Here is a 57,671-nt window from a genome sequence, read left to right on the forward strand (position 1 = left end):
GAGCACCGCGTACGTGATGTACACATCCGGCTCCACCGGCCAGCCCAAGGGGGTCGAGGTCACCCACCGGAACGTGGTCGACCTCGCGCTCGACGACTGCTGGGCGGGCGGCGCGTTTCGCCGCGTCCTGGTCCACTCGGCGCAGACGTTCGACGCGTCCACGTGGGAGCTGTGGGTGCCGCTGCTCGGCGGCGGCACCGCTGTGGTGGCATCCGCCGGGCAGCTGGACACCGCGGTGCTGTCCGCTGTGATCACTGAGCGTGGGCTGACCGGCTTGTGCCTGCCCACGGGCCTGTTCGCCGCGATGGTGGAGCAGCACCCGGAGTGCTTCGCGGGCGTCGCCGAGGTGTGGGCGGGCGGAGAGGTCATGCCGCCCGCCGCCGCCCGCCGGATTCTCGGTGCCTGCCCCGGTCTCGTCGTGGTGAACGGGTACGGGCCGACGGAGACCACGGCGTTCGCCGCCAGGTACCGGTTGACCTCGGTTGACGACTGCACCGACCCGGTGCCGATCGGTGGTCCCATGCAGGGCACCACGCTGCGTGTCCTGGACGAGCGACTCCGGCCCGTGCCGCCCGGCGTGGTCGGGGAGCTGTACATCGGCGGCGCCGGCGTGGCTCGCGGGTACGCGAGCCGCCCGGGCCTGACCGGTGTGCGGTTCGTGGCCGACCCGTGGGGGGCGCCTGGTGCGCGGATGTACCGCACTGGTGACCTGGTGCGCTGGAGCTCCGCCGGGCACCTGGAATACCGGGGGCGGGTGGACGACCAGATCAAGATCCGGGGCTTCCGCGTGGAGCCGGGCGAGGTCGAGGCGACGCTGCGCAGGCGCGAGGGCGTGGCACAGGCGGTCGTGGTCAGCCGTGAGGACCGGCTCGGGGAACGGCACCTTGTCGCCTACGTGGTGCCCGACGCGTCTGGGTCGTCCGACCGCGAGGCCGTCGAGCAGGTGGGGGAGTGGCGCGAGATCTACGACTCCGTGTACGGCGGGACCGAGGTGGACCTGGGAGGAGTCGGCGACGACTTCACCGGGTGGAACAGCTCCTACACCGGTCAGGCCATCCCGCTGCCCGAGATGCGGGCCTGGCGCGACGCCATGGTGGGGCGTGTACTCGCGCTGCGCCCGCAGCGGGTGCTGGAGATCGGTGTCGGCTCGGGCCTGCTGCTGGGACCGCTCGCGACCCAGGTGGCGGAGTACTGGGGCACCGACTTCTCCGCCCCCGTCATCGAGCGGCTGAACGCCCAGGTCGACGCCGATCCCCGGCTGTCGAACCGGGTGACCCTGCGTTGCCGGCCCGCCGACGAGGCAGGCGACCTTCCCGCGGCGCACTTCGACACGGTGATCCTCAACTCGATCGTGTCGTACTTCCCGGACGGCGACTACCTCACCAAAGTGCTCGACATCGCGATGGACAGGCTGGCCCCGGGCGGGCGGATCGTCGTCGGTGACGTCCGCAACTACCGCACCCAGAGGTCGTTCACCGCGGCGGTCCACCGTTCGCGGCACCCGGACGACCGGGCCGCCGCCGTGCAGGCCGCGGTGTCGCGCGCGCTCCTGGACGAGAAGGAACTCGTCATCGATCCGGACTACTTCACGCAGTGGGCCGCCGCGCGTCCGGACGTGGTCGCCACCGACATCCGCCTCAAGCAGGGCACCTACCACAACGAGCTCACCCGCCACCGCTACGAGGTCGTGCTGCACAAGGGGCCGAACCGGGCCCTGGACCTCGTGGACCTGCCGATGGCGACCTGGGGAAGCGACGTCCACCAGCTGTCCGATGTGGCAACCGCGCTTGCGCGCCACGGCCGGGTACGCCTCACCCGCGTGCCGAACGCCAGGCTGGTCACCGAGGCGGGCGAGTGGGGTGGCCCGATCGACGACCGGGGTGCGCTCGACCCGGCCGAGCTGGAGGCATGGGGTGCGGCACAGGGGCTCGCCGTGTACTGCACCTGGTCGGCGGAGTCGCCGGAGCACTTCGAGGCGGTCGTGCTGCCCGACGTCGACGCCCCCGCCTGCGACGGCGTGTACCGGCCCGGGCGGCCGCCGTTCGGGCGGCTCGTCAACTCGCCTGCGGTCTCCGGCCGGGCGTCCCGGCTGCCGTCGCTGCTGCGCGAGGAACTGACGCGCGAACTGCCCGCGTTCATGGTGCCGAGCGAGATCATGCTTCTCGACCGGCTGCCACTCACCAAGAACGGGAAGGTGGACCGTGCCGCACTGCCCGACCCCGACCCGGCCGGCGGTGAGTACCGCGCCCCGCGCACACCGCGCGAGGAGGCACTGGCCGTGTTGTTCGCCGAGGTGCTCGGCCTGGACCGGATCGGGATCGACGACGACTTCTTCGCCTGCGGCGGACACTCCCTGCGGCTGACCCGCCTCGTCTGGCAGATCCACGAGAAGCTGGGCATGGACGTCCCCATCCGGACGGTGTTCCAGTACCCCACGGTGGCCGAGCTGGCGGAGCAGCTGTCCGCGGACACCCAGGTGACCTTCGAAGACCCCTTCGCCGCCCTACTGCCGATCCGCACCGAGGGCGACAAGCCCCCGCTGTGGTGGCTGCACCCCGGTGGCGGCCTGAGCTGGCCCTACCTCAGCTTCGGGCGGCACATCGAGCGGTCCTGGCCGCTCTACGGCATCCAGGCGCGCGGCTTCGACGGGGTCACGCCACGGGCGACCTCCATCGAGGACATGGTCGACGACTATGTGCGGCAGGTGCGGGATGTCCAGCCGCGTGGCCCGTACCACCTGCTCGGCTGGTCCTTCGGTGGCACCCTGGCCCACGCGATGGCCGCGGAACTGCAGCGGCGCGGAGAGGAGGTGGCACTGCTCGCGCTGCTGGACTCGGCGCCCGCCAGTCACTTCTCCGACCTCGAAGTGCTCGACGAGGACCTGGTGCGCATGTTCCTCGTCAACTACATGGGTCACCTCAAGGGAATGGAGGAGTACGAGTTCCTGGTCGACACCGCGTCGGAGATCTTCATCGAGCACCTGGAGCAGATGCGGCTCTACACCTCGCCCAAGTACCGCGGGGATGTCGTTTTCTTCAACGCGCTCCTCGACCCGCAGACCCACGACAAGCGCCGGCTCGAGGCGGAGATGGACGTGCTGTGGCACCCGTACGTCGACGGCCGGGTGCAGCGCGTCGACATCGCCTGCGCCCACAACGAGATGTACTGGCCGCGCAACGCGGCCGAGATCAGCCGTGTCATCAACCGCATGCTGCGGGAGGCGAGCCACCCGTGACCGACCCCCGACCGGTGGAACGAGATCTCCTCAGCCCCCGATCCGAAGGCGCGACGAGAAAACCAACGCCTGCCCTGCGGGCACATCGACGGGGAGAGCCATGGGCCCGGCCGTTCCCTCACACTTCGTTACTGGATATCTCGAAGTGTGGAGAACGGCCGCGCCACGTGCTCCCGGATCCCGTTAATCCCAGCGCGTCGAGTGACCGCCGAGCTGGAACGACAGGAACAGGGCTAGTTGCTCAGCGTCGGCAGGAGCTGGAAGCAGTACTCGAATCCTTCACTCTCCTGAGTGATGACGTTCCACATACGCTGGCCGGTCTCCCGGCCGACGACGCCGTCAGGATTGAGCTGGTAGTGCTCCTGGAACTCCACAACGGCGTCCTGGGTTCGCGGCCCCCAGACCCCGTCGACGGACACCAGGTTGCTGACGGTTCCCATGCCGGCCCATCTCACCGCCCGCTGGACGCATTTGACGCCCTCCCCGTGGGCCCCGTACCGAAGGTAGGGGGCACTCGTGGTGGCGTGCGCGGGAAGTCCAAAAGCAAGGGATGCCACGCAGGCCACCGCGGCAACCGTGATGACCCGCCTTGCGGCAAAACTCGATTTCATGAGAAGAACCTTCTTGAACGGGGATCGAAACAAATGCAGGCCGACGCTCAACCGCCTGGTGAGAGCCGGCAGCCGGAACCAGTGCTTGCGGATCACTGTTCCCCGGAATCGAAGGACGCCGGGTTCGCCGCCGGCACCCTCCGCGGGATCAGTGGCTTCTAGGACCAGCGCTGGTTGTGGTCCGAGTTGCCGACGTCGTTGGAGTTGGCGTGGATGTTGCTGTTGCAGGTCGCCGCTACCGGGCGAATTGCCGGCCGTTCCTGCGGGTCGCGTCTGCCGGGTCGGTCACGCCCGTACTCACCGGCGTTTGCACGGACCGCGGATCCGGCGTGCTGAAGATCCTCATGTTCCCCCCTGCCATGAGATGAGCAGGCCAGCGCCTGCTCTGTGGAAGCCGGCGGCGGTGCGCAGTACCAGGCCGCCGTTCCAAGATCACATTAAGGTTTCGCGACCTGGTGTCGCAACCTCCACCGCGCACAAGCGCGAGTGTTCAGTGGAGGCTCCTGGACCGGCATGCGGTCCGGGAGCCTCCGGGAGGCCGTGAACGGATAGCCCTCGTCGTCGATGTGGAGTTGGCCACGTCTCTGAGTCGACGTAGTGGGGCGGCCCCAGTACGGTTCAGTGGCCTGCGGCGCCCAGAATCGCCGATGCGTGGATGGCGTCGGCGGCTGTGGCACCCGCCGCGGCCGAAGCGGTGAACGACTGCTTCCATCGGGAGGCCAGGTCCCCGGCCGCGTACAGGCCCGGGACGTTTGTGCATTGAGTGTCATTGACGCCTACGAAGCCCGCGTCGTCGACAGTCAGACTCAGCTCGCCGATCGTTCGCGCGACGACAGGCTGCTGCCGCTGCGACGGCGTCCACACCAGGGTTTCCCGCTCCAGGACGCGGCCGTCGTCGAACTCGACTGCGTACAGGGATCCCTGACGGTGATGCAGGCGGCCGATCGTGCCAGTGACGACGTCGCCTCCCATACTCTGTGCAGCCGTGCGAGCGGTTTCGAGGCCCGGCATCGACTCGCGGCAGATGGCGATCGTGTCTTTGCTCCACGCACGGAATGCCACAGCCGACAGCGCGGCAAGTTCCGCGTTGTCGACGACGGTGCCCCAGCGCCGGTCGGCATTCTCCTCGCCGAGGCAGAACGGGCAGTGGATCACGGTATGGCCCCAGCAAGCCGAAAACCCGTCCACGTGTGTCGGATAGATGTCGATGACACCGGTGGCAAGCAGGACGGTCGAAGCCTCGATGGTGTCACCGTTGCCGAGACCGACACGAAATCGGCCGCCGCCGTTGGTGCGTACGCTTTCGGCATCGGCTTCCAGAAGCTCTACGGTCGAGTAACGGGAGAGTTCCTGCCAAGCGCGCGACCGGATTTCGGCGGGGGAGACGCCGTCCAGCCCGATATGCCCGTGGACGCCCGCCGACACGCTGTTCCGCGGTGCCTGGCGACTGTCCACGACGACCACACGGTGGCGGTACCTGGCCAGGACGAGCGCCGCCGTGAGACCGGCGGGGCCGGCCCCCACGATGACGGTTTCGGTGTCGGTGTTCGAAGACATGGGTCGGTACCTTCCGTCAGACGATGTCAGCGAGATCCGCCGCGGGGACGATCTGGCGGGCGAGGCGGGCGAGGGAGGCGCCGGTGGTTCCTGGGTCAGGTGCGGCGGAATCGACCGAGCGAGGCGGGCAGGTCGAAGGGTTCGGTAGCGGACGGGAGTATCGCGTGCATGCCGGTGTCGGTGATGGACTCGGTCGTCCAGCCGTCGGCGAAGCCGTTGCGCAGGTCGTCGGTGGTCCGTTTCGGGCCGTTGTCGGGAAGTTTCGCCGGGATCTGCTCGATCGCCTCGGCGAGCCGTGCCTGCATCTCCTCGGCCCCGCGGTCACTGATCGAGAGCACGTGCACGACCGCCCCCGGGCGGCAGACGCGGTGCAGCGCCGCCGCGTAGGTCCGTAGGTTTGCGGCGTCGAACGTGTGCGCGAGACCGCAGTCGATCACGGTGTCGAAACGCCCGTCGTAGCCCGCGAGTTCGAGGGCGTTGGCGACCTCGAAGGTGGCGTCGAGCCCCCGCTCCCCGGCCTTGTGCTGCGCGATGGAGATCGCCGTCGGCGACAGGTCGAGTCCCGTCACCGCGTAGCCCTTGCCGGCCAGGTGGAGCGCGTCCTCGCCGGTGCCGCAGCCCGGATCGAGCACCGCGCCACTGACGAGTCCCGCTTCCTCGACCGCGACGAACGCGGGCTGCGGCCCGCCGATGTCCCAGGGTGGACGCCTGCCGAACGGACTCTCGCCGCGGTAGACGGCGTCGAAGACATCGGTCAGCGCGTCGATTCCATCGGGTCGGGAAGCAGGCTCCGTCATGCTTCCATGATTGGGCCGCCCTCGGCTCCGTTTTCGATCTCTTGCCAACTTCTGTCATTCGGTTGGCCAACCCGCCGGGTGCCGCGCCAACAATTGGCGCGACGGGATGAGGATCTGGATACCTGGATCCGCGAGGAAAGTTGAGTGCGCACATTCTCGCTGAAGGGTTGGGCCTTCTGCGCACCGTTTTGCGGACGGCTCCATGACCGAGGTATTCGCATGCGGCACGGCCGTGATCACCACGCCGGGGCCGTGACCCGGCAACTCCGAAAATCGCTCGTCGATCTGTACCGTGCTCGTCCGCCCGACACGCGCCACTGGATTTTCATCACCGGGGGCAGTGATCGGGAGATTCCGGCAGCGATCGAGGAACTACTGAAAGGAACACGGTATGACAACGATACCGAACCCGGCGACCGGCGCCGCCGCGGCAGATGTTCGCGAGACGGCAGCGGACGTGGCGGGAGCGGCAGCGCTGCTGGAGATCGGCGACCGGATCGGGTTGCTGCCCCACATCGAGAAGGGCCAGCGGGTCGACGTCGAGCAGCTGGTGTCGGCCACCGGGCTGCCGAGGCAGGGCGTGGCGAACTACCTGGAGGCTCTGACCTCGGCGGCGCTGGTGGTCGAGTCGGGCGGGACGTACCAGGTGGCGGCGGACTTCGACCAGATCCTCTACGAGTCCGGCTACCTGTCCTGGGCGCTCAACGCGAACCGGCCTTTCGTGGAGAACGCGGTTGAGTTTCTCACCGACAACGTGGCAGCCGGCAAGCGGCACAGCCGCGACGGCCGGCAGGTCGCCGTGAGCTCGCAGTGGATGGGTTCGTTCGGCTTCTATCCCGTCGCGCTGCAGACCATCCTCGATGCCCATCCGTCGCATGTGGTCGACCTCGGCGCGGGCACCGCCCGGCTGCTCATCGAGATCCTGCTGACCCTGAAGAACACCACGGCCGTGGCGCTCGACCTGGACGGCGAGGCCTGCCGGGAGGCGGAACTGGCGGCTGAACGAGCGGGAGTGGCCGACCGGATCACCGTGTACGAGCGGTCGATCCAGTCGGTGGCCACCGACCCGACGCCGGTGAAGGACGCCGACGTAGTGCACGCCGGGTTCGTCTTCCACGACATGATGCCCGAAGAGGAGGACGTCGCCGACGCGACCCTGGCCAGCTGCCGGGACGCGTTGCGGCCGGGCGGCATGATGGCGATCACGGAGGCGGTGCCGTACGTGCCCGACCCGAGGGAGCGCCGGTTCAGCGCGATCGTGACGTATTACCACCAGCAGTTCATGCGCCGACGGCTGCTCAACGAACAGGAGTGGACCGACAAGCTGCTGGCGGCGGGGTTCTCGGACGTTCGGTGCCTGCCGCACCGGTTCCCCACGGGCCGGCTGTTCATCGCGAAGAAGCACTGACCCACACCCGGTGCGGGGCCGGCTGTCCCGCACCCGGTCAGCCATCCAGCAGGACCGCGGCCAGACCTGCGATCCGCGGCGCGACCGCCCCGATGGTCTGAGCCCGATCCGGCAGTCGGCAGGAGGACGGCATGGAACCAGCGCCCGTGTCCATACAGTTGAGACCCGCGGCGACGCGGCTGTCCGCCGCTGAGCGCACCGCGCGGCTGGCGCACCTCGCCTTCGGGCGCGCGTTCACCGAGCACATGGTGCGCATGCGCTGGTCACCGGCGAGCGGCTGGCACGACGCCGAACTGGTTCCCTACGGCCCGCTTCCGATGGACCCGGCGATGGTCGGCCTGCACTACGGCCAGGTGGTGATCGAGGGCCTGAAAGCGTATCGGACGGTGCGGGGCGGCCTGGGAATCTTCCGCCCGGACGAGTACGCCCGCCGCTTCCGGGCCTCTGCGCGCCGGCTGCACATGCCCGAACTGCCGGAGTCGATGTTCGTCTCGGCGGTGACCGAACTGACCAGGCAGGACCGGGGCTGGCTGCCGAACGATCCGAACACCAGCCTGTACCTGCGCCCGATCCTGTTCGCCTCGGAGCCGAGGCTCGCGCTGCGACCGGCCAGTGAGTACCGGTTTCTGGTCATCGCCTTCGTCACCGAAGGGTTCTTCGGCCGCGAACCCCGGCCGGTCCGGGTCTGGCTGACGGACGAGTACACCCGGGCCGCGCCGGGTGGCACCGGTGCGGCGAAGTACGCCGGCAACTACGCAGCCACCTACCCGGCCCAGGCGCAGGCCGCCGACCACGGATGCGATCAGGTGGTGTGGCTGGACTCCGCCGAACACAGGTGGGTCGAGGAAATGGGCGGTATGAACGTCTTCTTCGTGTACGGCGGCGGGTCGCGACCTCGACTGCTGACCCCGCCGCTGTCCGGCACCATCCTGCCTGGTGTCACACGGGATTCGGTTCTCACGCTGGCCGCCGATCTCGGCATGGACGCGGTCGAGGCCCCCATCTCGGTGGACCAGTGGCGGGCCGACTGCGCCGGCGGAGCGCTGACCGAGGTCTTCGCCTGCGGCACCGCGGCCGGTATCAGCCCGGTGGGTCACGTCTGCTCCAGGACCGGCTCCTGGCAGGTGCGGGACGGTAAGCCCGGTGAGGTCACCATGCGGTTGGCGCGGCGGCTGTCGGAGGTGCAGCACGACGAATCCGCCGATGCCCGTCGATGGCTGTTCCCGGTCGAATGAGAACCTCGATGGCGCAAGCTCCCTGCCCTTGCCGGGGTCGCAGGCGGCGAACCGGTGCCCGACACCGTCGGGGCGGGTGCAGGGTGAGCTGACCGCGCTGATCGGGCGCGGACCCCGATCAGCGCGTCGCGGACAGCAGGGGTATCAGCTCAGGTGCCGGGTGAAGAACCGCAGCGAGCTGTCCAGCTCGAACATCGGGACCTCCCCGTGCTTGCCGGGGTTGGCGTGCAGCGTCTTCTCCGCAGACGCGAAGGAATCGAACAGCGCCAGACTCGCCGCCCGCGGCACCCGCTCGTCGTCCCACTGCACCAGGAACTCCACCGGGACGGTGATGCGCGAGGCGGCCTCGGCCGAGGTCTCCAACCCGTTCAGACCCAGCACCGCCGCGCGGACGCGGGGCTCGGCGGCGACGAACGGAACGCCGAGCCCGCAGCCCAGCGACAGCCCCCAGTAGCCCACCGGTCCGGCGCCGACGTGATCGAGTTCCTGGACCGCGTCCACCACCGCCCGCCATTCCGGGACGCTCTGGCCGGCGATGAGGGTGTGGACTTCGGCCAGCACCGGAGCCACGTCCCCGCCGGTCTGCATGCTGTTCCGCATCTCGCCGATGAGCCGGCTGTGTTCCTCGGTTCGTGGCCGGTCGCCATGGGCGGGCGCATCGACGGCCGCCACCGCGAAACCGCACTCGGCCGCGAAACGGCGTGCACGCGCCACGATGCCGGGGGCCTTCTTGTGCTGGCCACCGCCGTGTCCCATCAGGATCAGCGGACGGGACCCGGCGGCGCCGTCCGGCGTCCACAGCACGCCGGGGATCTCACCGAAGGTGAAGGGGAGGATGAAGAGTTGTTCGGTGACGCCGTCGGACGACGCCTGGGAGGTGAAGCGCATGCGCGTTTCAAGCCTTTCGGGATGCCTTCTGCGGGCGCTCCCTGGCCCATGCAAAGGAGGGAGCCCCGATCTGTCACGGCGTTGATCGGTCTCACCTCCTCGGTTCGCAGCAGCACTTGGCGGCGGTGAACCTATCACGAGCGGCTTCACCTGCCGGTGATTTGGCCACCGTCTGCGGTGCCTTCGCCCGGCTCACCAGTCATGCATGGTTCCATCCCGCAGCCTGTTGACCGGCAAGTACGCAGGCTGGTACGGGAATCGGCGTGCCGCCTCGGTATCGAGGTCGACGCCCAGACCCAGACTGTCGGACGGGTGCAGCAGTCCGTCCTCGAACCGGTAGGAGGTATGGAAGACCTCCAGCGTCCGCTCGGAGTGCCGCATGTACTCCTGGATGCCGAAGTTGTGGACGGCCAGGTCCAGATGGAGCGCGGCGGCCATGCCCACCGGGGAGATGTCGGTGGGTCCGTGCATCCCGGACCTGACGCCGTAGACGTCCGCCAGGTCGAGCAGCTTCTTCATCGCGGTGACACCACCGGCGTGGGTGACCGCCGAGCGCACGTAGTCGATCAGCCGCTCGCTCAGCAACGTGGTGTAGTCGTACACCGAGTTGAAGACCTCGCCGATCGCCAGCGGTGTCGTCGTGTGCTGCCGGATCAGCCGCAGGGCCGCCTGATCCTCTCCGGGGGTGGCGTCCTCCAGCCAGAACAGGTCGTACGGTTCCACCGCCTTGCCCAGGTGCGCGGCCTGGATCGGCGTCATCCGGTGGTGCCCGTCGTGCAGCAGGGGCAACTCGGCGCCGAACTCGGCCCGTACGGCCTCGAGGACGGTGGGAACGTGGCGCAGGTAGGCACGCGTGTCCCAGATCTCCACCGTTGGACGGGGCAGTCCGTCGGCGGCGCGGCGCGCGGGCTCGTAGTCGTAGCGCTCCCCGCCTCCCGCGCTGGAGGCGGCCACGCCGTACACCGAGTCCAGACCGGGGATCCCGGTCTGGATGCGGATGGCCCGGTAGCCGAGCTCCAGATGCGCGTGTACGGAGTCGAGCAGTTCGGGCACATCGCGGCCGGAGGCGTGCCCGTAGGCCAGGGCGCCGGTGCGGGACGCGCCACCGAGGAGCTGGTACAGAGGCATCCCGGCGCACTTGGCCTTGATGTCCCACAGCGCCGTGTCGACGGCCGCGATCGCCGCCATGGTGACGGGACCGCGGCGCCAGTAGGCGCCCCGGTACAGGTACTGCCAGGTGTCCTCGATGCGGGAGGCGTCGCTTCCGATGAGCAGCGGCACGACGTGACTGTCCAGATAGGACTGGACGGCCAGTTCCCGGCCGTTGAGCGTGGCGTCACCGAGGCCGGTGACGCCGTCCTCGGTGGTGATGCGCAGGGTGACGAAGTTCCGTCCCGGGCTGGTGACGATCACCTCGGCGGACTCGATGCGCATGGCTGGATCCCCCTCTTCTCGGTCGGTTCGGTCGGTGGGCTCGGCGACCATGACGCCGCACGGCGGTGGGTGGGCGAGCCCGGGTGACTCCGTGCCGTCGAGGCCGGCCCGCCTCGGCGGGACCGGGCGCCGGCGGTCCTTCATCGGTGCGTCCCGGAGGCTCGGGCAGCACCCCTGCGGTGCGGGCGGACCCGACGTCTTCAGCGCCCCGGCCGGGTGCGCCGGGCCAGCTCGGTCTGGACCTCAGCGATGATCCGCTCGACCGGCAAGTTCGCGTCGAGGGTCATCCCGGCCTCGTCGTCCTCCAGCGGTTCCAGGTCCTCGAACTGCGAGGACACCAAGGAGGCGGGCATGAAGTGCGCCCCCCTGCTCGCCACCCGGGCGGCGGCCTCGTCCTGGCCGAGTGCCAGGTGCACGAAGAACGCGTCGGGTTGGGCCACACGCAGCATTTCGCGGTAGATGCGTCTGAGGGCGGAGCACGTGATCACCAGCCCTTCCTCCGGGCCCGCCGCCCGCATGCGGCGGGCGATGGCGGCCAGCCACGGACTGCGGCTGCGGTCGTCGAGACGGTTGCCGTCCTCCATCGACTCGAGGTTGCGTCTGGGATGGAAGTGGTCCCCCTCCTCGAAGGGCACCCTGAGCGACTCCGCAAGGAACTCGCCCACGGTGGTCTTGCCGCATCCGCTGACCCCCATGACGACGACGGGGGCATGCCGGGCATGGATCAGGCCGGCCATGACCTCCTGGAAGCCGGCCCGGTGAGCGGCCGGCAGGCCGTTGGCATTGAACTGGTCCAGTCCGGCCCGCAGTCGGTCGCGTACGGCGGGATCCTGCAGCCGTCCGCTGCGGATCTCGGCGAGGATCGCCTCCGCGAAGGCCTCCGCGGCCGTCGCCAGTCCCTGGTCGACGGCGTAGGCCAGCCCCATGTGCAGCCACATGGCGATCGGCTCCGGCCGCGTGGGATAGCTCCGGACGGTGTCGGTGCCGATGACAGCCCGCACCGGCGTGACCGTGGCCTCCTGGTGAGTGCCCGCCCAGTTCCGATCGATCCGGTGGTTCAACGCCATGACGACCGGGTGGGCAAGGTGCAGGAAAAGCTCGTTGCGCGAGCCGTCCAGGAGGGTGCGGTGGAAGGCGGCGTCGACGTCCCGGAAGCGCCGCCGGATCGCCGCCCCCTCCCGCGGGCGCGCGAAATCCGGATCCCGGCTGAGGGCGAGCAAGGTGCGGGCGTGGCCGGTGAGGTCGTGGCAGATCTCCGCGGACCGGCTCAGTGCGGCCAGCCTGGCCGCCCGGGGCTCGATCACCTCCCGCAGCTCGGTCAGTGACCGCATCTGGCTGTCAGGCGCCACTTCCAGGCGCCAGGCGATGACGTCGGGGTCCAGCAGGTCCCACCGTTCCAGTCCCTGAACGGTGGCCCCGATCCGCGGCTGCAGGTTGATCAGGCCCTTCTGATGCAGTGTCTGCAGCGCCTCCCGGGCCATGGGCCGGGTGATCCCGAACTCCTGCATGACGGCGTCCACCGTCAGGTGCTGGTCGCGGGGTTTGCAGCCTTCCACGATCTGGCAGCCCAGTTGTTCCACCACCTTCGCGGTGGAGCCCCGTAACGCGTCCTCGGAAGCCACCGGCGGGTCGAACTCGGGACCAGTCATGGCAGTGATGCTAAATCACAGCGCCAGTCTGGTCAGCTATCCGGACGGCCATGAGGAGGAGCACAGGAGGTACGCGGGCGCACACCGGAGCGCACTCGCTGACTTCACTGCTCTCGTGCGACCTGCCGGGCAGTGATGGCCAATCAGAAGCCTTCTCTGATCGCGCTCACATGGGTACCGTGGTCACTCATTCGAGAGGTTTCGGTGGTGCCGAGGGCACCCGGCCGGGGGCAGTCACCGTCCGACGTCACCGGGTCGCTGCCGGCGCGCGGCAGCTGATACAGGGCCGCCCCATCCCGTCCCGACACAGTTGCAGGAGATCCGTATGCCCGAACCGACCTCGCCCACGCCTCCGCCGGAGCGCCTGTCGCTGCGCTGGGCTCTGATCCTCTTAGCCGCGGTGGTGGCGGGACTGCTGGCAGGTCTCCTGACGTACGCCCAGTCACGCGACTGGCCGGCGTCGCTCCTCGCGGCACTCGGGGCAAGCGGCGCAGCACTGGTGAGCCTCCCCTTGCTGCTCTGACACACCCTCCCCGGGCGGCGCATGCGCTCGACCGCGTGGACCACTTCAGCCCGGGCATGGCCGTGGGCGACGCCTTCTGCAGCCCGTCGCCACCTTCGCCTCCAGGGTGCATCTCGCAGCGCACGGCGCGGCAGTGGCAGGAGATTTACGGCACCCCGAGTTCGAACAGCGCGTAGCCCGCGTACGAGCCGGAGGCCAGGGCGGCGATGCCGAGCAGGACGCACTGCACGGGCAGGCTCAGCCGGCGCATCCCGACGGCGAGGGGGATGAACAGCGGGAAGCACGGGAGCAGATAGCGGGAGACGTTGGCGAAGATCTGCTGGCTGCCGAGCACCAGGACGAGGGTCAGCAGCGTGTGGACGACGAGGACCGCGGGTGGGCGCAGCCGCAGCAGAAGGGGGACGAGGGCGAAGGCCAGCAGGACGACCCCGACGCCGATCACGTCCGCGAAGGGGAACGCGGACAGGTAGGTGAAGTGGCCCACGGGGACGGAGGTCAGTACGTCGAAGGTCTGCCTGCCGTAGTCGAATTCGTGCGCCCAGGCGCCCGACTGCAGTTTGAAGTAGCCGTCGTAGTCGCCCATGCGGTGGCCCACCCAGGCCAGGTAGCCGAGCAGGCCGAGCGGTGCCAGGGCGAGGGCGAGGAACGGGTACAGGAGGCCGTCCTCGCGGCGGCGCAGCGCGAGCAGGGCGGCGACGGCGAGCCCGGCTATCAGCGCGCCGGCCGTGGGCCGGTTGAGGCCGGCCGCGAAGGTGAGGACACCGGCGGTGAGCCAGCGGCGGGTCATGACCGCATAGCAGGCCCAGGCGGCCAGGGCGACGTACAGGGAGTCGGAGTAGACCGCCCACTCGACGCCGGAGCCGGGCCACACGGCCCACAGCCCGGCCGCGGCGAGACCGGCCCGCCGGCCTTTGAACCACTCGGCGATCGCGTAGATGCCCAGAGCGGCGGCGAACGAGGCGAGGACGGACACCAGCAGGCCGGCGCCGTAGGATCCCAGACCGGTGACCGCCATGGTCAGCCGTATCAGCGCCGGGTAGAGCGGGAAGAACGCGGCCGAGTTGCCCTCGAGGGTGATCAGGCCGGTGGCGCCGGGGATAGCGGCGAGCTTCGGGTCGTAGCCGTGCAGGGCGACCTGCTGGTACCACCAGCCGTCCCAGGTGGCAAGCACGTCCCAGGGGTGCGCTCCACCGCCGAAACGGGGGTGCTTGGTGCGGAAGTCGCCGGCGGAGGACAGCAGGAACATGAAGGAGCAGAAGCCGGCGAGTTTGAGGGCGCCGAACAGGGCGAGGACCGGGCCGTGGTGGCGGGCGGCGGCGCGCAGGCGGGGGTGGGGCGTGCGGCGCGGCACCGCGGGCGGCTCCTGTACGGGGTTCAGGGTCGTGGTCATGCGGTGGCCCGTCCCGCACGACGGTGGCGGGTCAGGTCCCAGCGCATCCGGGCGATGCCGCGCAGGTCGGCCAGCGCGGTGGAGAGGATGTCGACGCTGCTGTCCGGGTCGTCGACCCAGTCCACCGGCACCTCGTGGATCCGCATCCCGGCCCGCTCGGCGAGCACCAGCAGTTCGGTGTCGAAGAACCACTCCCCGTCCCGCACCAGTGGCAGCAGCCGCTCGGCGCTGTCGCGGCGCATGGCTTTGAACCCGCACTGCGCGTCGGAGAAGCCGACCGCGAGTGTGCAGCGCAACAGGACGTTGTAGCAGCGGGAGATGACCTCCCGCCTGGGCCCGCGCACCACCCGGGAGCCGGGTGCGAGACGGGTGCCGATCGCCAGGTCGGAGTGGCCCGAGATCAGCGGGGCGACGAGCGGCAGCAGCGCCGCCAGCCCGGTGGACAGGTCCACGTCGACGTACGCCAGCACGGGCGCCCGCGACCCCGACCAGGCCGCGCGCAGCGCCCGCCCGCGCCCCTTCTCGGACAGCCGTATCCACTCCACCTCGGCCAGTTCGTCCGCGAGCCGGACGGCGATGCGCGGGGTGCGGTCGGTGCTGGCGTTGTCGGCGACGGTGATCCGGAACGGGTACGGGAACGTGTCCCGCAGGTGGGCGTGGAGCCGCCGTACGTTCGGCTCCAGGTCCTTCTCCTCGTTGAACACCGGCACCGCCACATCCAGGACGGGCTCCTCGTGATGCCTGGGCAGGGGAGCGTGCCGGGGTGGACGCGCCTTGGCCGGTGTGGTCCGGCCCGATCGAAGATTTATCACGTAGATCCCTTTTGTTCCTGTGCGCGGGGCGTGCCGAAGGCAGGCACGGCGGTGCGGTGACTTGGCCGGCGCGCTATCCGGTCGCGCTGACCACCGGCGACGGGTAGTCCGAAGGGCCGGCCGGCGGACTCGCTGACTCCGTGGCCGGCGGTGTGGTGACCTCGCTCGGGGAGGTCGCCGTGGCATGGCCGCCGGGCGGGCTGCCGGAAGCGGGCGCGGAGGTCCCGGTCGTGCTGGGCGGCTCCGAGGCCGGCAGGCGCTCGCCCGCGGTCGGGGACTCGGTCATGACGGGCGAGGTGGGCGGTGCGCTCGGGGAGTCGTCCGGTGCCGGTGAGGTGGTCGGGCTCGGCGCCGGACTGACGGCGGGCCGCGGGAGCGGCGCGCTGGGCCGGTCGTCGGCCGGGGCGTGCGGCCACAGCAACAGCCCGAGGCCCAGCCCGGCCACGGCCAGCACGGAACCGGCGGCCCGGCGTGCCGCCCGCACCCGGCGCCGGGTGCGCACCCCGGCGTGCAGCCGCTCGTGATGCCCGGCCGCGAAGGGAGTGTGTTCCTGCGTGCGGTGCATCAGCTGCGCCAGCTGCCGCTCGAAGTGATCCATGCCGTCCATGTGGTCCATGGGTTCTCCCTCACCCCACCGGCTCGATGACGTCGGCCAGGAGCCGGCGCAGCCGGGCCACCCCGCGCGCGGCGTGGGACCGAGCGGTGCCGACCGGGCAGCCCAGGGTCTTGGCGACCTGCCGGTCGGGCAGGTCCTGGTAGTAGCGCAGTACGACGGCGGCCCGCTGCTGCGGGCTCAGCTGGGCGAGCGCCGCCTCCAGCCGGGAGCGCTCGGCCACGGTCGCCGAGACGTCGCCTGCCGCCGCGACCTCGGGCAGCTCCTCGACGGGCCGCTCGCTCCACCACCGTCTGCGGGCCGACCGGGCAGCGGCCCGCGCCAGCACCTTGCGCACATAGGCCTCCGGTGCCTCGTCGGCGACCTTCGGCCAGACGAACCACAGTTTGACCAAGGACTCCTGCAACAGGTCCTCGGCCCGGTGCCGATCGCCCCCGGTGAGCAGACGGGCCAGATGGAACAGCACCGACCAGCGGGCCGCCACGAACGCGTCGTATTCACCGGCCCGAGCATGCTCCATTCCCACGGTCCCCGTTCTCGCCGGCTGTCCACACCAGGAGAAAGACCCTGGACCCCCTGTGGCGCTGCACCCGGCGAGCGTGATGCGCGTCACGCACAGGTGTTACGCGGTGTCAGATTCTCCCGAAGTGTCCTGCCGGCATTGCGGTTTGATCCCCGGGCGCCGGGCCGCCTTTGGAGCCGGTGGGCCGGCCTGTGAGGCCACCGGCCGTCAGTTCGGTCGTGGCGGGATGAACCACGGCTCCGGAATGGCCGGGCAGGGAACATCCCGCCGTGCCGTGACCGTCGGCGCGTCCAGCACCGCCACGGCGGCGAAGTCGCCGCGCAGTCGGGCCCGGCGCGGCTCCGGCGCGATCGCACAGGCGCAGCCGGGCGCGATCAGCCGGGGTCAACCGCGGACGGCCCCGAACCTGCGGACCGGGGCCGTCCGGGTACGCACCGTCGGGGCGCGCGGACCGCGCCGCGGGACGTGAGCGCCGCGGTCCATCGCTTCACGGAAGGAACTTCACCTCTGGGAAGGCCACGCTCGGGCCGTCGAGCAGGTGCCCCCGGTGCCGCAGGTGCAGATCGAACGTTGAGCCGCCATCGCCTCAGATGCGACCAGAACTCGGCGACGCTCGGCTCCTCGGCCCGGGTGAACTCGGCGGTCATCAGCATGAACGGCCGCTCCAGGTCGGCGGTGACCTCCGGTTGCATCGGGCCGTCGAGGCTCAGACCGGCCCGGACGCGCTGGTCCTCGTACATGACGCGGGCGGTCGCCGTACCGCCCTTCGACCAGCCGAACATGCCGATGCGATGCAGGTCGAAGGCGCCGCGCAGGCCGGCCGGCAGCGCTCGGTGTTCGGCGTCGGGGTTGCGCCCGGTGTCGAGGTCCTCGATGCGGTCGAGGGCGAACCGGATGTCCTCGGCGAAGTCCGCCGGGCCCAGCGCTGCCCACCGGATACGGTCCGGTGGGCGCGGGCAGTGTGAGCTGCGCCGGGCTTCGGGTGCGTGGAGCCGCCGGCGACCGGGTTGCGACGCCGATCGGCAAGGCGGCTGCAACTGCCAGCACGGCAGGTGGTTGTTGCCCGGCTGAGGCCGGCCCAGCACGGGACATGGCTGGGTGGGAGGTCGGCGGAGGGCCCGCGGCCGGAGAGGTGGCCGGCAGGGGAGTTGTCTGCGCCGCCGCCCCCTTGGCGGAAGCCTGGACAGCGCGGGTCGGACTGCGTGTCCTCGCCACCGGCGTGGGCTGCGTCGCGAAGACCCGGCAGAACACCTGGGGAAGACCCGGCAGAACACCTGGGGAAGACCCGGCAGAACACCTGGGGAAGACCCCACAGAGGACCTTGCCCCCCGGCAGAAGCCCCGACCGATCGGGCCGCCGACCGGGGCCCGGATCCTGCTACGCCCCGCTCGGTGGGGTTACCTGGGCGTGGTGCCGACGCGTGCGGAGGAGGGGCACCGTGCCGCTGAGCAGCACCAGGAGCAGGGCGAACGCACCCGCGGGGGAGAACGGCTGCAGTGGCACCGTGACCTGCAGCGCGCTGGGGAGCGCGGCAACCGCCAGGCCCGCGGCGGCCAACCGGTCACGCCTGCTGAAGAGCAGGACAGCCGCGAGGACCCCGGCCCAGACCATGTGGGTGGCGCGGGGGCCCAGGGGTGGGTAGTAGATGTTGACGAGCTGCGCCCCCCACATCAGGACGGCCAGGGCGGTGGTGCCCGCGATCGTGGCGCGTTGCGGCCGGGAGGAGCCGAGCAGGTCCCTGGGCGCGGCGACCACGACGGCGCCGGTGAGCAGTGGCATCGTGGTGGCCGTGGCCTGGCCGCCGGTGATCTCGGCGTGCTCCTCCGCGGTCGGCTTGGCGATCCGGAAGGCCGTCGCCGGATTGGCCCAGTGGGCCGGACCTGGCAGACGCTCGCTGTTCTCCAAGCCGCCCATGCCGGGGCAGGCTGTTCGACGGCGGACACGCCTCACCACAGGACTCAGGCGTGTATACCGGCCTGACCGGAAATCCACCGGCCGGCCCCCGAGGACACCGGGACCGTCACAGTTCGTGTGTGAGGAGCCCGAGGAGGAAGGGTTGGGAAGGTGCCGGGCGCACGGTGGTGCGTGATTCTGTAGGGGTGTGTGGTGTCCCAGCCGGTCGGATCCCGGCGGCCTACGCAGCCTCGGGCCGCCGGGCGGTACGCGTGACGCTGGTCGCCGCGGCCGGTTTCTACCTCTTCCGCTACGGCCTCGACAACCCCGTCGCGGCCACATACGCCCTGTTCGGCGCCGTGGCGCTGGGGGGCCTTTCCAAGATCCCGGGCACTGGGCGGCAGCAAGCCGCGGAGGTGCTGCGCCTGCTACCGGTGTGCTGGCTGCTGGTCGTCGTCGGCACCTATCTGTCGGTGCGGACCTGGAGCGCCGTCGTCGGCATGCTGGTGGTCGGTTTCGCGCTGGCGTTCGCCGCTGTGGGCGGGCCGCGCCCGGCAGGGGCCGCGCCGGGCCTGCAACTGCTCTACATTCTGCCGTCCTTCCCCCCGTACGATCCCGGCTCGCTCGGCGAGCGGCTGATCGGGACGACCACCGGGCTGGCCCTGTTCATCGCCGCCGAGGCGCTCATTTTTCCCGAGCCCAGCCCGCCGCCGTACCGGGAGCGGGCCGCCCACGCCGCGACGACCGCCGCGCACTGCGCGACGCTTCTGGCCGCGCCTCCGTACGCCCTGACCGATGCGGATGTCCAGGCGGCCCGTGAGACCGGCCAGGCACTGCGGCCGCGGGCCGTGCCGGAGGCGGAACGTCCGGCGGGACCGGGGATACGCGACCGCGCTCTCGCCCACGCCGGTCTGGCCACCCGCACCCTGCTCAACCGGCTGGCGCAACTGCCGGCCTCGCCCGGCGACCACCCGGGACCCGACGTCACCGGCGTACTGCACGCGGTGGCGCGACTGGCCACCGCGACGGCGACCTGCCTGAGGGCGGGGCCGTCGCCCCTGGCACAGTACGGGGAGGTGGTCGCGGCACGCGCACACCTGTCTGCCTCGTCCGCGGGCCCCGTCCCCCATGGGGCATCCGCCTCCGTCCCCGCCGGTGGGGACCCTCCCGCGCCGGACTTCCCGCCGGCCGTACTGCGCCGGCAGGCCGCCGTGCTGGAGGTCGCCGATGCCGCACTGGCCATGGGCACGGCGGCCGATCTGGCGACACACGGCCGGCGGGCCCCGGTGGAGGTGCCGCCGGGCCGCTTCTGGTACGCCACGGCCTGCGGCCCGTGCCTGTGGTGGCATCGGCTGCGCGGTCATGCCGGGCGCCGGTCCGTGTTCTTCCAGAACGCGGTACGCATAGCCCTGGCCCTGACGGCGGCCCGGCTCGTGGCCGGGGTGGACACACTGCCCCACGGATTCTGGGCCATGCTGGCGACGCTCACCCTCACCCGGACCACCATGGACGAAACCTGGAGCACCATCCGCCTGGCGCTCGCGGGCACACTGGCCGGGGCCCTGGTGATCGCCGGGGTACTGACCCTGGTGGGGACCGACACCGCGGTCTACGCCGCCCTACTGCCGGTGTGGATGCTGTTCGCCTTCACGGTGGGGCCGGTCAAGGGCGTCGGCTGGGCGCAGGGTCTGTTCACCGTGCTCGTGGCGCTGGTCTTCGCCCAGCTGGCACCTCCGACGTGGCACCTGGCGGAGGTGCGGGTGCTGGACGTGCTGGTCGGCAGTGCGATCGGCGCCGTCTTCGGCCTGCTGGCCTGGCCCCGAGGTGCCCACGACGAGCTGCGCTATGCGGCGGCGGAACTCCTGCGCAGGGCAGCGGAGATCGTCGTGGCAACCAGTGCCCGGGTGGCGCGGGGAGGGGCGGTGACCGTGCCGTCGGGGGTGCCCGGCCATCGTTCGCTGCAGCGCGCGGTCATCCTTGCGGAGTCCGCGTACGCCCAGTTCCAGAGCGAGCCGACCCCATTCGGCGGCCGGGGGCACGGGGTGACGTTGCCCGGAGTGGACTGGCAGGCGACGCTGATGGCCGGTCACCACACCCTGTGGGGGTCGGAGCGGCTGCTGGAACCGCCGCTCAGCGGGCTGAGCCCGGCGGCGACCGAGTTGGTCAGCGGGCTGGGGGATCGGGTGGCCGGGCGGATGCTGCTGGTCTCAGCGGCGCTGGATCCCGGAGGCGACACCCCGTCCGCGCCGGTGCCGCTGATCGACCCGGCGCCGGCGGGATTCGCCACGGAGCCGCCCGGCGCACCGCGGCTGTACTACGCGACCATGTCGTGGCTGGGCTCGCTGATGACCGATCTGACACGGATCGCACGCGGCGGGCCGGGACCGGAGCACGGCGGAACGACCGATGCGCACTGAGGCAGGCGCTCATCGGAAGCCGCCGTTCCATCACCCCTCGGCCGGCACCACTTTGGTCACCTTGCCCTGTGTGTCGGCCTCCACATAGCCGCTCTGCTGGTAGTCGTCGCTCAGGTAGACCGCCATCCCGGCCGGCGTATGGAAGATGGTGTCCGGCTGGCGCACGAGCAGGTAGCGCAACGTCGGCTTCTTGACGTTCAGCTGTTCGTGCGCCCGCCGGAGCAGCGTGGGAACGGCGTCCCAGCGGAAGTCCTTCAGGCTCACCGGCTGTTCGCCTCCGGACAGCGAACCGCTGATGATGTCCTTCTCCACGCCGCTGCCGACGCGGTAGGTGTAGCTGTCGTACCGGGTCCGGCTGCCCTTGACCATGACCGAGGCCGAGACGTGGTCGGGATAGACGGAGAAGTCACCGAAGGTGTCGCGACCCGTCTTCTTCTCGATGGCCTCGATGGCGGACCGAATGCCGTCGGGGGTGAGGAGATCGGTGGTCTGCTGGGAGGTCCTCGGGTGAGCCGGATCCGACGTCGTATCGGTGGGCCCGGCGGAGTCCTGGGAGGTGGCGTGCCCGGCGCCGGGGGACACGGTGCGCGTGTTGCCCGGGGTCGCGGCGGCACCGCTGTCGCCACTTCCGGGCCACACGGCCCAGATCAGTCCGCCGGTCACCATCGCCGCCAGGGCACCCAAGGCCGGGGTGGGGCGGCCGGAGCGCCCCGACCGCCCCGAGCGCGAACGGGCTCCGGGGCCATTGGCGTGTTCCCTCGTGTCCGCCGCACCGACGGGTACGGCGTCCTGCCGTACCGGTGCCCAGGACTTGTGGGCATCCTGCCGTGCCGATGTCCACGGCCCGGCAGTGGCCTGTGGTGTGTGGGGCGGGCGTTGGCCGGACTGCTCCGTGTCCGGTATCGGTGCCGGCGCCGGCCTTCTCGGATCCGCGAGAGGGTAGGAGGTCGGCTCAGGGGCATGGTGGGCTTCCGCCACCCCGGCCAGCATGCGGTCCACTGTTTCGGCGTCCGGGCGCGCCGCGGGATCCCGGACCAGGACACTGGTCAGCATCGGGGTCAACGGGCCGGCCTTCACGGGGGGTGGCACGTCGTCGTGGAGCACGGCGGCAAGGGTGGCCAGTGTGGTTCCCCGGCGCAGTGGGTGATGGCCCTCGACAGCGGTGTAGATCATCATTGCCAGCGACCACAGGTCCGCCGCAGGACCACCCTGGTTGCCCGCGACACGCTCGGGCGCCATGTAGTCGGGCGTGCCGATCAGGGAACCCGTGGCCGTCAGCGTTGGCGCCTCCTGGACAGCGGCGATCCCGAAGTCCGTGAGCACGGGCCGGCCGTCCTTGCGCAGGAGTACGTTGGCCGGCTTCACGTCCCGGTGCTCGACGCCCGCGTCGTGCGCCGCGCGCAGGGCGGCGAGCACGCCACGCCCGATTCGGGCGGTCTCCACGGGAGTCATCGCGCCCCGGTCCAGCCGGTCGGCAAGGGAGCCGCCGTCGACGAACTCCATGACGATCCACGGGTAGGTACCGTCTCCGCCATCCACAATGTGGTGGATCGTCACGACGTTCGGGTGGTCCACCCGGGCCAGAGCACGGGCCTCACGCAGTACCCGCTCGCGCAACGTCCGCGCACCCTCTGGGGCGTACTCCGCGTGGTCGGCACCTGAAAGTCGCACTTCCTTCACCGCCACGCGACGGTCCAGCAGCAGGTCGCGAGCACGCCACACCGTGCCCATGCCGCCGCCTCCGAGCCGGACTTCCAGTTCGAAGCGCCCGTCGACGACCCGTCTGTCGTTCTCCCCCTCGTTCATGGTGGGGAGAATAGACGGTGTCCGAAGCCGATCGCGCCACGGGCGGCCTCCGCCCCTTGAGCGCCCGGCCAAGGAGCCGACGTTGCCGGTGCCGGTGCCGGTGCCGGTGGCCGGGTGGACGGATTGGTGCGTCGCGGCTGCAGCGGGTCCTCTGATTGGAGGCCCGCCCGTCGTTACGGAAGCCGTTGGGCCGGTTGGGGGAGCCGGGGCTGCGGACTCGTCAAGGGTGTCATGAACGTCAATTGTCTTTCCGCTGGTGAGGATGCGGCCGGAGCAGGGAGGCGGCCGCGGCCGGGGCTCCTTCCCGTATGGATGGCCTCCACAAGGGAGCGTTACGGATATGTCAGCATTTCGTAATGTGGAGCCGTCTGTTGCTCTGCCGGCTGCGAGGAGGGCCACAGTGGCGGATCTCGGCACTGGACCGAGAACGGATGGCACACCGACTCCGCTCGGGGCGGTGTGCACGAACGTGAGAGGACAGGTTCATGTCTGTTTCTCGTACCACGGCCCGTCTGATGGCCGTCTGTGTGGCATCGGGGGCCCTCGTCGCAGCGGCCGCCATGCCGGCCCTCGCCGACGGAGGCGGCCATGACCACGACGGGCGGACGTACGCGCGCAGCTACCATGCGCACGGCGTCGGCAGCGGCAACGACGGCCGCCGTGACGGGGGTCGGAACCGCGGCTGGTACCGCGACCGCGACCGTGACCGCTTCGGTGACTGGGACCGGTACCTGGGCTGGTACCACGACCGTGACCGTGACCGCTTCGGTGACTGGGACCGGAACCGTGACCGGGACCGGGACTGGCACCGCGGCGGGTATGGCGACCGGCACCGGTATGACGATGACCATCGCGGCCGCCGCTAGCCCGCCGCAGCGGGCGCGCCGGTGAGGTGGCAGTTCGACCCCACCGCGGGCTCCTGACGGCATGGCCGGCACGGACATCGCATACCGGCGGAGGCCGGGGACCGTTTGTGCGGTCATCGGCCTCCGGCCGCCCTCGGGCCGTCTCGGGTGTACGCAGCTTCCCCCGGCTCTCCGGTACCTGCCCGGCTCGGGCAGCCGAGCCGAGGCCATCCCGGACCTCATCGGGCGGATCAGTCCGCGGCCAGAACCTCGTGGGCTGCTCGGCCCACCGGGCGGCGCAGTGCGCTGCCGTAGATGGTGAGGACACCGGGGGTGAAGCGGGCCATCATCCCGCCGAGTGACCAGGGTTCGGCCGACCTGTCCGTTTCCAGGTAGCCGGTGGGCGTCAGTGGGCAGCGTCACGTTCGCGGAAACCCGCGAGGCCAAGGCGAGTTGGGGCCTGGGACGAAGGGCGTTGCCGGCCACGGGGCGGGCCTTCGGTGTCGACTTCCGCGCGGTGTCCACGAGCCGTGAATGCAGAACGCCCGAAAACCTGGCCAGTCGGCGTCAGATTTCGTCACCACGAAGGTGACCGTGCGAGGCTGGTCCCAGGTGGATCCCACCGCATCTCTGCCCAGGAAGCCGGCGGAGTCTTCAGTGACCTCTCCGGCCGGCAACGCACCGACACCGGAGCCGCGTTGTTCGCCCGGCCTGGACTCCACCACCAGCTCCTGGACATCGCGGTGTCGGCGGAGTGATCAGCAAACGCCCCCCGACATCACAAGCCGAGTTCAGTACCGCTCAATCACCCAATGAGATGGCCTGTTATAGGAGCTGTCTGTGATTCCCGGTTCTGAGTAGCCTGGCGCCCTGCGCTGACGAGGTGTCCGACGGCACCGGACGGGCCGCAGTGAGGATCCACCGCGGCTGCGGCGTACGGCTGAAGCCGGACGCCTGGCCCAGTGCGAAGTTCCGTCACCGCCCCCACCTCAGGGGAGGGGCCGGTCACGATGGCGTTCTGCGACGCGTCCGCGACCCCACCCAGCAGTGGCGCGTCTTCTTCGCGGACAACCCCCTTGGGGCACCCTCGGGGTGGTACGACCTTTGGCAGAACGCGGCGAGCGGACTCTGCCTGTCGACGCCCGGCGTGGCAAACGGCACCCTCCTGCAAACGACGCCCTGCGATCCCTCCGACCAGTACGACAGGTGGCGTCAACAGTAGTCACCGCCCACGTCGGGCCAGGCGTACTCGCGGCCCCGACAACAGCCCACGCCGCGTATCGAAGAGTGGCCGCCCGGTAGCCGGGGGTCGGAAGGCATGCCGCTCATGCCCCGCCCCCCGCTTACGAGCCAATCCTCGGCGACCGAGCGGACACTCCCAGTACGGCCGTGGCACACTCGCCCTTGTCCGCGGGCCAGGCCCACGGCGGGGGAGGGATGCTGATGAGCCGGTGGCGACCGCTGCCCGGTGATCTTCCACCTGCGGTTCGGCGGCTGGTCGAAGAGCTCAGGACGAACAAGGATCATTCGAAGCTCACCCTGACGTCGCTCGCCGGCAAGACCGCGTACAGCAGGTCGTCCTGGCACCGTTACCTCAATGGGCGGGCCCTGTCGCCGTGGGCGGCCGTCGAAGCGCTGGGCAGGTTCGCCCGTGCGGACCGGGAGTTCCTGCGTGTGCTGTGGGAGTCCGCCTCGAGTGCCTGGGAGACAGGAGCCCCTGCCGGGCCCGCCGCTCCGAGGGAGGATGTTCCGACGACAGGGGAGGCGGCGGGCCAGGAGCCGTCGAACCCAGAGCCTCGATTTCCGCCCCACGCGGCGCGGCGGGCCCTCTCGTGGAGGCTGACCGTGGGTGCCGTGGCGGTGGCCTGCATCCTCTTGGCGGTCATGCTGCTCCTACGGCCCTGGAATCATGGCGCAGACGACGGGGATGTGCCCTCGGGAGCACCCGAAGGCGCGCCGGCGTGGCCGTGGGCGTTGAACCCCTCGGGGGAGCTGTCGACGGGGGCAGCCTGCAAGGACCGTTCCTGTCAGGGCCAGGACCCGTACCGGGAGGGGTGCGACCGCGACAGCTCCACGATCCATGCGCTGAGCGGGCTCGGCCGTACCCTGCGCCTCGAGTACAGTCCGGCCTGCCGGGCCGCGTGGGCCGAGGTCGATCCCGCACGTGGTACCGCGCGCCTCCTGGTGGCCGCTGCAGGGGCCACGACGCAGGCCGCCACTCCTGGTGCCTTCCGGACGGCCATGGTGGCGGCGGATCAGCACCGGGCCAGAGCCTGCGTGGTGATAGCCGGTCAGCAGTTCGGCGTGACTGAGCACGACAGCTGGTTCGGACCGGTCAGTGGCGACAGCACAGGGTCAGGGTGACCTTGTCGGTCCTCAGGGCGTGAAAGCGGCCGCCGTCGTAGGCCTCGTACACACCGCCGCTCCCACGGCGCAGCGGCAGATAGCGCGCCTCACCTCGGTATACCGTCCACGGTGGCATGCGGACGAGTCGCCGGCCGGCGAACCCGAACGTCACCGGGCCCACGATGCCGTCTGCCGACAGACCGTGGTTGCTCTGCCACACCCGGGTGGCCTCGGCAGTCGCCTTGTCGTACGTGCAGTCGACACGGGAGCGGGGCAGGTAGCCGTCGGCCCACAGCACCGACTGCCAAAGTCCCACCAGGTCGCTGCGTGGGGTCTGGGCCCCGACGAGCCGCGGCTCGTCCCGCCAGTCGTCCGCCAGGGCTCCCCGTCCCTCCACATAGGGAGGCGGAGGCGACGGTACGGGTGGGGTGGCAGCGGATGCCGCGCTCAACGTGAACACCGTTACCGCCGTGACCGCCCCTCTGGCCATACCGGTCCGCCCCATGTGCAATTTCGTACCGGAACGGAGGCGGGCTCGCTGTGCGTTGGCCTGAAAATCCCCTCACATCGACCTGTCCGTAGTAGGGGTGGCCAAAAGGGGCGTATGCAGCACTGCGGTGACGGGCTTGAGATGTCTCCATGACCGACTGGAAGCCTTTGCCGCACTCCCTCCATTCTGATGTACGCCAACTGATCGAGCAGTTGCGCGAGTACAAGGACCGCAGCGGACTGAGCCTGTCCTCCTTGGCCGAGCGCACCCTGCACAGCAAGTCGTCCTGGGAGCGCTATCTCAACGGCAAGGCGTTGCCACCTCAGCAGGCCGTCGAATCCCTGGGCAGCCTCGTGCACGCCGAGCCGGCCCGGCTGGTCGCCCTGTGGGACCTCGCCGACCGGGCCTGGAGCGGGCGCCATGTCTCGGAGACGTCTCCACGAAGGCCCCTCCGCGCCGTCCCGGCCGTCACACCCGGCGAACGTGTCCGGACGCCACGCCGTCGTCGCGTCTTCGTTGTCACGGCCACCGCGGTGGCCGCCCTGACCGCCGGCGTCACCGCCATGTGGTGGAATCCGGCCGGCGTCCGGCCGCACACTTCTGCGCACCCGGTGGCAACGGCCTCCGCGGAGTCCGGAGCACTCGACACCCGCTGCTTCCAGGAGAGCTGCACCGGCAAGGATCCCAAGAGCACGGGCTGCGCGGGAGACGCCTGGACCGCCGCGATGACGAGGATCCGGGGCGTCTACGTGGAGCTGCGGTACAGCGACTCCTGCAGGGCGGCATGGGCACGCATCAGCTGGGGAGGCCCCGGCGACATCGCCAAAGTCGTGGCGGACAACGGTGCCTCCTACCAGGAGCGGGTTCACTATGACACCGACGTCTACAGTGCCATGGTCGCCTCCGGAGCTCCGTCGGAGGCCAGGGCCTGCACCCTTCTCACCTCGGGTTCGCATGACTGTACGAAGCCGGGAGGTTCCGTACATCTGACCGAGCCGCCTCCGCCGATCACCTCCTCCGCCTCCACCACCACTCCCTGACCGGCCGTCGCCGTCCCGTCCCGGTGTCGGCGCCACCCTCGTCCCAGCAGGTCGGAGGCGGGACGTCCCACCCTGTCCCGACCCGGCCGCCGGATCTGGCCCAGCTCTGGCCGGCCGGCGCAGGCTGCTGCCGCAAGGGATCGTCCACCCAGACCACAAGGAGAGACTGTGTCCCAGCGCTTACGCGTCGCCCAGCTCGCCGGAGCCGCCCTCCTCAGCGCCGGCGTCATGGTGGCCGCGCCCGCCACCACTTCGGCGGCCTCCACCGGAACCACCGCGACCGCCGCCTTCCGGCACCAGGCCGCCGGAGCCGGACTGACCAATGCGCAGATGAACGTGCTCCAGCGCCAGGTGGATGCCTACCTGGCGTCCGAGGGCGGAAATCAGATCGCGGCCAACGAGGTGGCCTTCGGCCACGGTTCGTCGACGCTGTTCGTCATCCCGGGCGAGACATACGCGCGTGAGCTGGCCCAGAGCCCGTCCGAAGCCGCGGCCACGGCGATGGCCGGTGCGCCGTCCTCGTGTCCGAAGGGGGACTTCTGCGCGTACACGGGGGTGAACTACACCGGCAAGCTCCAGAAGATGGGCCCCTGTGACTACTACAAGCTCCAGGGAAGCGGCTGGAACGGCCCCGGATCCTGGTACAACAACCAGTCGGACGGCATCCAGGCGGAGATGTACGACAAGTACGGCTACTGGGTCTACACCACTCCGCCGGCGCCCAGCCACGACACTCACGGCAACTGGGCAAAGATCTGGTACATCCAGAACTGCTGACCGGATCCTCCTCGCGAGCGCCGACCGCGGCCGTGCCGGCCGGTCGGCGCTCCCTGGATCAGCGCGTCACATCCTTGGACGTCAATTGCCCGAAAGGCGAACGCGATGCACACCGGAGCGCACTTGGGTACCGCAGCCCGCAGGCTGATCGGGCTGATCTCGGCCGGAGCAGCCCTGAGCGCCACCGCGCTGGCGCTTGCTCCGCCCGCAACGGCCGGTACCGGCCACGGCTGTCCCGGGCTGCGCCTGTGCTTCTACAAGACGGAGGCCGACTGGACCCTGGAACACCCCACGGTCGCGTATCACGAGATCACCAGGGACCCGCAGGACCTCGGCCCGCAAGCGTACGGCTCCTACGCGGTGTACAGCGCGCTCGGCGATGTGCGGGCCATCCTCACCCTGCGGGACTCCGCGGACGGCCGACTCCACGGCATCTGTGTCTCCCCGGGGGAGACACGCGTCCTGCACCCGGAGACGGTGACCACCGTTCACATCGACGAGAAACCAGGGTGCTGAGGCCGAAGGGCCGGGCCAGCCGCACTCGGATCCGCGGGTGATCAACCCCCTCCATGGGCAGAGAAGGGGTGCTCGCTCGGCTTCGCTGCAGCAGAGGGGGACTCAAGTGGCGGAGGACGATGACCCACCGGCCGGGTGGGACGCGGGAGAGCGTTGCATGTGGGAGGCGTATCGCCGGGGCGACTGGTGCGAGGCCGTGCCGGAGGTGCGCGGGGACGCCGTGCGCAGACTGCTGCTGTCCGCGCCGTCCCCGTACCCCGGTCACCTGGCCCGGCTCCGGCTGCGGGGCGTTCGCATACGGGGGCAGCTGGATCTGTCCGAGGCCGCCGTGCAGGGGGCCGTGCGTCTGCAGCGGTGCCGCTTCGATGCGGCCCCCTGCCTGGAGGGCGGGCAGTTCGAGGCGGTTGAACTCGACGAGTGCCGGCTCCCCGGTCTGCAAGCGCGCAGTGCCCGCGTCGCCCAGGAGTTCAAAGCGACCCGCTGCACCGTCAACGGCACCCTGGACCTGCGCTCCCTCAGCGTCGGCACGCATCTGTTGTTCCAGAGCACAACGGTCCGCCCCGTGCCGGGAGAAGCCGGAATCGATGCCCAGTCCGTCGCCGTGGACGAGTCCCTGTGGGCAACGGGCCTGGACTGCGCAGGCCCCGTCCACCTGAACAACGCCCGCGTGCAGGACGCCCTCGTGCTGCGGGGAGCAACGATCAGCGGTCTCAGGGGCAATCTTCAGATGTCCGAGATCACGGTCGGTGGCGGCCTGTATCTGGGGCACGGCTTCTCCTGCACCGGAACGGTCAACCTCTGCGGGGCCTCGATCGGGGCATCGGTGGAGTTGTGCGACGCCACCCTCACCGGTCCGGGGCTCGACGCGGGCCGCTACGCCCTCCATCTGGGCTGTGCGCGGATCGGGGGCGACATCCAGGCCGAACGGGGACTCGTCGTGCACGGCCCGATCACCCTCGCGGACACGTCCGTACGTGGCAGCGTCGTGCTCAAAGGCGCCCGGCTGAGCTTCCGTTCGGGTACAGCCCTCACGGCGGCCCGCACGCACATCGGAGGCGATCTCGACTGCCGGGGCGGGCTGACGGCACACGGCACCATCGACCTGTGTGACGCCCGCGTGGGCGGGTCGGTCCTCTTCGAAGCCGCTGAACTGACCGGCCCTGACAGCGGCAGGGCCGTACTGAGGGCCAACGGCGTCGACGTCGGCGGCGTAGTGAACCTCTGCGACGGCTTCACCGCCCACGGCAGGATCCACCTCGGCAGCGCCACCATCCGGAGCACCCTGTGCCTCGCCGGCGCGCTCCTGGACACGGCCGCCGGCGAGAAGGCCCTCGTCTGCCGTGGTACGACGGCGGCCGTACTGTCTCTTCAGCCCCGTGATGCACCCCGGGGCATCGTCGATCTCAGCCGTACCAGGGTGGGGCTGCTGCAGGACGAGCCCACGGCCTGGCCCGCCTCCCTCGTCGTGGAGGGAACCGTCTACGACACCCTTCGCCCCGCCCTGCCCGCCGCGGAGCGTCTTCCCTGGCTCGGGCGGGACCCGGACGGCTTCACACCACAGCCGTACGAGCAACTGGCCTCGGTCTACCGGCAGCACGGCCGGGACGCCGACGCACGGACCGTCCTGGTCGCCAAGCAGCGCCGCATGCGGTCGACTCTGGCGCTGCCGGCCCGGCTGTGGGGTTTCCTGCAGGACGTCACCGTCGGCTACGGGTATCGCCCGATGCGGGCCGTATGGCTTCTGGTCTGCCTCCTGGCCATCGGCTCCACGCTCTTCAGGGACTGGCCCCCCACACCCGTGGGCGGCGGTCCCTATCCCCGCTTCCAGCCGGTCATTTACACCCTTGATCTGCTGCTGCCGCTTGTCGACCTCGGCCAGGAAAGGACGTACGGGCCGTCCGGAGCCATGCAGTGGGTGGCGATCATCTTCATCGGGACCGGCTGGCTGTTGGCGACCACCGTCGCGGCTGGAGCAGGCCGCGTCCTCCGCCGAACCTGAACGTTCCGGGGCCTCCTGTTGATGCTCGCTGATTCGATACCAGCGGGCTGTTCAGGAGGCCCCGGCCTTTGTGTTCCGCGACCATCCGGTCGGGTCCGTCGTCCGGTGCCCGTCCTCGAGAATCGGGAAGGCATCGGTTGCTCACCGTGTGACCGGCCGGCAGGGCTCAGAAGGCTCCGGTGCCCTTGGGCGTGCCGAGCCCGGTCGGGCCGTCGTAGCCAGGGCCTGCCTTGCACAGGTAACTGCCGGCGCAGGAGCCGTTGCTGCCGGAGGTCACGTCGTTGAGTGCCGGGGTATGGCTGTACGGGTAGGAGCCGTGCACGGTTGATGCGGTATTGCCGGCGAGCGCGTAGACGCTGGCGATGATCGGGGAGGCGACGCTGGTGCCGCCCACCTGGATCCAGCCGTCGGCTCCCTTGACCAGGCCGAGGGAGAGCAACGTATCGCACAGACTTGTGTGGCCGCAGTTGTTGTAGGTGTCGTAGGTGGCCACTCCGGTGTACGGGTCGGCGACTGCGGACACATCCGAGACCGTTCGCCGGCTGCAGGCGGGGTCGTGCTGCCATGCGGGTCTTGGCTCGTAGGCCGAGCAGCCCGAACCTGCGCCGCTCCACGCCGTTTCACTCCAGCCGCGGGCGTTGGTCGCTTTGTGCAGCGTTGTTCCGCCGACCGCGGTGACGTACGGGGAAGAGGCCGGCCAGGACACACCGTAGCCGGAATCCCCGGAACTGACGGCGATGGCGACACGGGGGTGGTTGAGGTGAACGTCGTAGGAGGTCACCGTATCGTCCTCCGGCGCACCCCAGCTGTTGGAGACGGATGCCACACCGGGGGTGGCGGCCGCTTGGTCTTCGGCTTTCATCAGGTCGGTGGTGTAGGCCGAATTGGCTTCGACCAGCAGGATGTGACAGTCGGGGCAGGCGGCGGAGACCATGTCGAGATCAAGGCTGATCTCTTCCGCCCAGCCGTAGTCGCCCGACGGAAGGGGTGAGGTCTTCCCGTTCTGGTTCACCTTGCGGAAACACCCGTTGGCCGTGGTGCACGGCGGAAGGCCATAGGATCGGCGGTAGACCGCCAGGTCGGCCTCGGCGGTCGGATCGTCATACGCATCGACGATGGCCACCGTGCGCCCCGAGCCGGAGGTGCCGGTCAGTCGGTATGCCGACCGCAGGTCGGACGGCGTGTAGCCGGCGCCGGTCGGAGTGCCGCTGACCGTCGGCGAATACTGCCCTGCGGCGGTACGGTGCGCAATCATGAGACCGTAACAGCCGACTGTGCCGGGCGAGTTCGGATGCGCACACCCGAACTCCATTACTTCCTTGGAGGTTGGCGACCCGGTCGGTGCCAGGACCGCAGGACTCTTGGCGCGGTTCGAAACGGCAGGCAGCGGGTGGGCGGAGGCGACGCCGCCGCTCATCAAGGTCGTGGCGAACAAGGTGAGCAGCGTTGAGATGATTGTCGCCCCGCGCCGCGTCGGACGTTTTCGTGAACGTTGCCTCGGCAGGCACCGAAGCGGTGACCGTCCAGTGGATTCTTGGTGCATCACGCCTCTTGTTGAATCCGAGATCGCAGTGAATGTATCCGAAGTCGAGAAGGCGTCAGATCAGAAATGGACCGCTTCGCCGACAGAGAAAAACCTCATTGGCGAAGCGGTCCATGTTTCTTCCTTCCGGCGCACCGGAAGAGTGTGCGTTCGACCTGTTCCTTCTGCTGCGCTCATGGTGCGGCAGAAGATGGTGTATCCGGTACAGCAACACGTTTCTCTCACCCGTACGGTGCACGGTGCTCAATTGCCGTCAGGGACTGATGCTCTCTATTCCGGGCCGGTGGTTGCCCATGGACCGAGGGTGAACCCACCGCTCTCCCGGCGGACTTCCATGGCACCCGCACCACCGAAGTGCGCAGGGACGACCAGCTCCCGTTCATCGGCGGCCCGTTGGAGAATCCGACGGCGACTGGCCACCGCTTGCTCCGGGACCAGGCAGAAGCAGCTGTTGCAGGAGGGCTGGAGGATCTGCACCGGGCTGTGCAGAAGATCCCCGACGAAAACCGCCCGGTCGCTCCCGGATGCGAGCCGCAGCACGCTCGAGCCGGGAGTGTGGCCGGGCGCGGACTCCAGGGTGAGGTGCTCGTCGATGCGGTGGAGGCCATCCCACCGCACGGCCTGTCCGGCCCGGTGGATGGGGGCGATGCTGTCTTCGTAGATCAGGCGGTCGTCCTCCCGCAGGCCGTTCCCATACGCGTTGTCCGGACCGAAATGGAAGTCGTCGGCGGCCGGAATGAGGTATTGGGCGTTGGGGAACGTCGGTACCCACTGCCCGTCCGCGTCGACGGTGTTCCAGCCGACGTGATCGCCGTGGAGGTGGGTGTTGACGACGATGTCGACATCCTGCGGGTGGACTCCGGCCGCTGCCAAGGGGCCGAGGAAATCACCCTGCCAGTGGTGAAACTGCGGTGAGCCCGGTCGCTCGCGCCCGTTGCCCACCCCTGTGTCGATCAGGACGGTCCGCCCTCCGCTGCGCAGCACCCAGGTCTGCAGGGCGACCACCGCCCGGTCGCTGTCCGGCTCCCAGTGGTCCGGCGACAGCCAGTCCTCGTTGTCCTTCCATACGTCGGCAGCAGCCTCGGGAACCAGGCCGGAGGCAGACACGAACGGGCCCTGCCACTCGACGACCCGGATGACCTCGGCATCCCCCAGCACGATGCTCTGCACACTCTCGTTCGTCATGCGCTCGACCTTAAGGAAGGCCGGACGATGCTCTCAATGCGTACTCGGCTCATCCGAATACGTATCCGTCTCACTCCTGATGTGAGAGATAACCTGCGTGGATGGATGTGGTGAGCGACGCGATCTCTGCCGTGCGCCTTGGACACCCCTCGTCCAACCGGGTGCGGGTGGGTGGGAGTTGGTGCGCACGGCTGGACCCGTACGACGGCGCGGGCTTCCACGTCGTCCTGGAGGGCGGCTGCTGGCTGCTGCCCGACGGCGGCGCCCCGGTCTCCCTCGGCGTGGGTGACGCGGTGCTGCTGCCCCATGGCACGGGCCATGTGATCGCCCATGCCCAAGTCGATGCGGCGGCTGTGGAGAAGGCGGTGCCGTTGGAGCAATGGCTTACGGGGACAGGCCCGCGAACCCGGTCCGATCACGGCGAGGTGGAGATGTTGTGCGGCAAGTACCGGCTCGACCGCAGCCGCGTACACCCGCTCATGGCGGAACTGCCCAAGGTCGTCCACCTTCCCAACCGAGTGGGCAGCCACCTCGAACTGCGCGCCGCGATCGACCTGCTCGCCGGTGAACTGGACGCGAGGCGGCCCGGCTCCTGCATCGCGCTCCCGAGCCTGCTCGACCTCCTCCTCGTCTACATGATCCGCTCCTGGATGACCGAGGCCACCAGCGGAGCCTGGCCCGGCGTACTGGGCGATCCGGTGACGGCCGCCGCCCTGCGGGCGCTGCACTCGAACCCGGCCGCCCCATGGACCAACGACCGCCTGGCCGCGGAGGCGGGCGTCTCCCGTCCCACCCTGGCGCGCCGGTTCACCACCCTGGTGGGCCGCCCTCCGATGGCATACCTCACCTGGTGGCGCCTGACCCTTGCCGCCATCCAGCTCCGCGACACCCCGGACACCCTGGCCGCCATCGCCCGCCGAGTCGGCTACGGCAGCCCGTACGCACTCTCACACGCCTTCGACAGGGAGTTCGGTACCACACCGGGGCGGTATCGAGCGGAGGCCGCGGGTCGGTCACCGGCCGTCCGATAGCGGCCGCCCAGGTGGCACTGCAGGCGAAACGGGTCCAAGAGGAGTGAGACCGCTGGGCAGACCGGGCGCACGCCAACGGCTGCTGAACCTACCGTGCATGCCAGTGGCCCAGGTCATTGGTTCCGGCCTCCGCCGCTTGCCGAAGCGCCTGCGTGTCACCCAGCAGGCCGTGCGGCAGGTGGCCGGAGCGGACGCCCAGTCCCCATCCGTGCACCTGGACGGCGAGGGTGGCCAGGGCAAGGGCGCCGAGCGGCAGCGGGGTCCTGGGGGCGGAATCGGATCCCACGCCCTCCCGGTGCTCGATGAGCCGGGCCACGAGAGGCTGCCCGAAAGCGCGTTGGTCGTCGTCGAGGGGTACGCGCAGGAGATGCTGGTCCGGTGTCAGGGGGCCGGCCGCGTCCAGGTGCCGGGCCGCATCGGCGCGCTCGTCGGCATCCGGCTTGCGCAGGGGCACGGTGGGCCGGTCGCGGGGCAGGCCCCCGTCCGCCGGCGTCAGGTATCAGCAGTCGTCCTCTCGTGATCGTCTCACTGGATGCGGCGCGCTATCCGCGGCCTCGGACAAACAAGGCGCGGTTCCCGGAGGACAGAGCGGTCGAAGTCAGGAGCTCGTGAGGATGACGAGTTGCCGGGTCGCCCGGGTCATCGCGACATAGCGGTCGACCGCTCCTTCGATGCCGTTGCCGAAGCCGAACTCCTCCGGGTCGATGAGCACGACCAGGTCGAACTCGAGCCCCTTCGACAACTCAGGGGTCAGCGACCGGACGCGGGACGACGCCCGGAACGTGGGATCGCCGATGACGCAGGCGATCCCGTCGGCATGTGCGGCGAGCCAGGCGTCGAGGATCGAGCTCAGATCCGAAGCGGATCCGTGCAGGACGGGGACGCCGCCGCTGCGGATGGAGGTCGGCACGTTGGCGTCCGGGAGCACGGCCCGGATGACCGGTTCGGCTTCCGCCATGACTTCTTCCGGCGTCCGGTAGTTGATGCTCAGGGAGGCCAGCTGGATCCGGTCGAGCCCGATCCGCTCGAGCCGTTCCTGCCACGACTCCGTGAACCCGTGCCTGGCCTGGGCACGGTCCCCGACGACGGTGAAGCTCCGGGACGGGCAGCGCAGCAGCAGCATCTGCCACTCCGCGTCGGTCAGTTCCTGGGCCTCGTCCACGACGATGTGCGCGAACGGCCCGGCGAGCAGGTCCGGTTCGGCGCTGGGCAGTGCGCTCTCGTCGACCAGGGTGTCCCGCAGGTCCTGTCCGTGCAGCATCGTCACCGCGCCTTCACCGTCGGCATCGGCCTCGAGCAGGTTGTCGATGACGCGGGCCATGCGCTCGCGTTCGGCGGCGACAGTGGCGTCGTGCCGACGCTTGCGTCGCGACGCCTCCGGGTCGCCGAGCCGCTGCCGTGCCGCGTCCAGGAGCGGCAGGTCGGACACCGTCCAGGCCCGGGCATCCTCGCGCTGCAGCCGCTGAACGTCATCGGGGCCGAGCCAGGGAGCGCACAACCGGAGGTAGGCGGGTACCGACCACAGGTCTCCCACCAGGTCGGCCGCTTCGAGCAGTGGCCATGCCCGGTTGAAGGCAGTGAGCAACTCCCTGTTCTTCCGCAGCGACTTGCGGAGCAGGTCGGCCGGGACCTCGCCGTCGTGCTTGTCCACCAGGAGTGCGAGCAGTTCCTCCCAGACCTGGTCGCGCGCCTCGTTGTGCGGAGTACCGGGCTCCGCCGCTTCGAACGCCACGGCCCAGTCGCCGGCGCTCAGCCGGATGTCGGACCAGTGGGTCGTGACCGTCATCCCCTTGGTGGGCGGCTCCTCGTAGAACCTGACAGCCGTCTCGATCGCCTTCACCAGGTTCGCGGACGACTTCAGCAGGGCCACATCCGGGTCGGCCTCGACCGCTGCTGCGGCTCCCTCGGCGACGAGGTCCCGCAGGGTGCAGGTCTGCACGCCCTCCTCTCCGAGGCTGGGGAGGACGTCGGCGACGTACGCCAGGTAGGGCTGGTGCGGACCGACGATCAGCACGCCGCCCCGGCGGTGACCGAGGCGAGGGTCGGAGTAGAGGAGGTAGGCGGAGCGGTGCAGGGCGACGACGGTCTTCCCCGTACCCGGACCGCCGTCGACAACGAGAGCGCCGCGGGATCCCGCGCGGATGATGGCGTCCTGGTCGGCCTGGATGGTGCCGAGCACGTCTCGCATCCGTGGCGACCTGTTGCTGCCCAGGCTGGCGATGAAGGCGGACTGGTCGTCGAGCGCGGCGTGTCCGGCAAACCCGTCCGAGGTGAACACCTCGTCCCAGTAGTCGCTGATCCGGCCGCGGGTCCAGCGATACCTGCGGCGGCTTGCCAGACCCATCGGGTTGGCGTGGGTGGCTCCGAAGAACGGCTCGGCCGCGGGGGAGCGCCAGTCGAGCAGCAGCCGGCGACCGGCGCTGTCCGTGAGGCCAAGCCTTCCGACGTACACGGGCTCGGGGTCGTCCGTGCCGACCATGTGTCCGAGGCACAGGTCCAGACCGAAGCGGCGCAGTGCGCGCAGGCGAGCGGTCAGCCGGTGGATCTCCATGTCCCGGTCCATCGCCTGCCGGCCGATGCCTCCGGGCGCCTTGCGCTCGGCACCGAGGCGGTCGGACAGTTCGGTGATCGACTGCTCCAGGCACTCCGCGATGGCCGCGAAGTGCTGCTCGTCGCCGGCGATCAGCGTCGGGTCGGCCTTGGGGGAGAGGCGGTCGGGAAGGTCAAACGCCCTGGTGGTCAGGGGGTTCACGTCATCGGCTCCGATCTGAGGTCGCTCGCGAGCTTTGCGCGCGGCAAGGCGTCTGGACAGGTGTGACGAACCTGGTGGCCATGACGAGCAACGCTCCGTCCGACGTGGACCCCGTGGCCGTCGTCGGTTCTGGTCGTCAGGGCTGGTTCGCAGGTTGTCGTGTTCCGGGTCATGGCTCGACGATCCCGCGTGGTTCACACGGGCACTGCCGGCCTCTACCGGCTGGTCGCGTCGAGCAGCAGCTTCGCGGCCACCGTCGCGCCGTCGGTGCGGATCGTGCCGGCCACGGCCCTCGCTCGTGCGCGGGTCTCGGGGGTCAGGGCTGTCCTGAGCGCGGCCGACAGGGACTCGGTGGTCGGCGTCGGACCACTGTGTGCCGCGCCGATGCCCAGGTCGGTCACCCGGCCGGCCCAGTATGGCTGGTCCGCCGCCTGGGGTACGACCACCTGAGGCGCGCCGGCCCGGGCGGCCGTCGTCGTGGTGCCCGCGCCGCCGTGGTGCACGACGGCGGCCATCCGGCCGAACAGTGCCTGCTGGTTGACCTCGCCGACGACGAAGCAGTCGTCCCGGTCGTCGGTCGGGGCCAGGTCGGCCCAGCCGCGGGTCACGACCGCGCGGCGGCCCTGCGCGCGGATCGCCTCGACGGCCACCTGGGCGATGTCCTGCGAGGTGCGCATGGGCATGCTGCCGAAGCCCACGTACACCGGTGGTGTGCCGGCGTCCAGGAACGCCACCAACTCGGCCGGGAGCCGGCGGACGTCGGGCAGGATCCACGCGCCGGTCTGCACGACGCCGAGGTCGGGCGTCTCCCGCCACGGGTCCAGGGCCGGGTCCGTCGCCAGCCACGGCCGGTCGCCGATGACGTAGTCGCGGACGTTGTCCACCGGGGGCAGGCCGATCGACGCCCGGTTGGTGTTGAGCGCCTCACCGAACAGCGCATTGGTGCTCTGGGCGTCCAGGTCCCACAGCATCCGGTTGTCGGTCACCTCCGGCGGGAAGGGCCGGCCCGGGTACGCCAACGGCGGGTGGTGCGGCGACGGCAGGGTGAGCTGCTGGAAGGTCACGGACACGGAGCGGATGCCCAGTTTCTCGGCCACCGACCGGGCGCCGGCCGCAGCCGGCAGCACGCCGGTCGCCACCAGCGCGTCACATCCCTCGGCCGCCGTGATGACCGCGTCGAACTGGCTGGCGATCAACTCGGCCGCGCGCCGGGGCAGGTCCGCCGATGACGGCGGCGGCGCCGCGGTCGTCAGTGTGCGCGCCGACTGACCGAAGGGCACCATCGGCACGCCGACACCGGCCAGCCGCTGCGCGAAGTCCTCGTCCGGAGGTGCGCACACCCGCACCTCCGCGCCGAGTGCCCGCAACCGCACCGCGAGTCCCGCCACCGGTTCGACGTCCCCGCGCGACCCATACGTCGACAACAACACGCGCACTTCGCGACACCCGTTTCCGTAGGTTCCGGCTCAGGCCGGCGATTCTGCGGCATGACGGGGGCCTTGCCGCAAGCCCCCCGGTGCGCTATAGGTTGAGAGTGGAAAGGAGCGGGTAGCCTCCTTTCCTTTTCCTTTTGCCGTCCACTGGGGACGTACAACCTCCTCGCGAAGCGGCGGCGCGCCGCATACCGCGGTGCCGTCGGCCCAGGAGGATCCCGTATGAACCTGCGGATTCAGCCGCGGGACGAGAAGTTCTCCTCCCTCTGAGCGCCCCCAAATTGCCGCCCGGGCAGCCGCGCCCGGACCGGGCGGTGTGCCGAGACGACGGAGCTGCTGCGGTCGTTTCGGGACTGCGGTGAGACGGTTGGAAGGGTGGGGTGTTCAGACGCGGCAGCTGTCGATGTGGGTGACGTCGCGGAAGTCGGCCACGAGTGGGCTGGCCATGGATTCTCGGTAGACGACGACGGCGCGTCCGTAGGGCCAAGTGGTGTCGTTGTGGAAGTCTTGCTGGGCTTCGGAGCAGCTGCCGAACATCAGCCCGCGGCGGATGTCGGTCCAGTTGGGGTCGTCCTGGTAGTCCTGTCCTTCGGGGAAGGTTCCAGGTCCGAAAGTAACGAACATGGTTTGTGCTGTGGGGTTGAAGGTGACGATGACGTCGTCGCCCATGTAGTTCTGCCCTTTGAGAATGGGAGCTGCGTCGTTGATCAGGCGCTGGGCGGCTGCTCTCTCTGCGGGTGTGGCCGGTACACGGGCGGCGACCCATTCGTCGATGGTGGGCTGGGCATCGTCGGTGCGCGTGTAGGCGGGTGCCGGAGCCGCCTCGAGCGTGTGCGGCGTAGCGGTCGGTATCGCGGAAGCAGACGTTGTCGGGCTTTCTACCTGGCTGGGGGAGTGCTGGGCAGCGGCAGCGGCACCGGCTGCCACTGTGGAGGTACTGCTCCCCGCAGGGGCTTGTCCTTGCGCGGTATCTGATGCCTGGGAGGCGGCGAGGGCGCCGCCCATGCTGCCAAGGACCGCAGCGGCTGCGGCGACCGCCAGGTACAGCCGCGTACGGTTTCGCCGCCGTGACGGAGCCGGCCAGTCGGGTTCGGCCCCAGGAGGCAGGCGCCAGTTGAGGCTGATCAGATCGGCGACGAGGGAGGGCTGCCGGCCATCCTCGGCGGTGGGGAGGACGGCTGTCTCCTGTGATGCGAGCAACAGGGTGCTGGCGTGTGCGAGTTCGGCGGCGGTCGGCCGGTCGGACGGCTCTTTGGACAGGGACTGCTCCACCAGCGGCCGCAGTCCGCCGGGTACGCCGTCGAGGTCCGGCTCTGCGGACAGCACGCGAAAGGCCACAACATCCGCAGCGCCGCTGCCAAAGGGCAAACGGCCGGTGGCGGCGTAGCCGATGAGGGCACCCCAGGCGAAGATGTCTGCTTCTGGACCGACGACGCCGGTGCGGTAGTGCTCGGGGCTGATCCAGCCCGGCGTTCCGGTCATCACTCCGGTACGGGTCACCGAAGTGCCGTCCAGGGCATGGGCGATGCCGAAGTCCAGCAGTTTCGGCCCGGTCGGGGAGAGGATGACGTTTTGTGGTTTCACGTCCCGGTGGACGATGCCTGCGTCGTGGATTGCGGTGAGCGCTGCGGCTGTGCCGGCCGCCACCGCGCACAGCGAAGCTCCGTCCAGGGGGCCTGCGGTGGCCACCTGCCGGTCCAGGGTGGGGCCTGGAACGAAGGGCGTTGCCAGCCACGGGGCGGGGCCTTCGGTGTCCGCTTCGCGGACCGGGACCAGGCACTCCCCGGTGACCTGCTGAGAGAGATGTACCTCCCGCCGGAAGCGGGCGCGGAACTCCTCGTCAGCGGCCTGCGCCGGATGCACGACTTTGATGGCCATCCGGGTTTGGGCGGAGTCGATCGCGGCGTAGACGGTGCCCATGCCTCCTGTCCCCAGCCGTCCCACGACGCGGTAGGAACCCACCCGAAGAGGGTCGCCCTGCTGCAGCGGCTGGATTCGGCTGGACACAACGGCTCCCCCTGGTGATCAACGGTATGCATCGGCCGAAGCGGCGGTCAATCGTACGACCTGTCTCCCGCCGGCCGTTCCTGCCCGGGTGACCGCGGTCGGCCGCACTGCCGTCAGGGTGCGTCGGCGCGTCGCTGTGCCACCCTCAGTCGCTGCCGAACATCTCTCCCTCGGCGTTGCCGGACACGCCCGGCAAGACCTCGGGATCCCATGCCCCAGAGGCTCGGGAGCCGTCATCGTCCGCGCCAGGGCGGCGGTCAGGTCAAGCGATCACCAGCCTTCCGGGGCTCGCGGCCGCCGTCAGGACGTGCGGGGCCCTTGGCAGAGTGCTGCAATGACGGGAGGGGGCGCCGACGAGTTCGGCGCACAGAAGCGCACGACCCCTGGCTGACACGGGAGGGACGGTGCCGTGAAGCGGTCGGATCCATCCGCCGCCCCCGCTGTCGGTACACAGCCGCAAGAGGCGCCCGGCCCGGGCGTCGTACCCGGTCTGGCAGCCGCGGTGGCAGCCGTGCTGCGGCTTCCCCGTCAGCAGTGTGGTGCTGGTCGTCCTGGTGCCCGGCAGCGTCGTGATGATCCCCGTGATGATCCTCTCCGCCGTGGTCGGCTTCGTGACGGCCGAGCTGCTGCCGCCCGGCCGCGCCGTGCCGCCCGTGGGCAGGTCGGTCGCCCCCCGACGCCCGACCCGCCGCCACCTGGGACGACAGCCGTGAGCGCCGGCCGAGGGGGGCGAGGAGGAGTTCCCGATGACCTCTCATCCGCAGCCCGCACCCTCGCATCCCGCGGCATCGCGTTCCATGTCCGAAGCCGCCTTTCGCGACCTGTACCACCGACTGCGGGACCAGGCCCCGGGCGGCGGGGAACACCGGCGTGGCGCGCTGGACCGGCTCACGCCCGAGCGGGTGGTGGCGGCCGCCGCCGAGGTCCGGTGCGGACGCACCGTGTCGCTGGCCGCGCCCGTCGAGACCCGGTCCGGTCCGGACAGTCCGGAGCCCGCGTCCCACCGGATGACGGCACCGGCGAAAGGGGAGACCGGCGGGCACGGGCTGGCGTTCGCCCGTGACCGGTTCGCCATGAACGTGCACGGTGACGTCGACAGCCACCTCGACGCGCTGTGCCACGTGATGTTCGACGGCGAGCTGTACGGCGGTGTCCCCGCGAGCACCGTGACGCCGGACGGCGCCGGTGCGCTCACCCTCGACCTGGTGCGCGACGGCATCGTCGGCCGTGGTGTCCTGCTGGACATCCCGCGTCTGCGCGGGGTGGCGTGGCTCGATCCCGGGGAACAGGTGACCGCCGATGACCTCGTTGCGGCCGAGACCGCGCAGCGTACGACGGTCGGACCGGGTGATCTGCTGTTCGTGCGCGTGGGGCACCGCCTGCGGCGCCGGACCGTCGGGGCCTGGGACGTGGCGCGTGCCAGGGCGGGTCTGCATCCGACGGCGATGCGCTTCGTGGCCGAGCGGCGCGTGTCCGCCCTGGGCTCGGACGGCAACAGCGACACGGCGCCGAGTGCGGTGGCCGCGGTCCCGTTTCCCGTGCACGTGCTGGCCGTCAACGCCATGGGGCTGCATCTGCTGGACTACCTGGACTTCGAGGAACTGGTACCGGTGTGCGAACAGCAGCGGCGCTGGCACTTCCTGTGCGTGGTCGCCCCCCTGCGGCTCCCGGCGGCCACCGGCTCCCCGGTGAACCCGATCGCCCTTCTGTGACCGCGCCGGCCGCGGCTCCAGGTGCCACATCGCCGCGTGGCGCGTACGTTCGAAGAGGGAAAGCCATGGCAGGCCCCGGCAACGGCCGGAGACCGAACGAGCAAGGACGGTGGTTGCCGTCGTGGACACTCTCCCCCCTTACGACGTCATCGTCATCGGTACCGGCGCCGGCGGCGGCACGCTCGCCCACCGCCTCGCTCCGTCGGGCAAACGCGTTCTCATCCTCGAACGCGGTGATTACCTGCGGCGTGAACGCGACAACTGGGACTCCACGGCCGTGTTCGTGAAGGCCAAGTACCGGGCCCCGGAGTTCTGGCTCGACAGACACGGCAACGAGTTCCCGCCCGAGGTGAACTACTACGTCGGCGGCAACACCAAGTTCTACGGCGCGGCGCTGTTCCGGCTGCGCCCGGAGGACTTCGGCGAACTGCGCCATCACGGCGGCATCTCTCCCGCATGGCCGATCGGCTACGAGGACCTGGAGCCGTACTACACCCAGGCGGAGCACCTCTACCTGGTGCACGGCCGGCACGGCGAGGATCCCTGGGAAGGGAGGTGCAGCGCACAGTACGCCTACCCGCCGGTCGACCACGAGCCACGCATCGAGCAGTTGAGCCATGACCTGGAGAAGCGGGGGCTGCACCCCTTCCACCTGCCGATCGGGGTCGACCTCACCCAGGACGAGTACGGCCGGGCCACCCACTCCAGTGTCTGCATCCGCTGCAACCGGGTGGACGGCTTCCCCTGCCTGGTTCGCGGCAAGTCCGACGCCCAGGTCATCTGTGTGGAGCCGGCACTGCAACACCCGAACGTGGAGATGGTCACCAACGCCCGGGTGACGCGGCTGGAGACCGACGCCACCGGGCGCAGCGTCACCACCGTCGTCGCCCGGCTTCCGGGCGAGGAGGAGGCCCGGTTCTCGGCCGACGTCGTGGTCGTGGCCTGCGGGGCCGTCAACTCCGCGGCCCTGCTGCTCGCTTCCGGCAACGACCGGCATCCGCACGGGCTGGCGAACAGCTCGGACGTGGTCGGCCGGTACTACATGCGCCACAACAACCTCGCGCTGATGGCCGTTTCGAAGGAGCCCAATGACACCCAGTTCCAGAAGACCCTCGCCCTGCACGACTGGTACCTGGGCGCGGACGACTGGGACTACCCCCTCGGCGGGATCCAGATGCTCGGCAAGTCGGATGCCGAGCAGATCCACGGCGAGGCCCCGCGCTGGGCCGGAGCGGTGACGCCCGACATGCCCTTCGAAGTCCTGGCCCATCACGCCGTCGACTTCTGGCTGTGCGGCGAGGACCTGCCGCAGGCGGACAACCGGGTGACCCTGGAAGACGACGGCCGTATCCGGCTCACGCTCGACGAGGGCAACAACATCGCCGGTCTCAAGCGCCTGCGGCACAAGCTGCAGCACATGCTCGGCCATCTGGGCATGGACGAGCACCGTCTGCTGTCCCACAGCATCTACCTGCACAAGGGCATGCCGATCGGCGCCACCGCACACCAGGCCGGTACGGTGCGCTTCGGCACCGACCCGGCGTCCTCGGCCCTGGACGTCAACTGCAGGGCCCACGACCTGGACAACCTCTACGTCGTCGACACGAGCTTCTTCCCGAGCATCGGCGCGGTCAATCCGTCCCTGACGGCCATCGCGAACGCCCTGCGTGTGGGCGACCACCTGGTGGAGCGGCTGAGCTGACCCTCCGTCGGTGCCCGGACTCCGACCGGGCGAAGATCCTCGGCCGGGCAGCGCAACGCGGTCCGCTCCGGCATGCCGCCGCCCCTCCCCGGTGCTTGTGTGATGCCTGAACCTCCGGGCGAAGGGCCCGGCAGAAGCGGGCACGCAATGGAGGAACAGGACATCGTGACTTCCACCGAGGGTGCACCCCAGGGCGTGGTCCCCGCCAACCTGCTGAGGGGGCAGAAGGCACTGGTGACCGGCGCGAACTCCGGAATCGGCAGGGCGACGGCCGTCGCCCTGGGCCGAGCCGGGGCCGACGTGGTCGTGAACTACGTCGTGGGCAAGGAGGAAGCCGAGAAGGTGGTCGAGGAGATCACTGCCTTCGGAGTGCGGGCGGCGGCCTACGAGGCGGACGTGTCCGACGAGGGCCAGGTCGTCGCGATGGTGAACCGGATGGTCCAGGAATTCGGCACGATCGACGTCCTGGTAGCCAACGCCGGCATGCAGCGCGACGCCCCGTTCACCGAAATGACCCTCGCCCAGTGGCGGAAGGTCCTGGACGTCAATCTCACCGGGCAGTTCCTCTGTGCCCGTGAGGCGACCAAGGAGTTCCTGCGCCGCGGAGTCGTGCCCGAGGTGTCACGCGCTGCCGGGAAGATCATCTGCATGAGTTCGGTGCACCAGATCATCCCTTGGACCGGCCACGTCAACTACGCGGCGTCCAAGGGCGGCGTGCAGATGATGATGGAGACCCTGGCCCAGGAGCTCGCCCCGAAGAAGATCCGCGTGAACGCGGTTGCCCCCGGGGCCATCAAGACGCCCATCAACCGCAGCGCCTGGGAGACGCCCGAGGCGCAGAAGGATCTCCTGCGGCTGATCCCCTACGACCGGATCGGTGATCCGGAGGACATCGCCCACGCCGTCGTCGGCCTCGCTTCCGACCTCATGGACTACGTCGTGGGAACCACCCTGTACGTCGACGGCGGCATGACTCTCTTCCCCGGCTTCGCCACCGGCGGCTGACCCACCTCATCCGCGTCGGCTCCCGGAGAGACCCACATGCACATCGTCCTGCTGCTGGCGGACGCGCCGGCGCAAACGCTGCCGGCCAGATCGCTGATGGCCTTCACCCTCGCCTCCCACATCATTCTGGTCCCCCTGGGCGTCGCACTGCCGTTGATCACGCTCATCATGCACGGCTACGGTCTGCGCCGTGACGATGCGACCGCCCTGCTGCTGGCACGGCGCTGGTCGGCCGTCATGGCGGTCCAGTTCGCGATCGGGGTCGTCACCGGCACCGTGCTGTCGTTCGAGTTCGGACTGCTGTGGCCGGGCATGATGGGCCGGTGGGGCGATGTCTTCGGCATCGGGTTCGGTGTCGAGGCCTGGGCCTTCTTCCTGGAGGCCGTCCTCATCGCCATCTATCTCTACGGCTGGCGAAGGCTTCCTCCCCGGACCCACTTCCTGCTCGGGCTGCCCCTGCCCCTTGTGGCGCTGCTCGGTGCCTTCGGCATCCTGGCCGCCAACTCGTGGATGAACACCCCGCGCGGCTTCACCCTCGACTCCGCCGGCAAGCCCGTGGACGTGAAGATCTGGAAGGCGATCTTCACGCCCATGTTCGGCCCGCAGTACTGGCATTTCGTCGTGGCGATGCTGGTGACGGCGGGCTACGTCGTGGCCGGCGTCTACGCCGTCGGCCGGCTGCGCGGCCGCCGGGACCGTTACCACCGGCTCGGTTTCACGATCCCCTTCACGCTCGCCGCGGTGTTCACACCCGTGCAGTTCGTGCTCGGCGACTCCATCGCCCGGCAGGTCTTCCACAAGCAGCCGGTGAAGTTCGCCGCGATGGAGATCGTCTGGAGGACCGACACACACGTGCCCGAATACCTGTTCGGCCGACTGCATCCGAACGGGAGCATCTCCGGCGGTATCCGGATCCCGCAGCTCGACTCCATCCTCGCCGGGTTCCACGCGGACACCAAGGTGACCGGGCTTACCTCGGTACCCGCGAGCGACCGGCCGACGGCCACGCAGGCCACCATCGCCCACTGGGCCTTCGACATCATGGTCGGGATCGGCTCCTTGCTGGTGCTGCTCGCGCTCTGGTACGCGGCGATGTGGTTGCTGCGCCGCAGGATGCCCCTCTCACCCTGGTTCTTCCGGTGCGCGGCCGGGTCAGGCCTCGCCTCCGTCGTCGCCGTCGAGTGCGGCTGGATCGCCACCGAAGTGGGCCGTCAGCCGTGGATCGTGTACCAGAACATGCGGGTCGCGGAAGCCGTGACGGCCACGCGTTCAGGCAGTCTGTGGATCATGTTCGCCCTGGTCGTCGTGGTGTACGTCTTCGTCTTCGGGTCGTTCCTCGCGGTGCTGCTGAAAATGCGCTCCCGCTGGCGGCTCGCCGACGAGGCGGGCGGACCGCGGACACCGAAGGAGACACGGGAGACGGACACGCCAGAGACGGACACACCGTACGGGCCGCGCTCCGCCGGGAGCCGACCGTGATCGCCGGGGTCATCGCCGTCGTCCTGCTGCTCGCGATCGCCGCCTATGCCTGCGGCGGCGGCACCGACTACGGAGCCGGCTTCTGGGACCTGACCGCGGGCGGAGCGGAGCGCGGCAAGCGCCCACGATGGCTGATCGACCACGCGATGGAGCCCGTCTGGGAGGTCAACAACGTCTGGCTGATCTTCGTGCTGGTCATCATGTGGACGGGATTCCCCGTCCTCTTCCAGCAGGTGTTCACCACGATGTGGCTGCCCCTGGCGCTGGCCGCCGTGGGCATCGTGCTGCGCGGCGCCGGCTTCGCCCTGCGCAAACCCGTCCGGCGGCTGGCCGGCCGGCGCCTGTACGGGGCGGTCTTCGCCGTCTCCTCGATGCTGACGCCGTTCTTCCTCGGTGCCGCGGCCGGGGGAGTGGCCTCGGGCCGAGTGACAGCCACGACGAAGGCGTCGACGGATGCCTGGGCCAATCCCACGTCGCTGCTGTTCGGTCTGCTCGCCATCGCGGCCACGGCGTTGCTCGGCGCCGTCTTCCTCGCCGCGGACGCCCGGCGCTTCGCCGTGCCGGACCTGGACCGGTACTTCCGCCGGCGGGCGCTGGGCGCCCTGGCCGTCGTCGCCGTGCTCGCCGTCATCACCCTGTTCGTCACGCACGGGGACGCGCCTCATGTGTGGCACGGGCTCACTCACGGTGTGGGTCTCGTCCTCGTCATCGTGGCAGCGCTGGGCACGCTCGCCACCGCATGGCTGTTGACGCGGCCCTCCGGAGCCTGGTCCCGGGTCACAGCGGTCGGCGTGGTCGCGTCGGCCGTCATCGCCTGGGGCATGGCGCAGCGCCCCTACCTCGTCCCGACCTCGCTGACCGTCTCCGAGGGCGCGGGCGCGCACACCACACTGCGCTGGCTGGCGTTCGTCACCCTTGTTGCCGTCGTGCTCGTCATCCCCGCGGTCGCCCTGCTGTACTGGCTGGACACCCACGGCGAGCTGGAGGGGCTCACCGATGCCGACCTGCGGCGCACGGGTGCCGGTGACGAGGGCTGACCTCGTGGCGAACCTCTGCACCCGGCACACCGAAGGGTGAGAGCCCGGTGAGCGAGAACGACATCCTGCTGGGCATCGGCCTGACCGTGGCCCTCGCCGTCGGGTGCCAGATCCTCGCGAGCCGGCTGCGGATCCCGGCCCTGATCGTGCTGCTGCCGGCCGGGTTCGCCGCCGGAGCCCTGACCGACGTCGTCCACCCAGACAAGCTCCTGGGACCGGCCTTCTCCCCCGTGGTCTCGGTATCAGTGGCGCTCATCCTCTACGACGCCGGGCTGGGACTGCACCTGCGCCACCTCCAGGGGGCGACACGCAATGTCGTCGTCCGGCTCATGGTGCTCGGCGTGCTGCTCACATGGGGGACCCTCATGGGCCTGGGGCCGGCCCTGTTCGGTGTGCCGTCGGCCGTGGCCAGCATGATCGGTGTGATCCTCGTGGTGTCCGGACCGACCGTCGTCGGTCCACTGCTGGAACACGTTCGGCCGTCGGACAAGGTGCGGCGCATCCTGGTGTGGGAAGGCTCCCTGATCGATCCCGTCGGCGGCATCCTCGGCGCCGTCGCCTTCCACTCCATCGTCTCCGGCGGACTCCAGAGCGGCCATTTCCGCTTCGGCTCGTTCTTCGCCGGCATCGCAGTCGGACTCGCCGGCGGCGCGATCGGCGCCGCACTGCTGTGGTTCACCCTCCGGCGGCTCGCCCTCGGCGAGACGCTCGGCACGCTCGCCCAGCTGGCCACCGTGGTCGCGGTGGCCGCCGGCTGCGACATGGTGTTCGACGACACCGGACTCATCGCCGCGATCGTCACCGGACTGACCGTCGCGAACCTGCCCGGATTCGACATGCCCGCACGCCGGCCGTTCTTCGAGACGCTCGTCCAGCTGATCATCGGCCTGCTGTTCATCTCCATCTCGGCCACGGTGACGCCGAAGTCCGTCGTCCCGGTGCTGCTGCCCACTCTCGCGCTCGTGGCCGCGCTCGTCGTGGTGGTCAGACCCCTGGTGGCCCTGCTGTCCACCACCGGGCCGGAACTCGCGCTCCGCGAGCGCGCCTTCATCGGCTGGATGGCCCCGCGCGGCATCGTGGCCGCGTCCACCGCCACGACCTTCTCCGCTTCGCTCACCGCCATGGGACTGCGCGGCGCCGGCAAGATCCTTCCCATCACCTTCCTGGTGATCGTGGGAACGGTCGTGGTCTATGCGCTGACGGCGAGGCCGGTCGCCGGCAGGCTGGGCGTCGCGCGCCCCGCACGTGCGCGTCCGCTCCTGGTGGGCGGTGATCCCTGGGTCATCGATCTCGCCCGAGCGCTGCGCACCGCCGGACTCGACGTGCTGATGTGGGCGGGGGCCGCACAGGAAAGGAACCGGATCAAGGAGGCGGGCATCGAGCTGGCCGCCGGGGAGTTGATGGCCGCGGCCACCGATCCGCAGGCCCGGCTGGAAGGGATCACCTCGGTCCTCCTGCTCACGGACGACGACGACTTCAACGCGCTCGCCCTGATCGTCATGGAGGACAGCGTCGAGGGCCCGGTCTACCGTGTCGGGCCGCCACCGGACAGCCGGGGCGTCGTCGCCCCCTACACCGCCGGCGGCACCCTCTTCGGCCCCCAGCTCGTCCGGCATGCCCTGGCGGCCCGTCACGAGCGGGGCGCCCACTTCCACGTACAGCCGGCGACGGCGCCCCTCCCACCGGGGCACGACGTCCTGTTCGTCGTACGGCACGACGGCCGGCTGGAACCCGTCACCGAAGCCCTGCCGGTCACCGCGGAGCCGGGGGACACACTCGTCCTCCTCGGACCCGCACCGCCGGCCGGATGAACCGGGTCCGCACTACCGCCGGTCGAGGGCGTCGTTCAGAGTGAGGGCCGCGTCGATGAGGGCGAGATGAGTGAACGCCTGGGGGAAATTGCCCAGCTGACGGCCCGTCGGATCGATCTCCTCCGAGTACAGGCCCAGGTGGTTGGCGTACCCCATCATCTTCTCGAAGACCAGCCTTGCCCTCTCGGTCCGCCCCGCACGCGCGAGGGCGTCGACGTACATGAACGTGCACAGCGAGAAGGTTCCCTCCGAGCCACGAAGACCGTCGGGCGAGGCTTCGGGGTTGTACCGGTAGACCAGACTGTCGCTGACCAGTTCCTCCTCCATCGCGTCGAGGGCCGAGGTCCACAACGGATCCTCGGGGGTGATGAACCCGACCGTCGACATGCGCAGCAGCGAGGAGTCGAGCACGTCACTGCCGTAGTGCTGGACGAAGGCCCGACGTCCCTCGCTCCACCCCTTGCTCATGATCTGCTCGTAGATCGCGTCCCGTTCGCCGCTCCAGCGTGTGACCGCGCCCGGCCGGCCGTTGGACTCGGCGAGCCGCAGCGCGCGGTCGAACGCCACCCATGACATGACACGTCCGTAGGTGAAGTGTTTTCGGCCGCCTCGGGTCTCCCACAGGCCCTCTCCCGCCTGGTCCCAGTGGTCGACCAGCCAGTCGAGGTTCGTCAGCAGCGAAGTCCAGCCCTGGTGCCCCACCTGTATCCCGTGCCGGTGCGCGAAGTAGATGCTGTCCATCGCTTCGCCGTAGACGTCCAACTGCAGCTGCGTCGAGGCTCCGTTGCCGATCCGTACCGGGGCGGAACGCGCGTAGCCCTCCCAGTGTTCGAGGATCTCCTCCTCCAGGTCGGAGGAGCCGTCGACCCGGTACATGATGTTGAGCGGGCCCGAGTCCCCGTCGCTGCCGGCCCGTTCCCTGACGCGGTCGCCCAGCCAATCGATGAACGCCTTGGCCTCGTCGGTGAAGCCCAGCCCCAGCAGGGCGTACACCGAGAAGGACGCGTCACGGATCCAGGTGAACCGGTAGTCCCAGTTGCGCTCGCCGCCCAGTTGCTCGGGGAGCGCCGTCGTCGGGGCGGCAACCAGGGCGCCGCTCGGGGCGTAGGTCATGAGCTTCAGCGTGATCGCGGAGCGCGCCAGCGACTCCCGCCAGCGCCCCGAGTACTGCGACTGGCTCAGCCAGGAGCGCCAGAACCTGACGGTATCGTCGAAGAGTTCCTGGTATTCGGCGAGCCGGATCTGCTTCGGCGGCCCGCCGGCGGCCGACTCCAGGACCAGCCCGCGCTGCTGGCCCGCCTGCAGGGTCAGCGAGAGGTGCAGGTCGTCCCCCCGGTCCGTGAGGACGTCCACCAGCCGCTCGTCATCCGGCTCGCGGATGGGGTGCACGGTGAGTTCCTCGCCGTTCTCCGCGGCGAACACCGCTCCCTGCTCGGCGATGTGCAACCGGTGGGACTTGCGGCCGTAGTCGAACCGCGGGGCGATGCCGATCTCGAAGGTCATGCTGCCGCGCACACAGCGGACCATGCGGACGAGCCGGTGCCTGGGCGTGGCCGTCCTCCCCGTCACGGGCATGAAGTCGACGACCTCACCGGCGCCCGCCTCGGTCATGAACCGGGTCACCAGGATCGCCGTGTCGGGGAAGTACAACTGCTTGGTCGCATGGATCGCGTGCATCGGCCGGACCGTGCAGTGCCCGCCCTTGTCCTTGTCCAGAAGTGCGCCGAACACACTGGGCGAGTCGAACCGCGGAAGGCAGAGCCAGTCGACCGTCCCATCTGTGGTCACCAGCGCCGCGGTCTGCAGATCGCCGAGCAGACCGTGGTTCTCGATCAGCGGGTAGTCGTCCATGGGGGCGCCCCTTCCGGTGTGCGATTCACCCGAATGCACCCCCTCCCATCAGCCTAAGCCGGAGGTCCTGCTCGGGCTCGTCGGGCCTGGGTCCGCGCGATGTGCCCCGGTCGCGGATGTGACCGTTCTCCTGCGCTGGTGCTGCGGCCGGAAAGGTCCACCGGTTCGCGACGCCAGGCACGGCACCTCGCCGCGTCGTCGCATCACCCGAGTACATCAAGTACTCAAGTACGCGGGCGATGCTCCGCCTTGCGATGCACCGCACCGGACGCCGCGAGCTTTCCGGCAGACCTTTCCGGTCGCAGCACCAGCTAGCGCTGTGCGGTGGCGCGGCGGGCCGCGCGGCGCCACAGGCGTCGCTGCAGACGCAGGGCCACGACCCCGACGATCACGAGTACGACCACGTTGAGCAGCAGTTGGACCAGCGAGCCCCATGCTTCGTGCCAGTCGGCGAAGGCGAGCGAGACGGCGATGTCCGAGGCGGCGGGAATCGTGGTCACGGAGATGAAGACGCCGAGCAGGGCGCTGCCGCGGGCCTCGGTGAGCGAGACGATTCCGACGATGCCGGCCAGGACGGCGACGGCGATCGAGAAGAAGTCCGGCGTGTCGATGAGGTGGGACACGGGCCGCAGCCCCAGATCGAAGGCCGCGGACTGCAGGCCGGCGCTCCGTGTCAGCGCGGCGAAGCCCAGAGTGACCACAATGGCCAGCAAGAACCCCACCGTCAGCGCCCGCGTCCCCTCCCGGACCCTGCGACGCTTACGGCGGTCGAGACCGAGGGCGATGCTGGTGATCGCGTTGTACTCGGGACCGACCACCATGGCCGCCACGATCAGGATCTGCGAGTTCGTCATGATGCCGACCGACCCGATGAGCCCGGCGATGACCAGGAACAGATAGAAGGACGGCGGATAGGTCCCCTCCGCCCGAATGTGGGCCTCGACCGCGGCCCACAGCGGCGCATGGACGAGCACGCTCGGCTGGTCGGCCTCGATCTGCTCGGCGTGCTGCGAGAACATCAAGTCGACGTCGTCGACCGCGATCGACCCCGTACGGTCGACTCCCAGCTTGCGCAGGTCGCCCAGCACGCCGTTCGCGGCGCCCTTCACCACGTCGCACTCGAGCGCGTCACCGCCCGGAACGTGTGCCGCCTTCACGACCACGAGGTTCAGAACACGATCGTGCGAGGCGAGCAGGTCGACGGCCGACTGGGTGAGTGCGGGCGGCATGACCATTCGGAAATGGATCAGATCCATCCGGACCTCCTGTGGGCGGGAGTCGGCGCGGTCACTGTCCGCACAAGATCCTCGGGTGAGACGGAACACGAAACCCTTGGTCCGCTGCGGGGCGGCGCCGGGCCCCGGCCGTTCGATTCGGTCAGGGGGCCGCTACCGGCCCGGCTCGGACACGGCCCGCAGCGCCGCACCCACGACCTGCGCCGGGCTGCCGGATGCGTCGATGGTGACGCCCGGCTCGTCGGGGTGCAGCGGATCCAGCGTGTCGTACTGGGAGTCGAGCAGCTTCGCCGGCATGAAGTGCCCCTTCCGGCGTGCCATGCGTTCTGCGGCCACCTCACGCTCAAGAGCCAGGTACACGAACCACACGTCCGCTCCCGTACGCCGGAACTGGTCGCGGTACGCGCGCTTGAGCGCGGAACACGAGGCAACACCCCCGTGTCCACTCGACGCAGTGGTTCGGACCCACTCCGTGAGCGCCGCCAGCCAAGGCCGCCGGTCGGTGTCGTCGAGCGGTTGTCCGGACGCCATCTTGGCGCGGTTCGACGCGGGGTGGAGGTCATCGCCCTCCAGGAACGGCACACCGAGTTGGTTCGCGAGCCGGGTGCCGACGGTGGACTTGCCGGACCCGGACACGCCCATCACGATCACCACGCGCGAACCGTCGACCACTTCGGCCAACGGGCCTCCCTGAGGTTGCGGTGGAACACTGGTACACGTTCACTATCGCCCGGCATTCCGGAACGCGCCGCGTGTGCGAACCGTTCGCGTCAGGCGGCCTGCCGGCTCCGCGCCCCCGCCGCACCCGATCGTCAGGCCAGGAGTCCAGCCGATGACTTCCGTCGAGACGTCCGACAGGGTCAGGGTCCTGATGCCGTTCACGCCGGCCGACCTCGACGGTCTGCCCTCGGGGTGGCACGCGATGGTCTGGGACGGCACCGAACAGCCCCCCACCGGCCAAAGCGTGGAGGCGGTCGAGTTCTTCGTCATCCCCTACACCTTCACCACCGCGGCGCTGCCCCTGCTGGCGGCACTGCCCAGCCTGCGTGTGGTGCAGTCCCTGAGCGCGGGCGTGGACGACGTACTGCCGCATCTGCCCGCGCACGTCACGCTCTGCAACGCCCGAGGCGTCCACTCGGCGAGCACCGCCGAACACGCGGTGGCGCTGACACTGGCCTCGCTCAGGGGCATCCCGGACTTCGTCCGAGCCCAGGAGGCACAGCGATGGTCCGCCGGTTTCCGGCCCGCACTGGCCGACCGAACGGTCCTGCTGATCGGCTACGGGGCCATCGGCGCCGCCGTCGAGGCCCGGATGACGCCCTTCGAGTGCAGCGTGCTGCGTGTGGCCCGTAGCGAGCGACAGACGTCGCGAGGGCCTGTGCATGCCATGAGCGAGCTGCCGTCCCTGCTGCCGCAGGCCGACGTCGTGGTGCTGACCGTCCCGCTCACCGGTGCCACCCGGGGCTTGGTCGACGCGCGGTTCCTGGACCGGATGAAGGACGGTGCCCTGCTGGTCAACGTCGGACGCGGCCCCGTGGTGGACACCAGCGCACTGGTCGACGAGGTGCGGACGGGGCGGTTGTGCGCGGCACTCGATGTGACCGACCCCGAGCCGCTGCCGCCCGGGCACCCGCTGTGGACGGCGCCCGGCACACTGATCAGCCCCCATGCGGCCGCCACCACCTCTGCCTTCCGCCCCCGCGCCCTGGCGCTGGTCCGCGCCCAGCTGGCCCGGTACGCGGCTGGTGTGCCCCTGGCCAACGTGGTGACACCGTCCCCGGTCGATCCGGCGGGCCGGGCAGCGCGGGAGGACTGACCGCGGGACGCCACCGATGCGGACGTCGGACGGGCCGATCGCCGTGCGGCGCCTGGTTCCCGCCCAGCCGGGAGCCGTCACCCGGGCGCTCGGCTGCGTGCGTGTGCCTGTGACCGCCGACCCGCCAGGCGGGTCCGACGGTTCTGGCGGATAGTGGTGGCGGGGCGACGTCCCTGGCGATCCCCCGTCCCGGTACAGGAGGCTCGATGCCCTCGTCACGGTCGCTGGCCGCGCTCACCGGCATCACGGTGCTCGGCATCGCGCTCACCGCCTGCCAGGACCAGGCGTCCGGCCAGATCGTGGCGCGAAACGATGCCAGGATCGTGGAGACCATTTCGAACACGTCGATCCACGGGTGTCACCGTTTCCCCGAGGGCGTGACCCACGTCGAGAATTTCACGCAGAGCAGCTTGATGATGTACACGACGCCCGACTGCAGCGTGCCGCCGGGTGGGCAGTCCGTCTACCTGAACATGCAGGCGTCGGACCACGCCGTCAGGTCCACCGGCCTGTGGCGCAGCTTCTCCTTCGCCCCCGAGTGATGCCACGGACTCACCGGTCCTCCAGGCCGTCATCACGGACAGAAGACGGTTGCGGGCCCTGCGCGGCGCGAACCGGACCTGGCCGGACCGATGTCATGGGCCCACGGGCGAGAGCGCGCGCCGGGATCCACGCACCCCGAGTGCGCACCGCCCGGGCGCACTCGACGAAGCGAGTGTGCCCGTCCTGTGCGATGCTGGGGTTCGTGAGCGCCACGGCTCGGCCGAACGGCGCCGGCGAGGGTTCTGGCAGGACGCCGACGGATCGGCCCGCCGTCCATACCCGGACCGGGAACCGGTGTGAACCGGGGGTCCGTGGACAGGCCGACGTCACGGAGCCTTCCGGCAGTGCTCCCGTCGAGGACCGGGCGACCGGTCATTCAGCAAGGAACGACGGGTGATGAGTCACTACCCCACTCGGATTCACCCTGACGCGCACCGGGGCGGTCCTCCTCGAATGCGGGCCACGGCCCCTTCCCGGCGGGCGGACCATTCCTGCAGCCACTCGCCGGGAATCCGCAGGCGGCCTCCACCGGGATCACGGCTTCGGGCGATCGTGCTCACCGCCTGCGCGCTGGCCCTCGGCGTCGGCGCCGGCGCGTGCGGGCAGGCCGGCGGCTCGGCCGCACAGGGCCGCGGCACGATCGGAGTGCTGCTTCCCGACAACCAGACGCCCCGCTTCGAGAAGTTCGACAGACCGCTGATCGAAAAGAGGATCAAGGAGCTGTGTGGCCACTGCGTGGTGAGGTCCGCCAGCAGCCGACATGACGTGGGCATCCAGCAACAGCAGGTGGACACCATGATCACCCAAGGGGTCGATGTCCTCATCCTCGACGCCGTGGACGGCAAGGCACTGCGCTCCTCGGTGCATGCGGCAGCGAGTGCGGGTATTCCGGTCGTGGCGTACGACCGCCTCGCTGACGGGCCCATCTCGGGATATGTCACCTTCGACGGCGGGCAGGTGGGGCGGCTTCAGGGGGAGGGACTGCTGAAGGCCCTCGGTGACAAGGCCCACGGCGCGCAGATCGTCATGATGAACGGCGCAGGGACCGACCCCAATTCCGCATGGTTCAGGGATGGCGCGCTCTCCGCCCTCCGGGGGAAGGTGAAGATCGGTAAGGCCTACGAGACCCTGGGCTGGCGTCCGGAGAACGCCAACCTCAACATGTCCGCGGCCATCGCCGCTCTGGGCGCAGACAGGATCGACGGCGTACTGGCGGCCAATGACGGCCTTGCCGGCGGCGTGATAGCGGCCCTCAGGGCCGCCAAGGTGGCTCCCCTGCCACCCGTCACCGGCCAGGACGCCGACCTCGCGGGCATCCAGCGGATCGTACAGGGAGAGCAGTACATGACGGTGTACAAACCCTTCCGCCTCGAGGCCGACGCCGCCGCAGCCATGGCCGTCAGGTTGGCGCGCGGCGAGAGCGTTGCCGGCATCGGAACGAAGCGGGTTGCCAACGCCACCAAGACGGGCATCCCCACGGTCCTGCTGACTCCGCGGTCGGTGACGGCGGACAACGTCAAGGAGACGGTGGTCCACGACGGGCTTTACACGATCGACCAGATCTGTTCGGGCAGGTACGCCTCCGCTTGTGAGAAGCACGGCCTCACCAGTGGGCACTGACGGCAGGTTTCCACCGCCGTCGCACGTCGGCGCCCCACGTTCAAGCCAGGGCGGTACCGCTTGCCACACCGCTCGGGCCATGAGGAGGAGCACATGACGAGTGGCTCGACTCCGCCCCTCCTGGCACTGCGCGGCATCTCGAAACGGTTCGGCGCGGTCAAGGCGCTCATCGACATCGATCTGGAAATCCGCGCCGGTCAGATCATCGCGTTGGTCGGGGACAACGGTGCCGGCAAGTCCACCCTGGTGAATGTCATCTCCGGTGTCGGGCCCCCCGACGCCGGCGTGATCGAGTGGGAAGGGTGCCCGGTGCGGATCACGCATCCGCACGACGCCCGGGCACTCGGGATTGCGGCCGTCTACCAGGACCTCGCGCTGTGCGAGAACCTCGACGTCGTCGACAACGTCTTCCTCGGCCGCGAGATCAACAGATACGGCCTTCTCGACGAAGCGGCCATGGAAAACCGCACGCTGGACCTGCTGCGGACGCTCAACGCGCGCGTACCCGACCTCCGGCTGCCGGTTGCGTCCCTGTCCGGTGGGCAACGGCAGACCGTGGCGATCTCGCGCTCGCTGCTGGGCGAACCGAAACTGATCCTGCTGGACGAGCCCACCGCGGCCCTGGGAATCGAGCAGACCGAGCAGGTTCTCGGGTGCATCGACGACATGCGCGATCGCGGCCTGGGTGTCCTCCTCATCAGCCACAACATGGGCATCGTCAAGGCAGTCGCCGACTGGGTCGCCGTCCTCAGGCTCGGCCGCAACAACGGGTTCTTCGACGTGAACACCACATCTCAGGAACAGATCGTCTCCTCGATCACGGGGGCCACGCACAGCGACTTCAAGCACCGCGAGCAGGACGAGACGGATTGGGAGTTGTGAGGTGATGCATCGACCGCGGAAACCCGCCCCGGCCGAACCAGGAGGGAGACCCCCTCCGAAGGGAGCGCGGGGCGCCACCGGGAGACGCGCAGCCATCGAGAGGTACATCGCGACCTCCCGGCACAGACTGAACGCGGGCGAACTCGGTTCTGTACCGGTCTTCCTGGGCCTGGCGGCCATCTGGATCGTCTTCCAGGCACTCAACTCGCAGTTCCTGTCGGCT

General features: G+C 70.0%; 47 protein-coding genes (1 of these 47 running past the window's edge). 24 read left to right on the top strand and 23 right to left on the bottom strand.

Features of this window, described 5'->3' with window-relative positions:
* Positions 1-3,235: alpha/beta fold hydrolase (locus ACH4UM_RS31105; RefSeq protein ID WP_398186525.1), on the top strand; the 3,235-nt coding region annotated here is incomplete at its 5' end.
* Between the two features lie 233 nt (positions 3,236-3,468).
* Here ACH4UM_RS31105 and ACH4UM_RS31110 read toward each other — a convergent pair.
* From ACH4UM_RS31110 to ACH4UM_RS31120, 3 genes are all read right to left on the bottom strand, one after another.
* Positions 3,469-3,846 carry a peptidoglycan-binding protein gene (locus ACH4UM_RS31110; protein WP_398186869.1) on the bottom strand — a complete coding sequence of 126 codons (378 nt, stop codon included), beginning with the start codon at positions 3,844-3,846 and terminating at the stop codon, positions 3,469-3,471.
* A 618-nt stretch (positions 3,847-4,464) separates the two neighbouring features.
* The gene (locus ACH4UM_RS31115; protein WP_398186527.1) at positions 4,465-5,403 is read right to left on the bottom strand and encodes an NAD(P)/FAD-dependent oxidoreductase; all 939 of its coding nucleotides are present in this window, start codon (positions 5,401-5,403) and stop codon (positions 4,465-4,467) included.
* A gap of 95 nt (positions 5,404-5,498) precedes the next feature.
* Positions 5,499-6,200 carry a class I SAM-dependent methyltransferase gene (locus tag ACH4UM_RS31120; protein ID WP_398186530.1) on the bottom strand — a complete coding sequence of 234 codons (702 nt, stop codon included), beginning with the start codon at positions 6,198-6,200 and terminating at the stop codon, positions 5,499-5,501.
* A gap of 391 nt (positions 6,201-6,591) precedes the next feature.
* On the opposite strand from ACH4UM_RS31120, the gene ACH4UM_RS31125 reads away from it, so the two are divergent.
* Together ACH4UM_RS31125 and ACH4UM_RS31130 are read left to right on the top strand one after the other, a co-directional pair.
* Positions 6,592-7,608, top strand: a complete 1,017-nt coding sequence (locus ACH4UM_RS31125; protein WP_398186533.1) for a class I SAM-dependent methyltransferase — start codon at positions 6,592-6,594, stop codon at positions 7,606-7,608.
* Between the two features lie 131 nt (positions 7,609-7,739).
* Complete coding sequence (locus ACH4UM_RS31130; protein ID WP_398186535.1) at positions 7,740-8,843, top strand: branched-chain amino acid aminotransferase; 1,104 nt, start codon at positions 7,740-7,742, stop codon at positions 8,841-8,843.
* Positions 8,844-8,987: 144 nt separating this feature from the next.
* Here ACH4UM_RS31130 and ACH4UM_RS31135 read toward each other — a convergent pair whose 3' ends face one another.
* From ACH4UM_RS31135 to ACH4UM_RS31145, 3 genes are all read right to left on the bottom strand, one after another.
* On the bottom strand, positions 8,988-9,731 hold the full coding sequence (locus ACH4UM_RS31135; protein ID WP_398186538.1) for a dienelactone hydrolase family protein: 744 nt from the start codon (positions 9,729-9,731) through the stop codon (positions 8,988-8,990).
* A 192-nt stretch (positions 9,732-9,923) separates the two neighbouring features.
* Positions 9,924-11,165: a D-mannonate dehydratase ManD gene (gene manD, locus ACH4UM_RS31140; protein ID WP_398186541.1), complete on the bottom strand. Its 1,242-nt coding sequence runs from the start codon at positions 11,163-11,165 to the stop codon at positions 9,924-9,926.
* Between the two features lie 200 nt (positions 11,166-11,365).
* Positions 11,366-12,814: a gluconokinase, GntK/IdnK-type gene (locus ACH4UM_RS31145; RefSeq protein ID WP_398186542.1), complete on the bottom strand. Its 1,449-nt coding sequence runs from the start codon at positions 12,812-12,814 to the stop codon at positions 11,366-11,368.
* Between the two features lie 325 nt (positions 12,815-13,139).
* Between ACH4UM_RS31145 and ACH4UM_RS31150 the strand changes: the two genes are divergently transcribed.
* Positions 13,140-13,337 carry a hypothetical protein gene (locus tag ACH4UM_RS31150; protein ID WP_398186545.1) on the top strand — a complete coding sequence of 66 codons (198 nt, stop codon included), beginning with the start codon at positions 13,140-13,142 and terminating at the stop codon, positions 13,335-13,337.
* 145 nt (positions 13,338-13,482) lie between these two features.
* On the opposite strand, the gene ACH4UM_RS31155 is transcribed toward ACH4UM_RS31150, so the two are convergent.
* The 6 genes from ACH4UM_RS31155 to ACH4UM_RS31180 form a co-directional block, all read right to left on the bottom strand.
* Positions 13,483-14,727 (bottom strand): hypothetical protein, encoded by a 1,245-nt coding sequence (locus tag ACH4UM_RS31155; protein ID WP_398186547.1) that lies wholly within the window; start codon positions 14,725-14,727, stop codon positions 13,483-13,485.
* Positions 14,724-15,443 (bottom strand): dolichyl-phosphate beta-glucosyltransferase, encoded by a 720-nt coding sequence (locus ACH4UM_RS31160; protein WP_398186550.1) that lies wholly within the window; start codon positions 15,441-15,443, stop codon positions 14,724-14,726. The genes ACH4UM_RS31155 and ACH4UM_RS31160 overlap by 4 nt, the downstream gene beginning before the upstream one ends.
* Before the next feature lie 169 nt (positions 15,444-15,612).
* Positions 15,613-16,155 carry a hypothetical protein gene (locus tag ACH4UM_RS31165; RefSeq protein ID WP_398186552.1) on the bottom strand — a complete coding sequence of 181 codons (543 nt, stop codon included), beginning with the start codon at positions 16,153-16,155 and terminating at the stop codon, positions 15,613-15,615.
* A gap of 10 nt (positions 16,156-16,165) precedes the next feature.
* A complete protein-coding gene (locus ACH4UM_RS31170) occupies positions 16,166-16,672 on the bottom strand; it encodes a SigE family RNA polymerase sigma factor (protein WP_398186555.1) in 507 nt (168 codons plus the stop codon).
* A gap of 377 nt (positions 16,673-17,049) precedes the next feature.
* Positions 17,050-17,760 (bottom strand): hypothetical protein, encoded by a 711-nt coding sequence (locus ACH4UM_RS31175; RefSeq protein ID WP_398186557.1) that lies wholly within the window; start codon positions 17,758-17,760, stop codon positions 17,050-17,052.
* A 292-nt stretch (positions 17,761-18,052) separates the two neighbouring features.
* Entirely contained in the window at positions 18,053-18,589 is a 537-nt protein-coding gene (locus ACH4UM_RS31180; RefSeq protein ID WP_398186560.1) for a hypothetical protein, read from the bottom strand.
* Between the two features lie 251 nt (positions 18,590-18,840).
* On the opposite strand from ACH4UM_RS31180, the gene ACH4UM_RS31185 reads away from it, so the two are divergent.
* The gene (locus ACH4UM_RS31185) at positions 18,841-20,985 is read left to right on the top strand and encodes an FUSC family protein (protein ID WP_398186563.1); all 2,145 of its coding nucleotides are present in this window, start codon (positions 18,841-18,843) and stop codon (positions 20,983-20,985) included.
* Between the two features lie 30 nt (positions 20,986-21,015).
* On the opposite strand, the gene ACH4UM_RS31190 is transcribed toward ACH4UM_RS31185, so the two are convergent.
* The gene (locus ACH4UM_RS31190) at positions 21,016-22,791 is read right to left on the bottom strand and encodes a serine/threonine-protein kinase (RefSeq protein WP_398186565.1); all 1,776 of its coding nucleotides are present in this window, start codon (positions 22,789-22,791) and stop codon (positions 21,016-21,018) included.
* A gap of 485 nt (positions 22,792-23,276) precedes the next feature.
* Here ACH4UM_RS31190 and ACH4UM_RS31195 point away from each other — a divergent pair, with 485 nt between their 5' ends.
* Complete coding sequence (locus ACH4UM_RS31195; protein ID WP_398186567.1) at positions 23,277-23,657, top strand: hypothetical protein; 381 nt, start codon at positions 23,277-23,279, stop codon at positions 23,655-23,657.
* 1,422 nt (positions 23,658-25,079) lie between these two features.
* Positions 25,080-26,000 (top strand): DUF2690 domain-containing protein, encoded by a 921-nt coding sequence (locus tag ACH4UM_RS31200; RefSeq protein ID WP_398186569.1) that lies wholly within the window; start codon positions 25,080-25,082, stop codon positions 25,998-26,000.
* Here the strand turns inward: ACH4UM_RS31200 and ACH4UM_RS31205 are convergent.
* Positions 25,972-26,379, bottom strand: coding sequence for a peptidoglycan-binding protein (locus tag ACH4UM_RS31205; RefSeq protein WP_398186571.1), 408 nt, complete (start codon positions 26,377-26,379; stop codon positions 25,972-25,974). The two genes, ACH4UM_RS31200 and ACH4UM_RS31205, sit on opposite strands and share 29 nt — an antisense overlap.
* A 242-nt stretch (positions 26,380-26,621) precedes the next feature.
* On the opposite strand from ACH4UM_RS31205, the gene ACH4UM_RS31210 reads away from it, so the two are divergent.
* From ACH4UM_RS31210 to ACH4UM_RS31225, 4 genes are all read left to right on the top strand, one after another.
* Positions 26,622-27,512 carry a DUF2690 domain-containing protein gene (locus ACH4UM_RS31210; RefSeq protein ID WP_398186574.1) on the top strand — a complete coding sequence of 297 codons (891 nt, stop codon included), beginning with the start codon at positions 26,622-26,624 and terminating at the stop codon, positions 27,510-27,512.
* Between the two features lie 168 nt (positions 27,513-27,680).
* The gene (locus ACH4UM_RS31215) at positions 27,681-28,289 is read left to right on the top strand and encodes a peptidase inhibitor family I36 protein (RefSeq protein ID WP_398186576.1); all 609 of its coding nucleotides are present in this window, start codon (positions 27,681-27,683) and stop codon (positions 28,287-28,289) included.
* 123 nt (positions 28,290-28,412) lie between these two features.
* Positions 28,413-28,805 carry a hypothetical protein gene (locus ACH4UM_RS31220; protein ID WP_398186579.1) on the top strand — a complete coding sequence of 131 codons (393 nt, stop codon included), beginning with the start codon at positions 28,413-28,415 and terminating at the stop codon, positions 28,803-28,805.
* A gap of 157 nt (positions 28,806-28,962) precedes the next feature.
* Positions 28,963-30,804, top strand: coding sequence for a hypothetical protein (locus ACH4UM_RS31225; protein WP_398186582.1), 1,842 nt, complete (start codon positions 28,963-28,965; stop codon positions 30,802-30,804).
* A 166-nt stretch (positions 30,805-30,970) separates the two neighbouring features.
* On the opposite strand, the gene ACH4UM_RS31230 is transcribed toward ACH4UM_RS31225, so the two are convergent.
* On the bottom strand, positions 30,971-32,347 hold the full coding sequence (locus ACH4UM_RS31230; RefSeq protein WP_398186585.1) for a S8 family serine peptidase: 1,377 nt from the start codon (positions 32,345-32,347) through the stop codon (positions 30,971-30,973).
* A gap of 270 nt (positions 32,348-32,617) precedes the next feature.
* Positions 32,618-33,532, bottom strand: coding sequence for an MBL fold metallo-hydrolase (locus ACH4UM_RS31235; protein ID WP_398186588.1), 915 nt, complete (start codon positions 33,530-33,532; stop codon positions 32,618-32,620).
* 101 nt (positions 33,533-33,633) lie between these two features.
* On the opposite strand from ACH4UM_RS31235, the gene ACH4UM_RS31240 reads away from it, so the two are divergent.
* Complete coding sequence (locus ACH4UM_RS31240; RefSeq protein WP_398186591.1) at positions 33,634-34,563, top strand: AraC family transcriptional regulator; 930 nt, start codon at positions 33,634-33,636, stop codon at positions 34,561-34,563.
* 88 nt (positions 34,564-34,651) lie between these two features.
* Here ACH4UM_RS31240 and ACH4UM_RS31245 read toward each other — a convergent pair whose 3' ends face one another.
* The 4 genes from ACH4UM_RS31245 to ACH4UM_RS31260 all read right to left on the bottom strand — a co-directional run bounded on the left by ACH4UM_RS31245 (position 34,652) and on the right by ACH4UM_RS31260 (position 40,668).
* On the bottom strand, positions 34,652-35,059 hold the full coding sequence (locus ACH4UM_RS31245) for an Imm49 family immunity protein (RefSeq protein WP_398186872.1): 408 nt from the start codon (positions 35,057-35,059) through the stop codon (positions 34,652-34,654).
* A gap of 102 nt (positions 35,060-35,161) precedes the next feature.
* The gene (helR, locus tag ACH4UM_RS31250) at positions 35,162-37,315 is read right to left on the bottom strand and encodes an RNA polymerase recycling motor ATPase HelR (RefSeq protein ID WP_398186594.1); all 2,154 of its coding nucleotides are present in this window, start codon (positions 37,313-37,315) and stop codon (positions 35,162-35,164) included.
* Positions 37,316-37,530: 215 nt separating this feature from the next.
* Positions 37,531-38,745 carry a glycosyltransferase gene (locus ACH4UM_RS31255; protein ID WP_398186875.1) on the bottom strand — a complete coding sequence of 405 codons (1,215 nt, stop codon included), beginning with the start codon at positions 38,743-38,745 and terminating at the stop codon, positions 37,531-37,533.
* A gap of 387 nt (positions 38,746-39,132) precedes the next feature.
* On the bottom strand, positions 39,133-40,668 hold the full coding sequence (locus tag ACH4UM_RS31260) for a serine/threonine protein kinase (RefSeq protein ID WP_398186596.1): 1,536 nt from the start codon (positions 40,666-40,668) through the stop codon (positions 39,133-39,135).
* A gap of 623 nt (positions 40,669-41,291) precedes the next feature.
* Here ACH4UM_RS31260 and ACH4UM_RS31265 point away from each other — a divergent pair.
* The 7 genes from ACH4UM_RS31265 to ACH4UM_RS31295 all read left to right on the top strand — a co-directional run bounded on the left by ACH4UM_RS31265 (position 41,292) and on the right by ACH4UM_RS31295 (position 49,501).
* The gene (locus ACH4UM_RS31265) at positions 41,292-41,468 is read left to right on the top strand and encodes a hypothetical protein (RefSeq protein ID WP_398186598.1); all 177 of its coding nucleotides are present in this window, start codon (positions 41,292-41,294) and stop codon (positions 41,466-41,468) included.
* 84 nt (positions 41,469-41,552) lie between these two features.
* Positions 41,553-42,467 (top strand): cyclase family protein, encoded by a 915-nt coding sequence (locus ACH4UM_RS31270; RefSeq protein ID WP_398186877.1) that lies wholly within the window; start codon positions 41,553-41,555, stop codon positions 42,465-42,467.
* Positions 42,468-42,588: 121 nt separating this feature from the next.
* The gene (locus ACH4UM_RS31275; protein ID WP_398186600.1) at positions 42,589-44,169 is read left to right on the top strand and encodes a GMC oxidoreductase; all 1,581 of its coding nucleotides are present in this window, start codon (positions 42,589-42,591) and stop codon (positions 44,167-44,169) included.
* 210 nt (positions 44,170-44,379) lie between these two features.
* Positions 44,380-45,174: an SDR family oxidoreductase gene (locus ACH4UM_RS31280; RefSeq protein ID WP_398186880.1), complete on the top strand. Its 795-nt coding sequence runs from the start codon at positions 44,380-44,382 to the stop codon at positions 45,172-45,174.
* Positions 45,175-45,210: 36 nt separating this feature from the next.
* Positions 45,211-46,653 (top strand): cytochrome ubiquinol oxidase subunit I, encoded by a 1,443-nt coding sequence (locus ACH4UM_RS31285; RefSeq protein WP_398186603.1) that lies wholly within the window; start codon positions 45,211-45,213, stop codon positions 46,651-46,653.
* On the top strand, positions 46,650-47,690 hold the full coding sequence (locus ACH4UM_RS31290) for a cytochrome d ubiquinol oxidase subunit II (protein WP_398186605.1): 1,041 nt from the start codon (positions 46,650-46,652) through the stop codon (positions 47,688-47,690). Before ACH4UM_RS31285 ends, ACH4UM_RS31290 begins: the two co-directional genes overlap by 4 nt.
* Before the next feature lie 47 nt (positions 47,691-47,737).
* On the top strand, positions 47,738-49,501 hold the full coding sequence (locus ACH4UM_RS31295; protein ID WP_398186607.1) for a cation:proton antiporter: 1,764 nt from the start codon (positions 47,738-47,740) through the stop codon (positions 49,499-49,501).
* 12 nt (positions 49,502-49,513) lie between these two features.
* On the opposite strand, the gene ACH4UM_RS31300 is transcribed toward ACH4UM_RS31295, so the two are convergent.
* The 3 genes from ACH4UM_RS31300 to ACH4UM_RS31310 all read right to left on the bottom strand — a co-directional run bounded on the left by ACH4UM_RS31300 (position 49,514) and on the right by ACH4UM_RS31310 (position 53,268).
* Entirely contained in the window at positions 49,514-51,352 is a 1,839-nt protein-coding gene (locus tag ACH4UM_RS31300; RefSeq protein WP_398186610.1) for a glycoside hydrolase family 15 protein, read from the bottom strand.
* Between the two features lie 311 nt (positions 51,353-51,663).
* A complete protein-coding gene (locus ACH4UM_RS31305; RefSeq protein WP_398186612.1) occupies positions 51,664-52,608 on the bottom strand; it encodes a DUF389 domain-containing protein in 945 nt (314 codons plus the stop codon).
* Between the two features lie 132 nt (positions 52,609-52,740).
* Positions 52,741-53,268: a gluconokinase gene (locus tag ACH4UM_RS31310; RefSeq protein ID WP_398186615.1), complete on the bottom strand. Its 528-nt coding sequence runs from the start codon at positions 53,266-53,268 to the stop codon at positions 52,741-52,743.
* A 151-nt stretch (positions 53,269-53,419) separates the two neighbouring features.
* On the opposite strand from ACH4UM_RS31310, the gene ACH4UM_RS31315 reads away from it, so the two are divergent.
* The 5 genes from ACH4UM_RS31315 to ACH4UM_RS31335 form a co-directional block, all read left to right on the top strand.
* The gene (locus ACH4UM_RS31315) at positions 53,420-54,403 is read left to right on the top strand and encodes a 2-hydroxyacid dehydrogenase (RefSeq protein WP_398186618.1); all 984 of its coding nucleotides are present in this window, start codon (positions 53,420-53,422) and stop codon (positions 54,401-54,403) included.
* Between the two features lie 206 nt (positions 54,404-54,609).
* Entirely contained in the window at positions 54,610-54,945 is a 336-nt protein-coding gene (locus tag ACH4UM_RS31320; RefSeq protein WP_398186620.1) for a hypothetical protein, read from the top strand.
* Positions 54,946-55,591: 646 nt separating this feature from the next.
* Positions 55,592-56,566, top strand: a complete 975-nt coding sequence (locus ACH4UM_RS31325; protein ID WP_398186623.1) for a sugar ABC transporter substrate-binding protein — start codon at positions 55,592-55,594, stop codon at positions 56,564-56,566.
* Positions 56,567-56,659: 93 nt separating this feature from the next.
* The gene (locus tag ACH4UM_RS31330; RefSeq protein ID WP_398186625.1) at positions 56,660-57,448 is read left to right on the top strand and encodes an ATP-binding cassette domain-containing protein; all 789 of its coding nucleotides are present in this window, start codon (positions 56,660-56,662) and stop codon (positions 57,446-57,448) included.
* 4 nt (positions 57,449-57,452) lie between these two features.
* Positions 57,453-57,671, top strand: partial view of a sugar ABC transporter permease gene (locus ACH4UM_RS31335; protein ID WP_398186628.1) — the 5' portion only. It continues 1,050 nt past the right edge of the window; the window shows 219 of its 1,269 coding nt (coding positions 1-219); the start codon lies at positions 57,453-57,455; its stop codon lies off the right edge, out of view.

The organism is Streptomyces sp. NPDC020801, assembly GCF_044334385.1.
Taxonomy (GTDB): Bacteria; Actinomycetota; Actinomycetes; order Streptomycetales; family Streptomycetaceae; genus Streptomyces.

Bases quoted from the DNA above. Each gene is read 5' to 3' on its own strand.
- ACH4UM_RS31110 (WP_398186869.1), bottom strand. From the start codon at position 3,846: ATGAAATCGAGTTTTGCCGCAAGGCGGGTCATCACGGTTGCCGCGGTG.
- ACH4UM_RS31115 (WP_398186527.1), bottom strand. From the start codon at position 5,403: ATGTCTTCGAACACCGACACCGAAACCGTCATCGTGGGGGCCGGCCCC.
- ACH4UM_RS31120 (WP_398186530.1), bottom strand. From the start codon at position 6,200: ATGACGGAGCCTGCTTCCCGACCCGATGGAATCGACGCGCTGACCGAT.
- ACH4UM_RS31125 (WP_398186533.1), top strand. From the start codon at position 6,592: ATGACAACGATACCGAACCCGGCGACCGGCGCCGCCGCGGCAGATGTT.
- ACH4UM_RS31130 (WP_398186535.1), top strand. From the start codon at position 7,740: ATGGAACCAGCGCCCGTGTCCATACAGTTGAGACCCGCGGCGACGCGG.
- ACH4UM_RS31135 (WP_398186538.1), bottom strand. From the start codon at position 9,731: ATGCGCTTCACCTCCCAGGCGTCGTCCGACGGCGTCACCGAACAACTC.
- manD (WP_398186541.1), bottom strand. From the start codon at position 11,165: ATGCGCATCGAGTCCGCCGAGGTGATCGTCACCAGCCCGGGACGGAAC.
- ACH4UM_RS31145 (WP_398186542.1), bottom strand. From the start codon at position 12,814: ATGACTGGTCCCGAGTTCGACCCGCCGGTGGCTTCCGAGGACGCGTTA.
- ACH4UM_RS31150 (WP_398186545.1), top strand. From the start codon at position 13,140: ATGCCCGAACCGACCTCGCCCACGCCTCCGCCGGAGCGCCTGTCGCTG.
- ACH4UM_RS31155 (WP_398186547.1), bottom strand. From the start codon at position 14,727: ATGACCACGACCCTGAACCCCGTACAGGAGCCGCCCGCGGTGCCGCGC.
- ACH4UM_RS31165 (WP_398186552.1), bottom strand. From the start codon at position 16,155: ATGGACCACATGGACGGCATGGATCACTTCGAGCGGCAGCTGGCGCAG.
- ACH4UM_RS31170 (WP_398186555.1), bottom strand. From the start codon at position 16,672: ATGGAGCATGCTCGGGCCGGTGAATACGACGCGTTCGTGGCGGCCCGC.
- ACH4UM_RS31180 (WP_398186560.1), bottom strand. From the start codon at position 18,589: ATGGGCGGCTTGGAGAACAGCGAGCGTCTGCCAGGTCCGGCCCACTGG.
- ACH4UM_RS31190 (WP_398186565.1), bottom strand. From the start codon at position 22,791: ATGAACGAGGGGGAGAACGACAGACGGGTCGTCGACGGGCGCTTCGAA.
- ACH4UM_RS31195 (WP_398186567.1), top strand. From the start codon at position 23,277: ATGTCTGTTTCTCGTACCACGGCCCGTCTGATGGCCGTCTGTGTGGCA.
- ACH4UM_RS31200 (WP_398186569.1), top strand. From the start codon at position 25,080: ATGAGCCGGTGGCGACCGCTGCCCGGTGATCTTCCACCTGCGGTTCGG.
- ACH4UM_RS31210 (WP_398186574.1), top strand. From the start codon at position 26,622: ATGACCGACTGGAAGCCTTTGCCGCACTCCCTCCATTCTGATGTACGC.
- ACH4UM_RS31225 (WP_398186582.1), top strand. From the start codon at position 28,963: ATGTGGGAGGCGTATCGCCGGGGCGACTGGTGCGAGGCCGTGCCGGAG.
- ACH4UM_RS31230 (WP_398186585.1), bottom strand. From the start codon at position 32,347: ATGCACCAAGAATCCACTGGACGGTCACCGCTTCGGTGCCTGCCGAGG.
- ACH4UM_RS31235 (WP_398186588.1), bottom strand. From the start codon at position 33,532: ATGACGAACGAGAGTGTGCAGAGCATCGTGCTGGGGGATGCCGAGGTC.
- ACH4UM_RS31240 (WP_398186591.1), top strand. From the start codon at position 33,634: ATGGATGTGGTGAGCGACGCGATCTCTGCCGTGCGCCTTGGACACCCC.
- ACH4UM_RS31260 (WP_398186596.1), bottom strand. From the start codon at position 40,668: ATGGGCACCGTCTACGCCGCGATCGACTCCGCCCAAACCCGGATGGCC.
- ACH4UM_RS31270 (WP_398186877.1), top strand. From the start codon at position 41,553: ATGTCCGAAGCCGCCTTTCGCGACCTGTACCACCGACTGCGGGACCAG.
- ACH4UM_RS31285 (WP_398186603.1), top strand. From the start codon at position 45,211: ATGCACATCGTCCTGCTGCTGGCGGACGCGCCGGCGCAAACGCTGCCG.
- ACH4UM_RS31300 (WP_398186610.1), bottom strand. From the start codon at position 51,352: ATGGACGACTACCCGCTGATCGAGAACCACGGTCTGCTCGGCGATCTG.
- ACH4UM_RS31305 (WP_398186612.1), bottom strand. From the start codon at position 52,608: ATGGATCTGATCCATTTCCGAATGGTCATGCCGCCCGCACTCACCCAG.
- ACH4UM_RS31315 (WP_398186618.1), top strand. From the start codon at position 53,420: ATGACTTCCGTCGAGACGTCCGACAGGGTCAGGGTCCTGATGCCGTTC.
- ACH4UM_RS31320 (WP_398186620.1), top strand. From the start codon at position 54,610: ATGCCCTCGTCACGGTCGCTGGCCGCGCTCACCGGCATCACGGTGCTC.
- ACH4UM_RS31330 (WP_398186625.1), top strand. From the start codon at position 56,660: ATGACGAGTGGCTCGACTCCGCCCCTCCTGGCACTGCGCGGCATCTCG.